59 protein-coding genes and 1 pseudogene (1 of these 60 running past the window's edge) are annotated in these 56,195 nt (G+C 68.0%); 27 read left to right on the top strand and 33 right to left on the bottom strand.

The genetic code is table 11. The features are described 5' to 3' along the window. The 6 genes and pseudogenes from ACYVD1_RS15960 to ACYVD1_RS15985 all read left to right on the top strand — a co-directional run. A partial coding sequence (locus ACYVD1_RS15960; RefSeq protein ID WP_460772872.1) for a TraM recognition domain-containing protein occupies positions 1-584 on the top strand: 584 nt, incomplete at its 5' end. 28 nt (positions 585-612) lie between these two features. Next, positions 613-1,500 (top strand): replication-relaxation family protein, encoded by an 888-nt coding sequence (locus ACYVD1_RS15965; protein ID WP_460772874.1) that lies wholly within the window; start codon positions 613-615, stop codon positions 1,498-1,500. Next, positions 1,493-2,563, top strand: coding sequence for a C40 family peptidase (locus tag ACYVD1_RS15970; protein ID WP_460772877.1), 1,071 nt, complete (start codon positions 1,493-1,495; stop codon positions 2,561-2,563). The genes ACYVD1_RS15965 and ACYVD1_RS15970 overlap by 8 nt, the downstream gene beginning before the upstream one ends. Positions 2,564-2,681: 118 nt before the next feature. Beyond that, on the top strand, positions 2,682-2,915 hold the full coding sequence (locus ACYVD1_RS15975; protein WP_460772880.1) for a hypothetical protein: 234 nt from the start codon (positions 2,682-2,684) through the stop codon (positions 2,913-2,915). Positions 2,916-3,055: 140 nt separating this feature from the next. Continuing rightward, positions 3,056-3,348 (top strand): annotated as a pseudogene (locus tag ACYVD1_RS15980) (transposase); the annotation flags it as partial. 174 nt (positions 3,349-3,522) lie between these two features. Beyond that, the gene (locus ACYVD1_RS15985) at positions 3,523-4,071 is read left to right on the top strand and encodes a histone-like nucleoid-structuring protein Lsr2 (protein ID WP_460772882.1); all 549 of its coding nucleotides are present in this window, start codon (positions 3,523-3,525) and stop codon (positions 4,069-4,071) included. A gap of 640 nt (positions 4,072-4,711) precedes the next feature. Here the strand turns inward: ACYVD1_RS15985 and ACYVD1_RS15990 are convergent. From ACYVD1_RS15990 to ACYVD1_RS16110, 25 genes are all read right to left on the bottom strand, one after another. Continuing rightward, positions 4,712-5,650, bottom strand: coding sequence for a hypothetical protein (locus ACYVD1_RS15990; RefSeq protein ID WP_460772886.1), 939 nt, complete (start codon positions 5,648-5,650; stop codon positions 4,712-4,714). 171 nt (positions 5,651-5,821) lie between these two features. Further along, positions 5,822-6,388, bottom strand: a complete 567-nt coding sequence (locus ACYVD1_RS15995; RefSeq protein WP_460772889.1) for a hypothetical protein — start codon at positions 6,386-6,388, stop codon at positions 5,822-5,824. Next, a complete protein-coding gene (locus tag ACYVD1_RS16000; RefSeq protein ID WP_460772891.1) occupies positions 6,385-7,263 on the bottom strand; it encodes an N-6 DNA methylase in 879 nt (292 codons plus the stop codon). Before ACYVD1_RS16000 ends, ACYVD1_RS15995 begins: the two co-directional genes overlap by 4 nt. A gap of 64 nt (positions 7,264-7,327) precedes the next feature. Continuing rightward, entirely contained in the window at positions 7,328-7,900 is a 573-nt protein-coding gene (locus ACYVD1_RS16005; RefSeq protein WP_460772895.1) for a hypothetical protein, read from the bottom strand. Next, entirely contained in the window at positions 7,897-8,097 is a 201-nt protein-coding gene (locus tag ACYVD1_RS16010) for a hypothetical protein (protein ID WP_460772898.1), read from the bottom strand. The genes ACYVD1_RS16005 and ACYVD1_RS16010 overlap by 4 nt, the downstream gene beginning before the upstream one ends. Positions 8,098-8,196: 99 nt before the next feature. Continuing rightward, positions 8,197-8,823 carry a hypothetical protein gene (locus tag ACYVD1_RS16015; protein ID WP_460772900.1) on the bottom strand — a complete coding sequence of 209 codons (627 nt, stop codon included), beginning with the start codon at positions 8,821-8,823 and terminating at the stop codon, positions 8,197-8,199. 189 nt (positions 8,824-9,012) lie between these two features. Beyond that, complete coding sequence (locus tag ACYVD1_RS16020; RefSeq protein ID WP_460772903.1) at positions 9,013-10,026, bottom strand: DUF4192 domain-containing protein; 1,014 nt, start codon at positions 10,024-10,026, stop codon at positions 9,013-9,015. Between the two features lie 41 nt (positions 10,027-10,067). Continuing rightward, a complete protein-coding gene (locus tag ACYVD1_RS16025) occupies positions 10,068-10,403 on the bottom strand; it encodes a hypothetical protein (protein ID WP_460772906.1) in 336 nt (111 codons plus the stop codon). A gap of 87 nt (positions 10,404-10,490) precedes the next feature. Next, a complete protein-coding gene (locus tag ACYVD1_RS16030; protein ID WP_460772910.1) occupies positions 10,491-11,717 on the bottom strand; it encodes a DNA polymerase III subunit beta in 1,227 nt (408 codons plus the stop codon). A gap of 104 nt (positions 11,718-11,821) precedes the next feature. Next, positions 11,822-12,628: an ArdC-like ssDNA-binding domain-containing protein gene (locus tag ACYVD1_RS16035; protein ID WP_460772912.1), complete on the bottom strand. Its 807-nt coding sequence runs from the start codon at positions 12,626-12,628 to the stop codon at positions 11,822-11,824. 529 nt (positions 12,629-13,157) lie between these two features. Beyond that, positions 13,158-13,427, bottom strand: coding sequence for a hypothetical protein (locus tag ACYVD1_RS16040; protein ID WP_460772915.1), 270 nt, complete (start codon positions 13,425-13,427; stop codon positions 13,158-13,160). Positions 13,428-14,571: 1,144 nt separating this feature from the next. Next, positions 14,572-17,052: an OmpA family protein gene (locus ACYVD1_RS16045; RefSeq protein ID WP_460772917.1), complete on the bottom strand. Its 2,481-nt coding sequence runs from the start codon at positions 17,050-17,052 to the stop codon at positions 14,572-14,574. A gap of 7 nt (positions 17,053-17,059) precedes the next feature. Then, on the bottom strand, positions 17,060-17,479 hold the full coding sequence (locus ACYVD1_RS16050) for a pilus assembly protein TadG-related protein (RefSeq protein WP_460772920.1): 420 nt from the start codon (positions 17,477-17,479) through the stop codon (positions 17,060-17,062). A 76-nt stretch (positions 17,480-17,555) separates the two neighbouring features. After that, entirely contained in the window at positions 17,556-18,017 is a 462-nt protein-coding gene (locus ACYVD1_RS16055) for a TadE/TadG family type IV pilus assembly protein (RefSeq protein WP_460772923.1), read from the bottom strand. Positions 18,018-18,031: 14 nt separating this feature from the next. Then, complete coding sequence (locus ACYVD1_RS16060) at positions 18,032-18,445, bottom strand: TadE/TadG family type IV pilus assembly protein (RefSeq protein WP_460772925.1); 414 nt, start codon at positions 18,443-18,445, stop codon at positions 18,032-18,034. A gap of 3 nt (positions 18,446-18,448) precedes the next feature. Then, the gene (locus ACYVD1_RS16065; RefSeq protein WP_460772927.1) at positions 18,449-18,613 is read right to left on the bottom strand and encodes a hypothetical protein; all 165 of its coding nucleotides are present in this window, start codon (positions 18,611-18,613) and stop codon (positions 18,449-18,451) included. A gap of 26 nt (positions 18,614-18,639) precedes the next feature. Then, the gene (locus ACYVD1_RS16070; protein WP_460772930.1) at positions 18,640-19,542 is read right to left on the bottom strand and encodes a type II secretion system F family protein; all 903 of its coding nucleotides are present in this window, start codon (positions 19,540-19,542) and stop codon (positions 18,640-18,642) included. After that, the gene (locus ACYVD1_RS16075; RefSeq protein WP_460772932.1) at positions 19,539-20,408 is read right to left on the bottom strand and encodes a type II secretion system F family protein; all 870 of its coding nucleotides are present in this window, start codon (positions 20,406-20,408) and stop codon (positions 19,539-19,541) included. The genes ACYVD1_RS16070 and ACYVD1_RS16075 overlap by 4 nt, the downstream gene beginning before the upstream one ends. Next, entirely contained in the window at positions 20,405-21,712 is a 1,308-nt protein-coding gene (locus tag ACYVD1_RS16080; RefSeq protein ID WP_460772935.1) for a CpaF family protein, read from the bottom strand. The genes ACYVD1_RS16075 and ACYVD1_RS16080 overlap by 4 nt, the downstream gene beginning before the upstream one ends. Next, complete coding sequence (locus ACYVD1_RS16085; RefSeq protein ID WP_460772938.1) at positions 21,709-22,464, bottom strand: hypothetical protein; 756 nt, start codon at positions 22,462-22,464, stop codon at positions 21,709-21,711. The genes ACYVD1_RS16080 and ACYVD1_RS16085 overlap by 4 nt, the downstream gene beginning before the upstream one ends. Next, positions 22,461-23,090, bottom strand: a complete 630-nt coding sequence (locus ACYVD1_RS16090; protein WP_460772941.1) for an SAF domain-containing protein — start codon at positions 23,088-23,090, stop codon at positions 22,461-22,463. The genes ACYVD1_RS16085 and ACYVD1_RS16090 overlap by 4 nt, the downstream gene beginning before the upstream one ends. A 10-nt stretch (positions 23,091-23,100) precedes the next feature. Beyond that, a complete protein-coding gene (locus ACYVD1_RS16095) occupies positions 23,101-23,646 on the bottom strand; it encodes a hypothetical protein (RefSeq protein WP_460772945.1) in 546 nt (181 codons plus the stop codon). A 242-nt stretch (positions 23,647-23,888) separates the two neighbouring features. Next, positions 23,889-24,407 carry a hypothetical protein gene (locus ACYVD1_RS16100; protein WP_460772949.1) on the bottom strand — a complete coding sequence of 173 codons (519 nt, stop codon included), beginning with the start codon at positions 24,405-24,407 and terminating at the stop codon, positions 23,889-23,891. A gap of 312 nt (positions 24,408-24,719) precedes the next feature. Then, positions 24,720-25,109 (bottom strand): hypothetical protein, encoded by a 390-nt coding sequence (locus ACYVD1_RS16105; RefSeq protein ID WP_460772952.1) that lies wholly within the window; start codon positions 25,107-25,109, stop codon positions 24,720-24,722. Positions 25,110-25,219: 110 nt separating this feature from the next. Then, positions 25,220-25,795, bottom strand: a complete 576-nt coding sequence (locus ACYVD1_RS16110) for an ATP-binding protein (protein ID WP_460772954.1) — start codon at positions 25,793-25,795, stop codon at positions 25,220-25,222. Positions 25,796-26,157: 362 nt separating this feature from the next. On the opposite strand from ACYVD1_RS16110, the gene ACYVD1_RS16115 reads away from it, so the two are divergent. Then, positions 26,158-27,045 carry a helix-turn-helix domain-containing protein gene (locus tag ACYVD1_RS16115; RefSeq protein WP_460772958.1) on the top strand — a complete coding sequence of 296 codons (888 nt, stop codon included), beginning with the start codon at positions 26,158-26,160 and terminating at the stop codon, positions 27,043-27,045. Then, positions 27,042-27,230, top strand: a complete 189-nt coding sequence (locus ACYVD1_RS16120; protein ID WP_460772960.1) for a DUF397 domain-containing protein — start codon at positions 27,042-27,044, stop codon at positions 27,228-27,230. The genes ACYVD1_RS16115 and ACYVD1_RS16120 overlap by 4 nt, the downstream gene beginning before the upstream one ends. Positions 27,231-27,464: 234 nt before the next feature. Here the strand turns inward: ACYVD1_RS16120 and ACYVD1_RS16125 are convergent, their stop codons facing one another. Next, positions 27,465-27,587, bottom strand: coding sequence for a hypothetical protein (locus tag ACYVD1_RS16125; protein ID WP_460772962.1), 123 nt, complete (start codon positions 27,585-27,587; stop codon positions 27,465-27,467). A gap of 13 nt (positions 27,588-27,600) precedes the next feature. Between ACYVD1_RS16125 and ACYVD1_RS16130 the strand changes: the two genes are divergently transcribed. The 3 genes from ACYVD1_RS16130 to ACYVD1_RS16140 all read left to right on the top strand — a co-directional run bounded on the left by ACYVD1_RS16130 (position 27,601) and on the right by ACYVD1_RS16140 (position 30,191). Next, entirely contained in the window at positions 27,601-27,918 is a 318-nt protein-coding gene (locus ACYVD1_RS16130) for a hypothetical protein (RefSeq protein ID WP_460772965.1), read from the top strand. Positions 27,919-27,949: 31 nt separating this feature from the next. Beyond that, the gene (locus ACYVD1_RS16135) at positions 27,950-28,165 is read left to right on the top strand and encodes a hypothetical protein (RefSeq protein WP_460772967.1); all 216 of its coding nucleotides are present in this window, start codon (positions 27,950-27,952) and stop codon (positions 28,163-28,165) included. 283 nt (positions 28,166-28,448) lie between these two features. Then, positions 28,449-30,191 carry a hypothetical protein gene (locus tag ACYVD1_RS16140; protein WP_460772970.1) on the top strand — a complete coding sequence of 581 codons (1,743 nt, stop codon included), beginning with the start codon at positions 28,449-28,451 and terminating at the stop codon, positions 30,189-30,191. Positions 30,192-30,631: 440 nt separating this feature from the next. On the opposite strand, the gene ACYVD1_RS16145 is transcribed toward ACYVD1_RS16140, so the two are convergent. Beyond that, positions 30,632-30,754, bottom strand: coding sequence for a hypothetical protein (locus ACYVD1_RS16145; protein WP_460772973.1), 123 nt, complete (start codon positions 30,752-30,754; stop codon positions 30,632-30,634). A 758-nt stretch (positions 30,755-31,512) separates the two neighbouring features. Between ACYVD1_RS16145 and fxlM (ACYVD1_RS16150) the strand changes: the two genes are divergently transcribed. The 6 genes from fxlM (ACYVD1_RS16150) to ACYVD1_RS16175 all read left to right on the top strand — a co-directional run bounded on the left by fxlM (ACYVD1_RS16150) (position 31,513) and on the right by ACYVD1_RS16175 (position 36,996). Further along, the gene (gene fxlM, locus ACYVD1_RS16150) at positions 31,513-32,754 is read left to right on the top strand and encodes a methyltransferase, FxLD system (RefSeq protein WP_460772975.1); all 1,242 of its coding nucleotides are present in this window, start codon (positions 31,513-31,515) and stop codon (positions 32,752-32,754) included. 35 nt (positions 32,755-32,789) lie between these two features. Continuing rightward, positions 32,790-33,704 carry a hydroxymethylbilane synthase gene (hemC, locus tag ACYVD1_RS16155; RefSeq protein WP_460772978.1) on the top strand — a complete coding sequence of 305 codons (915 nt, stop codon included), beginning with the start codon at positions 32,790-32,792 and terminating at the stop codon, positions 33,702-33,704. 376 nt (positions 33,705-34,080) lie between these two features. Next, the gene (locus ACYVD1_RS16160; RefSeq protein ID WP_460772981.1) at positions 34,081-34,422 is read left to right on the top strand and encodes a cysteine peptidase family C39 domain-containing protein; all 342 of its coding nucleotides are present in this window, start codon (positions 34,081-34,083) and stop codon (positions 34,420-34,422) included. A gap of 124 nt (positions 34,423-34,546) precedes the next feature. Then, entirely contained in the window at positions 34,547-35,437 is an 891-nt protein-coding gene (locus ACYVD1_RS16165) for an aminoglycoside phosphotransferase family protein (protein WP_460772984.1), read from the top strand. A gap of 183 nt (positions 35,438-35,620) precedes the next feature. Continuing rightward, complete coding sequence (locus ACYVD1_RS16170) at positions 35,621-36,073, top strand: hypothetical protein (protein WP_460772987.1); 453 nt, start codon at positions 35,621-35,623, stop codon at positions 36,071-36,073. A 686-nt stretch (positions 36,074-36,759) separates the two neighbouring features. Then, a complete protein-coding gene (locus tag ACYVD1_RS16175; RefSeq protein ID WP_460772990.1) occupies positions 36,760-36,996 on the top strand; it encodes a hypothetical protein in 237 nt (78 codons plus the stop codon). Positions 36,997-37,488: 492 nt separating this feature from the next. Here ACYVD1_RS16175 and ACYVD1_RS16180 read toward each other — a convergent pair whose 3' ends face one another. Together ACYVD1_RS16180 and ACYVD1_RS16185 are read right to left on the bottom strand one after the other, a co-directional pair. After that, positions 37,489-38,151: a 3'-5' exonuclease gene (locus ACYVD1_RS16180; protein WP_460772993.1), complete on the bottom strand. Its 663-nt coding sequence runs from the start codon at positions 38,149-38,151 to the stop codon at positions 37,489-37,491. Between the two features lie 339 nt (positions 38,152-38,490). After that, positions 38,491-39,084 (bottom strand): AAA family ATPase, encoded by a 594-nt coding sequence (locus ACYVD1_RS16185; RefSeq protein ID WP_460772996.1) that lies wholly within the window; start codon positions 39,082-39,084, stop codon positions 38,491-38,493. Positions 39,085-39,269: 185 nt separating this feature from the next. On the opposite strand from ACYVD1_RS16185, the gene fxlM (ACYVD1_RS16190) reads away from it, so the two are divergent. Next, positions 39,270-40,529, top strand: a complete 1,260-nt coding sequence (gene fxlM / locus ACYVD1_RS16190; RefSeq protein WP_460772999.1) for a methyltransferase, FxLD system — start codon at positions 39,270-39,272, stop codon at positions 40,527-40,529. After that, positions 40,526-41,734, top strand: coding sequence for a zinc-ribbon domain-containing protein (locus ACYVD1_RS16195; protein ID WP_460773002.1), 1,209 nt, complete (start codon positions 40,526-40,528; stop codon positions 41,732-41,734). The genes fxlM (ACYVD1_RS16190) and ACYVD1_RS16195 overlap by 4 nt, the downstream gene beginning before the upstream one ends. Before the next feature lie 120 nt (positions 41,735-41,854). Here the strand turns inward: ACYVD1_RS16195 and ACYVD1_RS16200 are convergent, their stop codons facing one another. Beyond that, entirely contained in the window at positions 41,855-42,778 is a 924-nt protein-coding gene (locus ACYVD1_RS16200) for a class I SAM-dependent methyltransferase (RefSeq protein WP_460773005.1), read from the bottom strand. A gap of 11 nt (positions 42,779-42,789) precedes the next feature. After that, positions 42,790-44,061: a hypothetical protein gene (locus tag ACYVD1_RS16205; protein ID WP_460773008.1), complete on the bottom strand. Its 1,272-nt coding sequence runs from the start codon at positions 44,059-44,061 to the stop codon at positions 42,790-42,792. Positions 44,062-44,378: 317 nt separating this feature from the next. Here ACYVD1_RS16205 and fxlM (ACYVD1_RS16210) point away from each other — a divergent pair, with 317 nt between their 5' ends. From fxlM (ACYVD1_RS16210) to ACYVD1_RS16235, 6 genes are all read left to right on the top strand, one after another. Next, a complete protein-coding gene (gene fxlM / locus ACYVD1_RS16210; RefSeq protein ID WP_460773011.1) occupies positions 44,379-45,662 on the top strand; it encodes a methyltransferase, FxLD system in 1,284 nt (427 codons plus the stop codon). A 2-nt stretch (positions 45,663-45,664) separates the two neighbouring features. Next, positions 45,665-45,844, top strand: coding sequence for an FxLD family lanthipeptide (locus ACYVD1_RS16215; protein ID WP_460773014.1), 180 nt, complete (start codon positions 45,665-45,667; stop codon positions 45,842-45,844). A 108-nt stretch (positions 45,845-45,952) separates the two neighbouring features. Continuing rightward, on the top strand, positions 45,953-49,003 hold the full coding sequence (locus ACYVD1_RS16220; RefSeq protein WP_460773016.1) for a lantibiotic dehydratase: 3,051 nt from the start codon (positions 45,953-45,955) through the stop codon (positions 49,001-49,003). Next, entirely contained in the window at positions 49,000-50,244 is a 1,245-nt protein-coding gene (locus tag ACYVD1_RS16225; protein ID WP_460773018.1) for a lanthionine synthetase C family protein, read from the top strand. The genes ACYVD1_RS16220 and ACYVD1_RS16225 overlap by 4 nt, the downstream gene beginning before the upstream one ends. Next, positions 50,226-51,230, top strand: a complete 1,005-nt coding sequence (locus ACYVD1_RS16230; RefSeq protein ID WP_460773021.1) for a thiopeptide-type bacteriocin biosynthesis protein — start codon at positions 50,226-50,228, stop codon at positions 51,228-51,230. Before ACYVD1_RS16225 ends, ACYVD1_RS16230 begins: the two co-directional genes overlap by 19 nt. Further along, positions 51,227-52,330 carry a hypothetical protein gene (locus tag ACYVD1_RS16235; protein ID WP_460773023.1) on the top strand — a complete coding sequence of 368 codons (1,104 nt, stop codon included), beginning with the start codon at positions 51,227-51,229 and terminating at the stop codon, positions 52,328-52,330. Before ACYVD1_RS16230 ends, ACYVD1_RS16235 begins: the two co-directional genes overlap by 4 nt. Before the next feature lie 317 nt (positions 52,331-52,647). Here the strand turns inward: ACYVD1_RS16235 and ACYVD1_RS16240 are convergent, their stop codons facing one another. After that, positions 52,648-53,244, bottom strand: coding sequence for an NUDIX hydrolase (locus ACYVD1_RS16240; RefSeq protein WP_460773025.1), 597 nt, complete (start codon positions 53,242-53,244; stop codon positions 52,648-52,650). 153 nt (positions 53,245-53,397) lie between these two features. Between ACYVD1_RS16240 and ACYVD1_RS16245 the strand changes: the two genes are divergently transcribed. Both ACYVD1_RS16245 and ACYVD1_RS16250 read left to right on the top strand, forming a co-directional pair. Then, positions 53,398-53,949: an NUDIX hydrolase gene (locus tag ACYVD1_RS16245; protein ID WP_460773027.1), complete on the top strand. Its 552-nt coding sequence runs from the start codon at positions 53,398-53,400 to the stop codon at positions 53,947-53,949. Between the two features lie 71 nt (positions 53,950-54,020). Further along, entirely contained in the window at positions 54,021-54,284 is a 264-nt protein-coding gene (locus ACYVD1_RS16250; protein ID WP_460773029.1) for a hypothetical protein, read from the top strand. Between the two features lie 356 nt (positions 54,285-54,640). Here the strand turns inward: ACYVD1_RS16250 and ACYVD1_RS16255 are convergent, their stop codons facing one another. After that, positions 54,641-56,195 carry the 3' portion of a Gfo/Idh/MocA family oxidoreductase gene (locus tag ACYVD1_RS16255; protein WP_460773031.1) on the bottom strand. The gene runs 1,133 nt beyond the window's last position, so 1,555 of the gene's 2,688 nt are visible here — the last part of the coding sequence; the start codon falls outside the window, past its right edge; it ends in the stop codon at positions 54,641-54,643.

Genomic DNA, 56,195 nt, shown 5'->3' on the forward strand with positions numbered 1-56,195 from the left:
CCACCACCCAAGGGCTGGACCTGCGCACGCACGTGGACGCGGGTGGTGTGGTGATCGCTCGCCTGCCCAAAGGGGTTCTGGGCCAGGACACCTCCTCGCTGCTGGGATCGCTGCTGTTGTCCCAGGTATGGAACGCGGTGCTGGCCCGAGCCCGCCAACGTGAGGCCGACCGGTCCGATCTGGCGATCTACCTGGACGAAGCCCAGAACTTTCTCACCCTGCCCTATGGGCTGGACGACATGTTGGCCGAGGCGCGTGCCTACCGGGCCGGCCTGGTGCTGGCCCACCAGGACCTGTCCCAGCTGCCCCGGGACCTGCGCGAAGCCGCCTCCGCCAACGCCCGATCCAAGATCTACTTCGACGTCTCCCCTGAAGATGCCCGCCAGCTCGCCCGGCACGTGCGCCCCAACCTCGGCGAACACGACCTGTCCCACCTGGCGGCCTTCCAAGCCTCGGCCCGCCTGGTGCTGAACGGGGCCCTGTCCCCCAGCTTCACGCTGCGCACCCGACCCCTGCCCCCGCCGGTCAAAGGGCGGGCCACCGCGGTGCGCAAAGCCGCCCGACGCCACTCCCCGCCCAACTAAAGCCCACGTGCCAAGGAGAAGTACCCCTGTGTTGCGCACCCACCACCCCACCCGGCCCGACCACCGCGCCCCCACCCGCCAACGCACCTCACCCCAAGTGCTGCACACCCTCATCCACCGACTCACCCCACGCGACCGCCAGATCATGCGCCTGGTGTGGGAGCACCGCACCCTGACCACCCACCAGATCGCCCGGCTGCTGTTCAGCTCCTACTCCATGGCCAAAGAGCGCCTCAGCGTGCTGTACCGCATCCGAGCCCTGGACCGGTTCCGACCCTACGCAGCGCTGGGCTCGGCCCCCTGGCACTACATCCTCGATACCCCCGGCGCCCAGATCCTGGCCGGAGAAGCCGGGCAAACCCTGGTCGAGTTCGGCTACCGCCGCGACCGTGCCCTCACCCTGGCCTACCGGGCGAGCCTGAACCACACCGTGGGGGTCAACGCCTTCTTCGTAGACCTGGCCTCACACACCCGCGAACACAACACGCACCTGCGGTGGTGGACCGCCGCCCAATGCGCGGCCGAGTGGGGCGACATCGTCCGACCCGACGCCGCCGGACACTGGAGCGAAGGCCACCAGCACGTGCGCTTCTACCTGGAACACGACCGCGGCACCGAAACCCTGCGCCGCCTGGCCGCCAAGCTGGACGCCTACACCGAACTGCGCCGCATCACCTCCCACCGCCAAGCGGTAGTGCTGTTCCACCTGCCCTCCACCCAACGCGAGCACAACCTGCGCGCCCGCCTCCCGCAACCGAGTGTGCCCGCCGCCACCGCCGTGCACGGATCCCATCCGGCCGGGGCGGTGTGGGCCCGCCTGGACGACCCCACCGGTGAACGGCTGCGGCTATCGCAGCTGCTGACCACACCCGTGCTGCAGCCGCCGCTGCCCACCTGGGAGGTGGGGGGTGGCTAGTCCGCTCGGCTGCGGATGCGGCCTGATCCTGGGCCTGCTCGTGGTAGGGCTGGCCGCGTCCCTGACCACCGCGCTCACCGACCAGGCCCACCCCGGCACCACCCCCGAGGAGGTGGAAGGCATCGACCCGGTCCTGCTGGACGCCTACACCCAGGGCCCGCAGATCCTCAACGAGCCCGAGTACTCTCACTGCACCGGCCTGCGCTGGCAGATCCTGGCCGGGATCGGATCAGTGGAGTCCGACCACGGCGCCACCGTCACCATCGACGCACAGGGCAACACCGACCCACCCTTCGTCGGCCCCCGCCTGGACGGCTCCGGCGTCGGCGGCAACCTCACACCCCACTACGACACCGACGGCGGACACTGGGACGGCGACACCGAGTACGACCGCGCGGTGGGTGTGACCCAGCACCTACCCGCGAACTGGGACGCCTACGGAGTCAACGCTCGCGACGGTGGCGAGGCAGACCCGCACAACGTCTACGACAGCGTCGCCAGCACCGCGGTCGAGCTGTGCCAAAGCGCTCAGGGTGCCTCGGTCGACTTCAACGACCAGACCGACCTCGAGGAGGCGTTGTTCCGGTACAATCCCGCGGATTGGTACGTGGACCAGGTCATGGCCGAAATCGAGCACTACGACACCGAGCACCCGCCGACCGGTTCCGGCGTGGCCGGTCCGGGCAGCGCGGCCGGTATCGCCGCCGCGGAATGGGCTGTGGAGCAGGTGGGCACACCGTACGCGTGGGGCGCGACCGGCCCCGACGCCTTCGACTGCTCCGGTTTGACCATGAAGGCATGGGAAGCGGCCGGAGTGTCGATTCCTCGCGTGACCACCGACCAGTTCACCCACGGCACCCGCGTCGACCGGGAAGAACTACAACCCGGAGACCTGCTGTTCTTCAACGTGGGTCCCGACCCTCAGCCGGGCCACGTCACCATGTACATCGGTGACGGGGAGATGGTCAACGCCCCCTCGACCGGCAATAACGTACGGATCGACCCCATCGAAATGCCGTACTACGCTAACGCGTTCGCCGGGGCCATGCGCCCCCAACTCTGACGCCTCGGTCAGGCAAAAGGCCACCGCCCAAGCGCTAAGGTGCCGCGAACGACGCCGTGCAGCGGCGCGCCGCACGATGCGTAGAGCGAGAACCGATACGTGATCTTCGGAGTACACCGTGACAGCACCGAAGAAGACCTTAATTCCGCCCAACCCCCTGATCGACGCCTATGACCTCCTCGGCATTCCCGTCGTTTACCTGAGCATGCTGGCGAGCATGTGGCTCCTGACAGAGGTTCCCATCACGGTGGCCACAGCGCTGTGGTTGGCCGGGCTGGTCATCTCTGGGTGCGCCCTACTCCTGGGGGTGCGGGCCCTGTTCAGGATCGTTCGACATAAGCGGCAAAGCTAAGGCAGGCGCATCCGAACGTCTGCGGAGCAGGTCGATGTGCTCGTCAAGCTCATCCAGAGTCAGGCGCTCAGTGGCCTCGCGCACTCGGAGTTGCACTTGAGCGTCATTACCCCCAGAACTCTCTACAGCGAGCAGGCCTGCTGCGTTCTCACCGTGGTCGGCGGCGGCGCAAACCGGCCAAGCTCCACGGCGACAAGGGATACGACTACGAACACCCGCGCCGATGGCTCCAAGAACGCGGCATCGTCCACCGCCCGCCCCGCAAGCAAGTGGGCTCCTCACCACGATGGGGCCGCTATCGGTGGCAGGTCGAGCGCCCTATGGCCTGGTGGCCGGATGCCGTCGGTTGCACCGCCGCCATGAACGCACGCCACACTTCCTGGCTTTCGTCGGTATCGCCCGCACACTGATCTGCCCCCGCAGACTCACCAAAGGGTATGAGCTCTCAAGCCGTTCGTGCAGAGGGCAAGGGGGACAGTTACACCAAGGCTCTGGCTGATCTTGTCCACAACGCCAGCAAGGAAGGCCACATCTCACTCCCGAATTTTGGTTTTCCCAGTCTTTGTTGGTAGTAAGATGCCCAGAACCAATCATGGGGAGGCACCACATGGCGCGTAAGCAAGTCGTGACATTCGTGGATGATCTAGACGGCTCTGAGGCTCAGGGCACGGTTCAGTTTGCTCTGGACACCAATGCCTATGAGATCGATCTGTCAGAGGCCAACCAGGAGGCTCTGAAGGAAGCCCTAAAGCCCTTCCTGGAGGCCGGTAGGAAGAAGTCTCAGTCTCGTCCCCGAGCCAAGGCCTCTACCTCATCTCGGTCTTCTCAGTCCCGAGAGGAGATCCAGCGCATCAGGACCTGGGCCAAGGAGAACGGCTACACAGTCAACGAGCGCGGCCGGATTCCCAACAGCATCCTGGAGGCGTACCAGTCCGGTAGGAGTGCCCCCGTAGCTGGCGCCCAGGGCAAGGCCCTCAAGCTCCTGTCCACGGGATCGATGTCCTCTGAGGGTCCGGCCAAGGCCACAATGCTCACAGATTCGGAGTTCACCAAGTGGGCTCACAAGCTCCTGGCGGATGAGTCAGAACTTCCCAAGGACGACATCAAGGCTGTGGACTTCACCCGACTCCAGTCAGACCTGAAGACCAAGGCGTAGACGCCCCCCGGGAGGCCCTGAGAACCCCCTGAGAACAACGAAAAGACCCTCCCTGAAGAAGGCTCCACGGGAGGGTCTTTTTATGCCTGAGAATCGACTTGAGGGCCCTCTGTGAGAGTTGGAATAGATGAACCAGCCTAAGAAACTCAAGACTCAGAAACCCCAATCCCCCGAAGGAAAGACCGACGTGCTCTTCCCTCCTTACGCATGAGGAACGGGACCTCTCGCTCCACTCCGACAGCCCTTCAGCCCCACGGTCACATGTTCGCAATATAACGAACCGGGGCGCGAGTGTAGCGCTCCTCCCGAGCGTGTCCAGGATCTGAGCCCATCGCAAGAAAGCGTGTGAACCCTACCGTCGACACGGGCCTCCCCCACCAACTGCGAGCATGGTGGGGCATCTCTTGGACCTGGGCCGCTCTCACCGGTTAGACTGAGCGCGTCGGGTGTAACGTTTGCTTGGTTGTTAACGCTCTCCCGAGGGAGGGCCGGGGCCATGCCCCGGCCCTTTTCGCTCTCAAGGGCCCTGTCGGGGCGGGGTGACATCGACCCACGCCCCGCTCACCCACAGCTGCACCCGTATCACCTGTGGATCGTCGGCGAACGTGGCGGCGCAGGTGCGGGCGTGAGCGTAGTCGGACTAGGTCCCCCCGGGTAAGGCGTCCATGATCCCCACCAGGTCGGTGCTCGGTCCCTGCTGCCCGGTGCGGGTCAGCTGCACCAGGTAATAGCCCCGTTGTTGGGCGCGCGTGGTCTCGCGGGCCATCTGGTATTCGCGCGCCAGCCCACGCGCCAGTTCTTGCCATTCCAGTACTTTCCCCTCGGGTTCGAGGCTCATCAGCGCATAGGTCAGCAGCACCTTGACGGCGCGGGCTGTCTCGCCCTCGAAGGTCACGTTCTGGCCGTGGCCGGCGATGTTGCCCAGCCGTACCGGCTCGCCACCGGTGTGCACCCAGACCTGTGCCGACCACTGGTCGTCGCCTTTCTCGGTCAGGTCGCTCACACGGATGGGGAACTTGGCGGGAATGTGCAGTCCGGTGTGGGGCAGCCGGGTCAGCTGTGTTCTCGACTGGTCGCGGTCGGTGGCGGTGCGGGGTGTGACCCTCATCCACAGGTCCCGCATCCAGGCCTGGGCGCGGGTCACATCGGTGGTGAACAGGGCGGGGTCCACCTTGAGTTCGGGCCCCGGCCCCAGGGGTGCGGGTGCCTCTACCCGGTGCAGGGTGATGGTGCCGTCGGTGTGGAAGGCGCGCACGGCCACCGTGGGCGCCTCGGACTGGGCGGCTTCGGTGATGGCCTGCGCATAGCGGTATTCCATGACCAACTCGCGCAGGACCTCCTCACGTGGCGGGTGCTGGCCACAGGTGGTCTGGCACTGGGCGGCGAAGTCGATCAGCCGCTGGTGCTGGGCAGGGCCCACGTCGACCTCGATGGTGTGCGCTGCGAGGGTGAGGTGGCCCAGGACGGCATCGCCGTCCTGGAGTGTGGCCAGACTGCTGCCATCAGCCAGCAGCCTGGTGTGGGTGGTGCGTAGCCGGGTGGTGGGCACGTGCAGTTCGGTGTAGGGCAGCCAGGTCATCGATTTCCTCCATTCGGTTAGGTCAGGGCTGTGGACTCTGGCCCGCAAGCGCCCATCGGGGGCGCGGCGGACCTGGGAGTGGGGAGAGGAGTGCGCGGCGTTGCGGGTGCTGTCCTGGCAGGGGGTTGTGCCGGGTGGGGCTCGGGGCCGGTTGGCCCCGAGCCTGAAGGGTCAGCGCGCCAGCAGGAGGAGCGCGATGTCACTGGTGGCAACCGTGTCGACTCGTGCGATCTCGGATGCGGTCCCGTGGGGTGTGGTGTAGGTGCGGGTGATCTCGTGCAGGTCGACCTCGGGGCTGCCCTCGTAGGGCACGGTCAGGACATGGCGGCGGTACAGACGGTGCGGGCTTGGTACCGGGAACGCCTGGGGGTCGCCTTTGCGCACCAGATGGACGGTGCGCCCGTGCAGCTCGACCAGGTCTGTACTGGTGTCACCAGGCCGCTGTGGTGGTTGGGGTGTGGGTGCGATGGCGAGGATCTCGGTCAGGTTCACGGTCTCCAGCCACGCTTGGTGCGGTGGGTTTTCGGGGCCGCGCGACAGGACCTGGTCAACCTCCACCTGGTTCGGGTGGGGCTCGCTCAGGCGCAGGGTGACGGTGGGCAACGTCTGTTCGGGGATGTCGTGGTCGGGAACGCTGGCCAGGGTGAGGGCTACTGCTCTGCCCGCCCAGGTGCGCACGTGGTCCGGGGTGTAGGCGCCGGGGCGTTGCGGGGTGGGGCCATGTGCTTTATCGGTCATGGGTTTTTCCTCCTTCTCGTGGCGGGGTCGGTGCGGGTGTGCAGGGCAGTGAGCATGCGGCCACTGGTCTGCATCTGGTCCGCAGTGCGGGCCAGATCTGTGGTTTCGGCGCGCTGTGCGTACGCAGTGCGGAGGGCATCGCTGGTGAGGATGTCGCCGACGCCGAGCACCACACGAGGTCCCAGGTCCCAGAGCACGGCGTTGACGGCCGCGCTGGCGATGGCCAACGGGTCGATGTCGATGCCCACCCACTCCACGCGCGCCGGATCCTGACCCCGCTCGCGCATGAGCTGGGCCATCGCGCGCCACAGCCCGCCCGTTCCGAGGCTGGGCTCATGCACGCTGCGCACATCACAGGGCAGGGACAGGGCCGCTTTGAGATCGGCCACGCCGGTAGGGGTGTAGAAGGAGCCCGTTGCGGTGGCGGCGGTGCGGCTCTTGAGCACGGTCAGCACCACCCCGAGCAGATCCACACAGCGGCGCGTCTCGGTGTGACCGGTCAGCTCGAACAGTCCTGTGCGCACGGCCGCGCGGGCGACCTCGCCTGCGGCGTGCTGGGCCTGTTCGGGCATCGGGGCACGGCCGAGCCAGGCCAGCGTGAAGGGGGCCAGGGGGTTGGCCAGGTCGGGGCGTGTGCGCAGCAGGTGCACCCATTGCCTGCGCACGAAGTGGCCCACCTGGTCGGTGTTCCATCCGGTGACGGTTTGAACTGCTGGGGCGCGTTCGGCCGGGGTGGGGGCCAGCAGGGCCAGCGCCGCCACGGTCGAGAGAGCAATGTCGGGGTGGCCGGTGCCGTGGGTGCGGTGCCGGGCCTGGTCTACAGCCTCAGCGATAGCGTGCGCGCGCCCGTGCGGGCGGGGGTGGGGTGATGGCATGGGCAGCCTCCCGGGCGGGGTGGCCACGTGGACCACCCCGTCGCGTGTGCGGTGAGAGCAGGGGTCAGGCGGTCAGGTCCGAGAGGTGGGGGTCGAACGGGCGGTGTTCGAGCACCTGCCAGTTGGGGTTGTCGGACCAGCCCACGAACGCCACCGGGCGGTGACGGTCGTCGGCGTCGGAGCCGGCGTGGGGGTGGTGGGAGGTGAGCACACCCAGCCCTGAGGACGTGATGACGTAGGCCCATTCGATGAACAGCGGGGCGCACCCTGACGTCTCGCCGAGGTGGCAACGGCAGATGAGCGCATCGGCGGTTTCGCAGCGCTGCCCGTGGCAGTAGCACTGCGGGAACTGGCCGTGCAGGGGGTCCTGATGGGACTGGAACCCCGCGTAGGCGAAGTGTTCGGTGGTGAAGGGACGGTCACCGTCCACGGTGGTGGGCGCGATGAGGGTGGACCATCCGGCCGGGTGCTCATCGATGAGCGTCTGGGCCATCAGCTCGTGGTCGCCGTTGAAGGTGTCGTGGTAGAGGCGGAACAGCTCATGGCCGAGTCCGGTGGGGTAGGCGTCGAAGTGGTGGTAGCGGCCAATCCACCCACCACCGGGGGTGGGGCAGGCGATGGCTCCGCGCGTGCTCATGCCCGCTCCCCCTCTCCGGCGATCTGGTCGGCCAGATCGGCCGCTGTGGTGAGCTGGTCGGCCAACTGACGGGCGGTGGTGGGGGTGAGCGGGATCAGGTGGGCCAGGGCGCCCGCGGGGCGGGCCCACATCATGACGTGGCCCGTGTCGGGCTCAACCGAGGCGCCCGCGGTGGGCGTGCTGGGTAGGGTGGACATTGCTGTCACTCCTCACTGAACAATCTTTATGGGGGTTGTGGGTGGGTGGTGCGGTAGGGGGCTGACCTGCTCCTACAGGTCAGCCCCGCGCGCGTGGTGCTAGTCGGCGTTGGTTGCGGGGGCGCGGTAGAAGTCCACCCAGCCCCGCTCTGGGCCCGCCCACAGTTGGGCGCACACGGTGTTGGAGGGCATGTCGGTGATGGTGTGTGCGAAGGTGAGGGCCTGCGCGTAGTCGGGGTAGGCCACCGGCAGGGTGAAGGCGGTGTCGGCGGGGATGCCGATGTCGTCGAAGAAGCGGATCCTGTAGCGGTGCTTCTTTTCATCGCGGGCCACGTCGCGGGACCACTCGTACTCACCGGTGAGCTCGTCCAGGACGCGTTCCTGATCCACCGGCGCACCGGCGCTGGTGCGGCACTGGGCCACGAATTCGGCCAGGGTGGCCCGTGCTGCGGCTGAGTCGGCACGGAACAGCGTCATGCCCCCGGTGCCCTGGTTGTCGATGGTGCCGAGCCTGGTGCGACCCTGGCGCAGCACCGCCGACCAGGCGATGCCGGTTCCTACGTCCACCTCTTTGAGGCTGGTGACACGGATACGGGTGTGGGGCACCTGCAGTCCGGTGTGGGGCAGGGTGATCATGTGGGCTTCCCTTCGTTGTGTGCGGATGTGGGCCCGTACACGGGCCCGGGGTTCGTGGTCGGCGCACCACACGGCGCTCTCTCCTGCCATCGGGTGCTATCCCTCGAACAGGTCGGGGGCACCGGTCATGGCCGTAGTCGAGGTGTGCGGCGCCTGCGTTGGCAAGGGCCGCCCGTGTGGGGGCGGTCCCCATGCGGATGTGGTTTGCTTGGGGTGGGCCGCCCCCAGCTGCGATGGGGGCGGCCCACTCGTGTGGGGCACCGTCGGCCAAAGGGGTGCTCATCCCGGGGATCCGGTGTCCTCTTCGCCACGGTTGCGGACAGACTCCGTCCATTTGTGTGCGGGCAGTCCTGCGTCCAGGGCCATCGTGACCAGGCGGGCCATGTTGTAGTTCGGATCGGCGGCCAAAGCCACGTCCAAGGCCACTCGGGCCATGGGAAGGTCGCGACCCAACCAGGCAGCCACAGCGGTCAGGGCGGCGGGAGCGGCGCGATCACTCGGTTGGGCCGCCCGGGTGATGCGGGCCCACAGCTCCAGGTCAGTGCGCGCGGTTTCCACTGTCATGGCTAGCCACGCGGTGTCGCGCACCTGGAGATCGCGCAGAACCACAGCCAGGCGGATCAACGCGCCGACATCGTGCGGGCCGGTGCCGGTGCGTTCGGCCTCGATGGCTTCGCGTACCAGCGCCATCCCGCAGTCGTCCAGGCGTTCGGCCTCGGACTCGGCCGCGCGCGTGGCCTCCACTACGGTCTGCGGTGGCACTGATGGGTCCGGCTCCAACCGTTGGCGGCTCGTGGCGGCCCGTTGCGCCGGTGAACAGGTCTGAGGCGCGTGGGGGGCCAGCCCTCGTAGGACGGCCTCAGCCGGTGCCGTGGCACGTGCGCTATCGAGCTTGGTGCCCTCAGGCGGGCAGCAGCCCGGGGTATCGCACACGTAGGACCAGTAGCGCCCCTGATGTACCCGCAGAGCCTCCAGAACCCTCACCTCGTGGGCGGTGGCGGCTGCTCTGATCGCGTCGATGGGCGCGGTGACGGTATCGCCGCTGCCGTAGCCGACGATGATCAGGCCATCGCAGTCCTCGGACACGGCCCACCGTGCGAGAGGTTCGGCCGAAGAGATAAAGACGTCGGTTCCGGTGGGGTCCAACTCGCGGCGCGCGATGCAGTGCACCGCTCGTCCACGCATGGCGAGGATCACCAGCCCGGATCCGGGCGGCTCGCCTCCCAGCAGGTAGGGCAGGGTCGTGACGAGGTCGTTGGGTGAAGCCAAGCGCAGGGGGTTGTCGGTGTTCACGGGTGTTCCTTTCCTGGTGGGTGTGGGCTGTGCCTAGGGGGTTAGTTGTCGGCGCACCACACGGCGCTGTCTCCGGCCATCAGGTGCCATCCCTGGAACAGGTCGGGGGCACCGGTCATGGCTGAGTCCAGGTGTGCGGCGACGACGTCGGTGACGGTTTCGGGGTCCTCGGCCATGCCGAGTAGGTAGATCACGGCGCCGGTCTCGTAGGGGTGGACGTCGTGGCTGATGACCACTACTTCTGTCGCGTTGGCGTCGGTGGTGGTGAGGGTGGTCAAGGCGCGTGTGAAGTGGGTGGAGACGGTGAACTGGTCGTCTGCGGTCAGTGCGGTGTCCTCGTCGGTGAGGGCGAAGACCTGCACGCTCACAACGGCCACGGGGCACCTCCAAAACAGGGGTGGGGTTGCCTGGTGGGGTGGTGGGGGCGCGCGTGGCGCGGCGACACAACAGCCGGTCAGGGCCGGTCAGCGCACGGACATGAGCAGATGCCGGTAGGCCCGGGTGTCGGTGAGACCGTCGGGGGTCTGAGTCAGCAACACGGGCTTGGTGGGGCTCTGGATGTGCAGGCTGATGGTGGGGTCAGAGAAGGTGCGCAGCGCCTCAGTCATAGACCTGGGGTTCAGTCCCACCGCCACATCGGCCTTTCCCTCGGTGGTGGCGGGTATCTGCGGCGTGCGCAGGTACTCAGACCCTTCCTTGATGGTGGGCGCTACGCTGACCGCATCTGAGGCGACCCTGAGTACCAGAGGGCTGTTTTCTTCCTTGGCGGCCATCACTTTGGCGGCCTGCTGGGTGTGGGTGAGCAACTGCTCACGGTTGACCACGACCGTGGTCGCCGCACTGGTGGGCAGGTAGCTGCTGTAATCGGTGCGGTAGTCGATGAACTCGTTGTCGTTGTGCAGGCTCATGATGACCGACACCGGCCCGCTGACCAGGGACACCACTTCGTGAAAGGCGGTGGGCCCGTAGCCGATGCTCACCTCAGGACCCAGGCGCGGCAGGATCTTGCCCAAGGTCGAGCCCTTGACCAGCACACCAGCGGCCGGAGCGATGTCGTCGCCGATGCTGCCGGGTGCGTGCCCTACCGCGAGCCGGTAACGGTCACTTCCCGCCACGTGGAGCCCATCACCGGTGGTGGTGGGCTCGATCCGCACCCCGGTCAGCCCGGGCAGGGTGTCATCGCGCCCGATCGCCGAAAGGACCCGCTTGACTTGATCGGTGAACGAGGCACCGTCCACGCAGGCGAACACCTCAGGCAGCGTGGGCAGGGTCGGGTAGTCCTCCACCGGCAGCAGCGGGATCGGCATCGTGCTCTGTGCCAGGGTCACCGTGGCGCACGAGGCTTCGGGCGCTTGCACCGTCACCGGCAACGGGTCGGCGGTGCGCTTGGTGTGCCCCTGGGTGAGCGCTTTGAGGAGTTGGGACAGTTCTTGGTGCGGAAGCAGCATCCGGCCCGGTGCCTGTACCGCATCGGCCAGGGTCACCGTGATGGTCGTGGCGTAGTTGAACCCTGACACCTGCAGGTGGGGGCCATTGCTTTCCAACAGCACCCCGCCGAGCACAGGCACGGTGGGGCGCGTGGCGATCGCGGCACCCACGGTGTCCAGTGCGGCGGACAGGGTGGCGTAGTCGGTGGTGAACACACCACCGACCAACAGGTCATCAGCGGGGTTGAAGGCGGTCGTGGTCATGATGGTCTCCCCTTTTCGGGTCGTGGGTGGGCAGACTTCCGGGGGTGGCGCCCCGGTGGCCGGCCACAGCCACGGTGCGGCTGTGGCCCACCAGCGGCGCGCACCTAGGCGGAAACAGCCTCGGTCTCAGGCACAGCGGCCACCACAGCGGTGGTGATCGCATCCGCTGCCGCCATGACCTGTTCCGCGCTTGCGCGTGCGGTTGTGGCGTCTTGGGCCCATCCGGCCACGTAGGGCACCGAGTAGGGCAGGCTGTCCAGCCCCACCAGGTTGGTGACCAGGCACGCCACCGATTCGGCTTCCACTTCCCGCATCGCGCGAGGGATGGCGCGCGTCTCGTGCTCGCACACGATGTGCGCCAACTCGTGGACCAGGGTTTTGACGGCTTGGGCGTCCTCGACGGTGTCGCTGATACGCACCGTGCGGGTATCCCAGTGCACCCACCCGTTGGCGGGCGCGGTCTCGCCCCGTTCGATCGTGTAGCCGCGCTGGGTGATCTGGTCGGCGGTTGCTTCCCACAGGTGCGCCGGTGCGGCGCCGTTCAACAGGCGCGGGGTGGCCTGTTCGGTGTCGGGGAGCGGTTCACCCTCGGTCTGGGAGACGTCCCACACGTAGACGACCTTGAAGCCGCCCAGCCGGTAGCGCGGGTTCCCGTCCCTGTCTTGGACAGGTTCGTTGTCCTCATCGCGTACCCGGAACTTCTGTGGCGCGTAGATGCGCAGCCCTGGGTGTCCGGTCTTGATCTTCCTGCCGAGCGCGTTCCAGTCGCTTTTGCGTCGAACGTCGGTGGCATGCTCGCACTGATGCATGATCATCAGAAGGTTGTTGAGTGAGTACCGACGTAGCCACGCAGACGCGTTCAGCATCGCGTGCCACCCTTCAGCCGTGGTGAGGGTTTCCACCTGTTCCATGAGGGTGTTGTGGGCGGCGCTGAGCCGTTCCTGTCGCTGCTCTGGGGTCAGTCGCGGTCGCTTCCGTGTCTTCTTTCTAGGCGCCACAGTGGCTCCAATCGACATACCGGCATTCGACGAACGGGGAGATGAGTTACAGAACGCATCTCCGGTTCTCCCTAGCGGGCATGGCGTGCGCTCCACATGTGGAGCGCCACCAAACGCGCTAGTAGCCTGCCGTTTCCTTACACACAGACCGGACCGTGTTGGCGTAGCATTCACGGGCTGTCGCTTCATCGTCGGGAGCGAAACGGGAGAACCCGAATCGGTTCCCGGTAACGGCGACCACGGTGTATTCACCTTCCGTGTTTCTTCGGAAGGTCACGAGGGTTGGGCCGATGCGAGCCTTGGCAAGCAGCATGATTTTTCCCATCTGATGGATCCACATTCCGACACTGGTGAGGCGCTTTGATCCGTCGGTTCTAGGTGTCAACGCGGTGCGCCGATCCGTGGGTGGGGTGCTCCATCCGGAGCACCCCACACGGGTTCTTTAGTCGTAGGGCTGGTAGCCGAATTGGTTGGTGGCTATCGCGATGGTTTTCATCATTTCGCGATAGCACACGTCCTGAACTGCAGTGAGGGTTTCGTCCGGTTCGTGTTCCCCGTACGCGTCCGAGTAGTGATAGGTCCCGTCGATGTATTCGGTGTAGACACTTCCGCCAGCATCGTGCAGGTAGAAGATACGGACCGTGGTGGGCACACCCTCACGGGTGTGATCGTGTGCGATGAATCCGCGCTGGAGTTGCGTCCGGGTGTACATGAGATCCCCCTCACGTCTGTGATAGGTGATGGTTTGCTGTGCCTGGTCGCCACGGTGGCGACCCTGCGGGAAACCTCCCCCTGCTGGGGGTTGGGCTTAGAGAACGTTTCCGCCACCGAAAGCGCCGTACTGGCAATCGATGAAGATGCATGCGGTTTCACCGGGATTGCAGTGGCACCGGGATTCACACCCGGGGCAGCCGTAGTGACGTCCGGGTGGGTGTGAGTGGTACACGTGGCCGATTTCGCACGGGTCCCAATGGGTGCAGGGGATAAGACGCATGGTGCCTCCCTTAGGTGTGTGGTGGTTCGGGGTGCTGTTCGCCGCATGAATGCGGCGAACAGCACACGGGCGTTACAAGCGCTCGACTCGCACACCGCCCCGGGGGCCGAAATACACGTGTCGGTCCGGCAACGCGGGATCACTGTCGGGGCTGGCGAACAGGTGCAGGCAGGAATCCGATCCCACCACCGGTGTGAGTACGCTTTCCGGTTCCCGATTCACGAACTGGAACCGTTGCCGGAACGAATACCCAAGGTGGTATCGCGCGGCCAGCGCATCCTTTGCTGCCTGCAGGGAACTGAACTGTTCCATGTCGGACTCTGGGTCAGTAAGCCCGTATCCGTTTCCGCTATGCCACAGGCCATACCAGGTAGACATAAGACTCTCCAAAAGGTGACGATCAGGGTCGTTTGCTTGGTTGATTGATATATACCCACAATGCGACCCGAAACACTTTTTCCCCGGGGGTTTTTCGAATCAGATTTGACTATCGCCGACCGTTCAATACAAACACCGGAACAAACACCAGAAAGGCCGATGCAGACCCCATGAACAATGCATTCATGTATTTACTATTACTAGTAGCACGAGTCGAATAATCGAAACTAAGAAGAGTGTCGATAGCTCAAATGTTCAGCCGAAATGCCGCCCTCAGAGAGTTTGCAGGTGTGCCTGCGGCATCTGTCGGGAGGGCCATCGACACCCCCTGCGCATGCGCTCACCTGGGGTTTTGCGCACGCAAAACCCCGCCCTTCAAAGGGGCGGGGGTGCTGGTGGTCCGGTTAGCGGGCGGGCGGCTGACCGTTTTTGGTCATACGCAGCCCCACCGGAATTCGGGTGGTCCGACCGATGATGTTCTAGTTTATTCGGCGCTTTCGAGGACGGCGGCGCGGTCTTTCAGGACACGCTGGGCGGATTTTGTGTCGCCTTTTTCCTCATACCTTTGCGCCAGCGCTCGAGCTGCTCGGTCGGCCGTGGGGTCGATGTTCAGGGCACGGCGGAGCATGGAGATGGCCTGCCGAACACCGACATCAGCAGAATAGTCGGTGAGCGCTTCGACTATTCTATTCCTTATGCTCACCCGTATGGCTTCGGCCCACCGGTAGTCGGCCTGGGCGGCAAAGCCAGCATCGAGCAGGGAGGCAGCGCTGGTGGCCAGCACCGGGCCGTCGTCGGCCTGGGCGGCCTGGTCCAGCAGGTCGTCTAGGCGCCACAGGTCGCAGGCCACCAGGGCCGGGTTGAGGCGATACATCTCGCCCCCGTGGGTGATGAGCCCGGTGGCGGCCTCGCCCAGGGCGGGGCGGCAGGCCGAGCGCAGTGCGGTGCAGGCGTCGTGGAAGCGCCTGATCCCACGGTGGGAGGCTTGCTCGGGCCACATGTCCTCTGCGGCCGCTTCCAGCCGGACCCCGGCGGGGTGGGCGGCCAGGTAGGCCAGCACCTCGAAGGCAGTCTGGCGGTGGGGGCGCACCTGGTGTCCGTGCACGGCCAGGGTGATGCTGCCCAACACCGTTACCTGCACCGCCCCGGGAGGCGGTGGAGCTTCCTCCTCCTCGGCGGGTGGATCGGTACTGGCCTGGCCGGGTTCTGGGGCGTGCTCGTGCTGTGGCTCGGCTGACTCCTGGAAATCCGTGGACTGGACGGGTTCGGCTGACTCTTTAGTATGCCTGGACTGGTCGGGCTCGGCGTGAGCAGGCGCAGCCGGTGTGGGTGCGTCGTGGTGGCGCATCAGCTTCCGGTGCAGTGGGCCAGGGGCGGTTCCGGGCCAGGCGTGGCCTGTGATCTCGGCCAGTGGAGCCTCAGCGGCGGTGATGGCACCGTGTTCGTTCAGGGTCAGGGTGGGCCCGTCCGGGGTGGGCCAGGGGCCCAGCAGGACCGCGCTGAGCGGGGCGCCTTCTGTGTGGGCGAGTAGAGAGGTCACTTCTGCGGCCACGGCGGCCTCGGCTTGGGCGAGCAATACGAACTGCGGCCCGGGCGCACGAGCCTCCTGAGGTTCATCGTCGTCGTGTTCGTCGGCTGCCCGGTGGTGGGCCAGGACCTGGAGCTGGAGCAGGGTGAGGGCATCGTCCACGGTCTCGGTCACCACGACCGGCGCGTCCTCGCTCAGCTGCGGCAGACGCTGACCCTGATCGAGCAGGGCACGCAGGTCGCCCTCGGCCACCACAACGTTCAGCTCCGACTCTGCTGCATCCAAGGAGCGGGCCACCAGGGTGCGGGCTCCGCCGTTCGCGCCGAGGCCGGTGATCCCCACGCCGGGAACGCGAGCCAGGTCGATCAGCGCCAACTCGGGTCCAGGTGCCTCCTCGGTGTCGGTGCGCGGCGGGTTTGCAGACGCAGCCATCGCGACTGCCTCAGGCTCGTGCCGGTCCTCGTCCGCGTCGTCTTCCCCGGTGGCTGTGGGTCGGCCTGTGCGGCGTTCGGCCGCCATGCCTGCCACCACTCCGGCCGCACCGGCCGTCATCGCCAGGATCAGACCGCCGGGCAACGACAAGCCCACCGCCGGGGCTTGTTGCTCTTCTGCGTCCTGCTCACCGTGGCCTGGGGCATCCTCTCCGGGCTCCTCGGGTGGGGGCGGGGTCACCACCACGCTGTAGGAGATCTCCACCCGCCGCTGTTCGGCATCAGTGGCACCTTCCAGGAGCGCGCGATCCCCCTCGCCGTGGACCTCGATGTCGGCATCCTCACCCAGGTGCGTACGCAACTCCTGCTCAACCGCATCGGCGCGCCGCTCGGACAGGCCGGTGTTGTAGTCGGGATCTCCCGCGGCGTCGGTGTGCCCGGTGACCACGATCGGCAACTCCGGGGCACCGTGTTGGTCGATGAGCTGGACAGTGGCTGCCAGGTCCTGGGCCATATCCGAGGTGAGGTCGGCGGAGTCGTAGCCGAAGGCGTCGACCACGGCCGAGCGCTCGACCACGAACGGCTCGGCCGGGTCCTGCTCGGGCTGGTCTTTCTCCTCTTGTTCGTTCTGGGCGGCGGTCTCGGCCACTGTGGCGGTGGCGGGTACTGCATGCGCTGCGGCGGGAGCGGCGGTCAGGGTGCCCAGGGTGGTTGCGGCCAACAGCTGCAAGGGACGCAAAGGCCCCATGGAAAGGGGGCGTCGTCGCAGGATGGCGACGGCTTCGGCGACCAACGCCATCAGGTGCAGCGCCCACAAGGCCCACAGCGCGACGATCAGCGCTGCCGTGGCCACCCCCGCGGGCAGGCGACCGCTACGCAGGTGCACCTGCCAGGACAGCAGCGACACATCCACCGACGGCCAGGCCAGCGTGGTGGCCAGCCACGGCAATCCGGCGAGCAGGACGAGGGTGGTCACGATCGCGGCGATCTGGCGCAGACGTGTCATGGATACCTCACGGAGAGAGGGGCGGTTCAGTATCGGTGACCGGGGTGGCGCTGGCAGCACCGGAGGCCGTGCGCGAGCCCACCGGCAGCAGGCGGAAGGTGAACGTGGTACGCGCGGTGACAGTGACGACGTCGCCGTCCACGCTGGCCGAGCCCTGGACCCCGGCCTCGGCAAGGAATTCTTCGGCGGCCGCGGTCGCCGAACCCGGGTCCAAGTCCACGGTGCCCTCGGCCCGGTAGGTGGCAAGGTCGATCTGCTGGGCCCCGGCCCGGGCCGCCTCTTGGGCCAGTTGGAGGTTGCGGTTGCGCTCAGACAGAGCGGCGCCCACGTCCAGGACAAAGGCCACCAGCAGCAGGAGGGCGGCGGCCATGACGATCAGGAAGGCCGTGGCCTGACCGGCGTCCCTGGTGTGATCTGGTTCCTTCATGGGGCTGCCGCCCTGACCTGATCCACCAAGCCAGCCACGACAACGATGGATGAACCCAAGAACCGCACCCCCGTCATCAGGCACCACCCGCACTCGGGTTTGCCTCATCTCTGTCTTCAGAATTGATGAACCCCAGAGCTTCGCCCCTGTGGGTGTCGACCACCGAAGCGGCAGTGCCCTCGATGGTGCGACTACCCGGCACGCCCAGACCGCTCAGGTCGGACAGGTCCGCAGTGCAGGTGAGCGTGACCGCCACCGTGGCCCCGGGGTGGAGCCCGCCGGTCTCGATAGCCAGGTCGTAGGTGGCACAGCTGAGATCGTGCGTACGCACCGCGTTAGCAGCCGCAGTCTCCGCAGCCGCCTGAGCTTCGGCGGGGGTGCGCTCCAGGGTGGCGGCCCTGGCGGCAGCCGAGGCGGCGGCGTCGGCGGCCATGGTCGCCGAGACGGTGCGGTGGGCCAGCAGCACCAGCATCGCGATGAGGATCAACAGCGGTGTGAGCAGTGCGAGTTCGGCCGATGCCGACCCCCGATCCTGCATAGTCCACGAGTGTTTCATGGGCCCTCGCCGCCGGGTGGGGTGTGCTCTTCGATTGGCCCGGAGACCTGCGTGTGCACGGGCAGGTCTAGCCCGGGGACCATGGTGGGCACCTGCGCGTGCACCTGCACCGTGGCCATCGTGGCCTCGCGCTCGACAGTGATGGTCAGGTCCTGGAGGAGGTGGCCGCGTAGCTGGTCGGCGACCTCGTTGGCGCGTGCGTGTCCCTCGGTTTCACTGGCCTCCAGAGCGCGGGCGGAGGCGTGGCCGTGCTGGGCGATGGTCTGTGCGACGTGGTCGGCGTGGGCCCACAGGGCCACGTGGACCACCAGCACCAGAAGCAAAAGCATGAGTGGGGTGGCCACGATCAGTTCGGTGCTGCCCCGGTCACGGTCGGGGTCGGTGGGGTGGGGGGCCAGGTGGCACATCATGGTTCAGCCCAGGGTGATGGACTCGGCCCAGTCCAGCACGGTGTCAGAGATCAGGGCCAAGGCTCCCAGGGCGAGGATGACTAGGGTGGCGGTGACCGCGACCGCTTCGGTGGAGTAGCCCTCATCGGAGGAGGTGGGCCTGCGGATCTGTCTGATGAGGGGCAGCATGGTCGTCTCCTTGTGTGCGGTGGGGTTCACATGCCGGTCAGGACGAGGTTCAGGGCGGGGTAGCCGATCAGCACCAGGAAGCCCGCGAACATCACCACCACCGGCAGGCTCATGCGCTCGGTGGCCGACTGAGCGTCGGCCTCCAGCTCCGCGAGGTGTTGGGTTCGCAGGGAGGTGGCTTTGGCCGCCAGGCTGGCGCGCACCCGGGCGCCGTCGGCTCCGGCCAAGCGCAGGCTCGCACCCAGTTCGTGGGCGGCGGGGACGTCGTAGCGTTCGCCGAGGTCTTCCAGGGCGGCCCAGGCGGGTTGGTGGTGGATGCTGGCGGTGTACAGGGCCGTGCGGATGCGTCGCAAGGCCCAGGTGTCACTGGCCCGGGTGGCGTCGCTCAACGCGCCGGTGACGCCGGCGCCTCCGGCCAGGGCGATGACGACCAGGTCGCAGATGGCGGCGATGGTGTGGCGCATCTGTTCGGAGCGCTCGCGGGCCTGGTCGCGCACTTCCAGGTCGGGGGCGATCCACAGCACGAGCGCGAACACGAACCAGGCCCCCAGGCCCAGCACGGGGGTGAGGGACACTCCCAACAGGCCCAGCAGAGTTCCAATCCCCGGTGGGACCAGGACGGCGAGGGCGGCCATGGCAGCCTTTTGGGACAGGTAACCGGGCACGTCCCGCTCACAGGCCTGCAAGCGGCGCCGAGTTCGAGCCGTGGGCAACCCTAGGAGGGCGAGCAGTGGAACACCCGGGGCGCCGAGCCTGCGCGCCCAGCTGGCCGGGGTGTCTGGCCCCGTCGTCGAGGCAGAGTCGGCGGAAGGTGCAGGGTCCTGGAGGAGTTCGGCCAGAGAAGGGCGGGCCAAGCGCGGCAAAAGGGCGGCCCACAGGCCCGCGGCGATCAGGGCCCCGCCAATTCCGGCGAGCACGAGAGGGTTCACACCCCCACCCCCTCCTGGTCTTCCCGGGCCAGGACGCGGCGCCCCAGATCGGTGCGGGCCAGTCGGGCGAGCCAGACCAGCCCTACGGCCCACAGGGCGCCGACGGCCAGCAGTATGAGTTGGCCGAGGCCGGTGTCGTAGGGGGCCAGGTAGTCGGCGTTGATCAGCATCAACCCTGCGGCCATGCCCAGGGTGGTGCCACAGATGATGCGGGCCGAGGTGCGGGTGCGGGCGCGGGTGGCGGCCACGCGCACCAGCATCGCCGCCTGGTCACGTGCGGCCTGGGCCAGGGAGGTCAGCAGCTGGCCCAGGTCGGCGGCCTGGCGTGTGGCCGCGCTGGACAGGGCGGCTACGACCAGGTCGGCGTTGGGCACATCCACCCGGGCCGCAAACTCCTCCAATGCCTCTTGCGGTGGCCTTCCTTGGTAGAGCTGGTCGGCCAAGTGGGCTACGTGCTCGCGGATGGGTTCGGGGGCGGTGGGCACGGTGTGGGCGATGGCCTGGTGCAGGCCCGCGGCTCCGGCCATGAGGTCGCGGATCTGTTCGGCCCAGCTCGCGATGGCCTCCACCCGGGCCACTTGGGCGGTGTGTGCGTGATCGGGGCCCAGCAGGCGGGGCAGCCACCACATCCCGGCCACGACGAGCACCACCGCTGCGGGCCATGCGGTCAACACCCACACCACGGCCCCGGCCAGTGCAGCGCCCACCGCGTGCAGGAGACGGCTGCGGTCAAGGCTGGCCAGCTGAGGGGCGAGGCGACCTGTGCGCCAGGTGAGGGCTCGCCCCAGGTGGATCAGTGCCAGCCCTGCGCCCGCTGCCAGGAGCAGACCACCACTGCCGGCCCACAGGATCGCTGCGGTATTCATCGCCACCGCCCATTGCTCGCCGGGGCCACCATCAACTGGGCCACATCGAACCCGCCACGGCCCAGCGCCTGGACCGTGGCGGGGCTCGGGGGTGCGGCCGCAACCGTGCCGCCGTTCTCGTGACGGTAGATTTCGTTGGACAGCACCTGGGCCCCGTCCACCCCGACCACCTCGCGCACGCTGGTGACCCGGCGCTCGCCTTCGGGGGTGGCGTCTACGTGCACCACCAGATGCACCGCGGCGGCCACGAGCAGGCAGGTCGACTCCAGCGCAAGGCGATCCGACAGGGCCGCGTAGGCACCGAGTTTGGTGAAAGCACCCCCGGAGCTGGAGGCGTGCAGCGTGGTTACGCTGCCGTCGTTGCTCTGCGACATCGCGTTCAACAGCGGGATGGTCTCGGCCCCGCGGGTCTCGCCCACGATGATGCGGTCCGGGCTCATCCGCAGCGCGGCCCGCACCTGATCGGCGACGGTGATTTCGCCCTGGCCCTCGGTGTTGGGCGGGCGGGCATACAGCGCCCCGGCGTCCGGGTGCGCAGTCTCGTCGCGCTCCAGCCCGAGTTCGGGGATGTCCTCGACGGTGATCACCCGCTCGTGCGGGGAGAACTCCGTGGCCAACGCCCGCAGCAGGGTGGTCTTCCCGGCCCCGGTGCCGCCGGTGATGACGATGTTGCGGCGCGAGCGCACCGCCGCCCGCAGCAGAGCCACCAGCACCGCATCCAGGGTGCCCAGGCGGCGTAGTTCCCCCAGGCTGGTGGTGCGGTAACGGTGGCGGCGGATGGAGACCATCGGCTGGGCCGACACGTCCATCACGGCGTTGAGCCGCGACCCGTCCGCCAAGGACATGTCCAGGATCGGGGCGGCGGCGTCGAAGCGCCGCTCCCCCATCGGGGCCTCCGCGGCGATCCTGCGCACCAGGGCGATCAACTCATCCGAGGTCCGCACGATGGGGGGTCGTTGCTCGCGCCGCCCGTCGGCGTAGCGCACCCACACAGCGGTCCCGGTCAGGTTGATGTTCTCGATCTGCTCATCGGCCAACAGCTCTTCCAAGGGCCCGAGCCCGCCCACGCGGGCCAGCACCTGGTGCAGCACCGCTTCCTCGGTCGGACCGTCCAGGACGGGCTGACCCCGCGCCAGGGCGCTGCTGGCGCGCTCCTGCAGCACTTGGCGGGCCACACGCCGCACCTGGGCCCGGTGCTCGGGTGCGGTGGGTTCGCGCTCCTGGGCCCGGGCTGCGGCGCTCAACCGTTCGGTGACCTGCGCGGCGACGTCGCGCACCTGGTCAGCGAGGTCCACGCCGCTCATGGTCGTCCTCCCAGGAACGCCTGAACCGGGTCCGCAAACCGGCGGGGAGGTGCGCTGTCCGCGAGTGTGCGGCCCAGGGCCTGGGCGGCTTTGATCAGCGGGCGCCGGTGCAGACGGCGCCCCGCGGGCCTGCGCCCGGCCAGAACGGCCGCACTGGTCGGGTCCCAGGGCAGGTGCCCCCACACCGGTACCCCAACGGCTTGCTGCACTTCCTGGGCAGAGCGGCCGGGCCCGACCACCACCACGCCCAGGCGCGAGTCCCTGCCCACCGAATCGGTCAGCGTGTCCTTGAGGCGTTTGAGGTGAGCGAGGTCGCCGGAGGTGAAGACGACGTGGCACTGTGCTTCCTCGGCCAGCGCCATGACTTCCGCTTCCGGGGCCACCCGCCCCAGGTCCACCAGCGTCACGCCTGCCCACCGGGTTAAGGCTTTGGGGTGCTGGGTGATCAGGTCCAGGGCGCTCGCGGTGCGCTCGGCGCTGGCCGGGGCTAGGCACACCCGCACCCCTCCGGGCAGGACTTGCAGGAACCGAGCCTCGCCTGGGTGGTCGTGGTCCTGTCCGGGGCGGTTGGCCGCGGCCAGATCGGTCAGGCCCGGCCACACCGGCAGGTGCCACCAGGCGGCGATATCACCACCGCTGGCGTCGGCCTCCACCACCCGCACCGCCGCGTCGGCGGGCCAGGTACTGGCCAGGGCCAGCGCCGCAGTGGTCACGCCGGGTGCCCCGGAGAGCGAACAGAAGGTCACCATCATGAGCCGTCTCCCGGGGTGTGGACCAAGGCGATCTCACCCTCGGCCGCAGCCCGGGCCACATCGGAGGCGTGGGAAGAATCGATCACCAAATCCACGCGCGTGTCACCATTCGACGTCTGGTCCAGAACCCCTACCTGGGCGGGGTAGGACACCTCGCCCGCCTCCTCACCGGTGATGACCACGGCCACCTGTGCCCCCGGCCCCACCGACGCGGGCACCCGGCCTGGCTCCACCGCGGCACTGACCTCGACCTGGCCTTCGGCCAGATGCTCACCCTCCCCGCCCAGCAGGCCCTCGCCGAGCAGCGCGCCTTCGGCCACCGGCATGGTCAGCACCGACCCCACCGCCTGTGCGGGGTCAGAGACCGTCGAAAGAGTGTCAGCACCGGCCAGGTCCACCACGCGTACATCGGCCGCGGTGACCTGATGTCCAGCGGGAAGGTCGGCGGCCGCGACCAGCACGGGCTCGCGCTGGTCCACTTGCGCCAGGGCCAGCATGGCGGCTGTGGCGCCTGCGACCATCAGTGCCCCCATGAGAACCAGTGAGCGCCACCGGCGTCGTGTGTGGGGAAGGCGCAGCGGCGTGGTCTCGGGCTCGCCGCGCGCCCGGGTTTGGGTGTCTACCATCGCCTTCCTCTCATGTGACCACGCCGGAGGACTCGATCACCCGCACCTGGGTGGAGGACTCCGTCGACAGGGCGGGAAGGGTGCCACCGTCCTCGTCGGTGCTGGTCCACTCCACCTCCCAGGAGATCTGTGCGACCACGTCGTGCTCCCCGGTGGAGGTGTAGGTGTGCCCGCAGTCCGGGGAGGCGGCATCGGCGTCGTGCGTGTGCGGGTTGTAGACGGTCCCGGGGCCGTCGCACTCCTGTGTCGTGCCATCGCCCATCTCCCAAGACACCGAGGTCGGAGTTGCGGTTACCGTCACCGCACCGCCCGGCACCTCCGCCGTCGCCGACTCCGGACCCCAGGCCTCGGAGTCGAGCCACAGCCACACCGGCACCTGGACCAGGATGGGTGCCTGGCTACTCGGTGACATCGAGATGTCAGGGGCGGAGAGAGAGAATTCGGCATAGGCGGCGTGGGCCACGGCTTCGTGGTCAACCTCGTCCTCGACGGCCTCTGCCCCGCCGGAACCGGCGCCCCCGGCTAACGCAGTGCACGTCTGCGTGAGCGAGTCCACCTCGTCACAGTCCGGTTCCGCCGTTGCCGTCTGAGTGCCACCGTCATTCGGCTCGGCTTCAGGCTCCGCGCCCTCGTTCGTCGGCCCCGCGGGCGGCCTCGGTGTGCTTTCGGACTCAGCTGTGACTTCACATCCCGGCCCACCCGAGGAGCCACATTCAGCCCTACCAAAGACTTCGTCAGCGGTAGCTGGAGCGCTCAGCACAAGTAGGAACAACGTTGCAGCCATCAAGGAAGCGAGTCTCAACATGTCCCGGGCTCCCAAATACGCAAGTCGGACACTCTCCAGGAAAGACCGTCATGATTGACCGTTGCGTCAATCTGACGAGGGCCAACCTCTCTATCCTCCTCGTCCGAATCGGTGCCGTTCTCGACCCACTCCGATCCGTCAGCGCAGTCAAGGAGTGTGACGGTCTCTGGAGCATGCTCTGGCGAAGCCTCGACCACTTCAGGGTCGAGAACCGGCTCCCCTTCGACATCGACCTGGTCCCCTGCAGTGCCGTCCAGGGTTTGGCGCATCAAAGCTAGGGCGTCGCCAGAGGCGTAAGTCTCTAGTTCCGGAGGATCCGCGTCCCCCTCGTGCGAAGCTTCGACAACGACGGACCACATGGCCTCATAGGTATCTACAGCCAGCTCCTCTGGTGACGTCGACTCAGTGGGTTCCGGTGTCTCACCCACTGAGGGTTCAGTGTCGTCTACCTGAGTGGCGCAACCGGAGGAAAGCATGCCGACCATAACCACTGCCGTCACAAGGAGTCTCAAGACACCTCCAAAGCACCGCTCGCACCTCACTCGGAGTGACGAGGCTAGTACCGGTGGCCCTTAATGCCAATACATACCCCCACCGGAACTGCGAACCGATAGGTACCCCTATCTGTGAGGTAAGGTCGCGCTGTGAAGATGATCATCCAGCATTCATGTTCATGTCTTCCATGAAGAACCTAGACCCCATCAAAAAGGCGCCCCACCTGCATAAATATATGACGGGTGGGGCGCCGAGCTATTCGTTGATCTGTGTTTTCCCAGGGCAGGCAGTGAACAGGGCGGGAAGGTCCAGGACTTACCCCAGTACGGCTAGTGGAGCATTCCCTTGGCGAGGCCGGGTACGACTCGGTGAGCATCTCGCGTGAACCGGTCTGCTCCAGTGCGTGACGCGGTGATGATGCGCATCAGGGCGTCTTCGGTCACCTCGCTCAGCCCATCTGCCGTCGCGACCCAGTAGGACTGGGTGCTTTCTCCGAAATAGACCACCACGGCAGGGTTGCGGGCCTGAAGTCGAGCAGCTCGGGTGTGCTCGGCGGCGAACTCCGCTCTGCGGCCTCCCAGGCGGGGTTGGCTCTCAGCCCTGCGGGCCCGGCATGAGCGGTGCGTGCACACCATGCAGGTCGGCCCCGCAAGCAGTGCGGGACGGCGCTGGGCGGGTGGAACGGGGCGCGGCTGGCGGGTAGCGATAGGGTAGGTCATCGATCCGGCCTCTCTCGCATGGGTTGTGCGTGAATGTTGGGTTCTGAGGCCCGGGCAGTGCGGGGCAACGCTCTGCCCGGGCCATATTGCGCGTGAGGGAAGTGCGACCGTCAAGTGCCCTCCCACTGGCTGCCGCTCAGGTCGGAGCGCAGATAGAGCCAGACCTGCCGGGCCTGTGGGCAGCCGTTCTCGCCCCATGTCGTCGCGAGCCGATCGATCATCGCGAGGCCTCGGCCGCTCTCGGCGTCCGGCGACAGGCCATCCGGGGCGGGGGTGAGGTGTTCGCCGATCCTCGATGGGTGGGCATGCGGGTCGCCCTGGTCGATGCAGTCCAGGTGGAGACCGTCGGGTTCCCTGCGGCACGTCAGGGTGTAGCGCCCGCCGACCCGTCCGGACCTGGAGTGGTGGATGGCGTTGCTGGCCAGCTCCGCGCCGAGGAGGGTGAATACGAACTGGAAGTTCTCGTCGTGGCCGGCTGCGCAGGTGGCCAAGTAGCTGCGCACCAGCGGCATGAGTTGGGGTGAGGATCCGAATTCGTAGGCGCGGTGGTGGAACTCCGATGGTGGCTGGTGGTTGAAGTAGTGCCTCTGGCTCGTGGGGACGAGGTCCCACAGCGGCAGGGTGGCCTCCGGCAGGGGAGGCAGTGATGGGTGGTAAGTGCTCGGGGCACGTGTGCGTGCGTCCATGGGGACCATGGCGCGTCGTCCTCTCTTTGGCAGGTCCGATCCCGGTGGGAGTTACTACTCGTCCCCTGTCGGGGGACCTCAACCACCGGGAGGGTCCACAGTCACCGTCGCACCGTTGGATGCGCTCAGTGGCCTGAACTTGTGGCAACAGCGGTCTGGTTGGGTTCACGCCCAGGCATCGCATCCCCTCAGCGCCCCGACCGCACGGGGCCGAGAGGTCCGCCGAAGGACTCCTGTGACGTGTCCTCAGCATGCACGACGCACTTACGATCGGCAATAGATACGTAGGGGAAATTTTACGCATCGGAACTGTGGCATGCTGGACTCTCAGTTCCATCGAGCCCAGACATCGGGAGTGTTCCGTGCCAGAACCGTCCTTGCGCACGCGCTGGCTGGGTGCCCGCCTTGAAGCCCTCCGTCACGACGCGGGCTTGTCCCTCCAAGCAGCCTCCCAGGCCGCCGGTCGCTCGACGGCTTCCTTGAGTCGCATCGAGAACGCCCGCGTCACACTGCCCGCACGGGATGTCCCACCGCTGCTAGACGCCTACGGGATCGACGATGAGACTCTGCGCGAGACTCTGACGACAGTGGCGGCAGACATCGAGAAAGAGCGCCGCGGCTGGTGGGTCGAGCACACGACTTCGCTCAACGCCTCATATATGGAACTGGTTCGCCTGGAGTCCACAGCCCAGTCCATCCGCACATACGAAACCAGCCTCGTTCCGGGACTGCTCCAACACCCGTGCTACGCGCGACAGGTCATGGCGGTTACCAGCAGCGCCGGATTGAGCCCAGATCAATTGGAGCACCTGGTCTCGGTTCGCCGTCAGCGCCAACAGATTCTGCACCGGAGCGAAGACCCTGTCGTGTTGCACGCGATCGTGCACGAGGCAGGACTACACCAAGACCTCCACAAACCACAGGTACTGCGGGCACAGTTGGAGTACCTACTGGAACTCACACAACTGCCGTCCATCATCGTGCAAGTTCTCCCCCTGTCGGCGCCCCACCCAGCCTTGGCAGGCGGTTTCAGTCTGCTGAGCACTAGCCGTGTCGACTGGGTACACGTGGAGCTACTGACCAGCGACATCTACCTGGAAAACAACGAGAGTGTACTCCCGTACGTGAGCGCATTCGAAGTGCTAAGCGAGCGAGCATTGACACCCGAAGCTTCGCTGGGTTTCATTTCTCAGAGAATTTCCGACCTCGAAAACAGCCCTTCCTCGATCCAGAGTGAACGAATACCATGAATACTGAAACCCTCTCGCCCTGGCACACCAGCAGCTACAGCACTGCTCAGTCCAACTGTGTCGCGGTAGCCACAACCCCTCTAGGTCGAGCCGTGCGTGACTCTCAACACCCGGAACTCGGCGACCTAAACTTCCCACGTGAACAATGGATCCACCTACTCGCCTACTGCAAGATCCTCGACTGAATTCACCATTTAATATGACATCGAAAGTGAGAGGAACCAGGAGAATCTTGGACAAGCTCGCGTGGCACGTTGGGTGCGCTTACCTGCGGCAGTTCCCGCACAAGCGCACGGCGTTGGCGGCCTCAGCCGATTGATCGTCCGCTCGCATAACACCAGCTGCCCGCGACTGCTCGTACCCGTACCTGGACATGCAGGTGATGTAGTCCAGCAGTTCCTGCCTCGTTGAGGGCCCGCTCAGGGGTGGAGCCGCCGGTACAGGGTCGCTCTCTCCACGTCCGTGGGGTCGACGAGCACCCCACCTTCCTCTTTCAGTTCGCGCACCCCGCCCTGGGCCGCGGACTCCTCCTCCAGATGCACTCCGGGGATGCCGATGGCCGGGCTACACCTATCCGAGGCCGAGGCCACCAGCGCAGCCGAGGCCGTGCACTGGCGCCCCGGGGAGGAACTCCCTCCGGCTGCGGACCCGACCGTGGCCCTCGCCTACACCGAGCACCTCCAGGGCCGCAGCCTCAGCGAGACCACCACTGCGCTGGCGAAGCTGTTCCTGCACACCCCGCAGGTGCGCACCGGCAAGGCCGAGATGATGGTGCGCATGTTCATGCCGGATCAGCACGAACAGGACCAGCCCCTCATCGACCAGGCCACGCGCATGGTTACCGAGCACCCAGGGTTGGTCGAGGTCGAGTAGCGGGCCCAGGGGTGACCGGAACCTGACCGTAGTGCACGGCAAGATCGAGGCCCCCGAGCACCCGCCCCACGAGTTCCAGGCAGCCAGGGCGGTGCTGTCGCTGCTCACCGGTGCCCCGCCCCCGTACTACCTCGGCCACGGCACCGACCGGCTGGTGCTGGTGGTGGGAGGACCGCGGGCCGACAGCACAGTCCTGACAATGGAGCGACTGTTGCGGACCGTGGCGCCTCGGATCCAGGGGAGCTAAGGCGCAGAACTGGACTGGGAATTTATCCGCGGCTTTGCCCCCGGAGATCCCGGGCCGCGGGCCTACTTCACCAACGGCACCAGCACCGAACCCGACGAGGACCTCCCGCTGGAGCAGTAACGAGACGTCCCCTGGCATCGACGAGGGGCGGCTGTACGTGCTGTGCCGATCACCGGTACTCTGATCTGCCCCGGGCACGTCTCCGGGTGTTCTCCTGCTAGCCGTGATCTGCCAGGGCGCCGAACACCTCTCGAATGTCGTCACGGTGTGTTGTTGTTCATACATGACCCTTGATCGTCGTCGCGTCCAAACGGCTGTGGTCGGCCACTCCGAGAGTGCCGACCCGGCGTACATGCCCCTTGACCCCGACGAAGCCGAACTGTTCCGCAACCGCGCCCACGAGCACCAGGAGACGTTCTGGTGCGGGCATCTGCTGGGCGGATGCGGAGGACAACTGTCGCTGAAGATCATCCATGAACGCGAGACCGTCCCACACTTCGCTCACCGGGCCGATTCCAACGAATGCGCCAGGTTGCACAAGGGTGGAGAGGGCACCCTGGGCGGGCACAGCGCTGACCACCTGTACGCCCACCGCCACCTGCGCGCCTGGCTGGGCGAGCGGGCCGCGGACGCCCAGGCCAAATACGAGGGCCTGGCCAAGGGCCGTGCGTGCACCACGTTGGTCGTTCCCACCTCTGGCAAGCACCTGCGTCTGGTGTTCACCCACGACTTGGACCACGAACTGGTGGACCTGGCCAAGTCCGCCGAGGCGCACGATTATGTGTGGCTGGTGCGCGCTAACCAGGCGGTCACGCGCGCACTGGTCGCCAACGGGGTCCCCTACCGGCTGTTTCGGCTCGCCGACGCGGACGGTCTCACCCGCACCGTGCAGGTCGGTATCCGTGACGGTGCAGGCGAGGTCGTATGGACGCCACTGGGCGAGTGCATACTCCAAGGCGACACCCTCGTCAAGACCCGCTCTGAGGCCGCCCCCGTGCCCGTCCAGCGCCGCCCCGAGCCCCGCAGCGAGTTGACCACGCCGACGGATCCGCTGGAACAAGCGCTGCGGGGCCTGAGCCACGTGCTCGACCAGCAGGACATGGCGAACGTGCGCACCATGGCTCAGCAGGTCCAGATGCGCCTGCGCCAGGCCCGCAACCGAGGGCTGGCCCCCCACCTGATCGACGAAGCCCGCACCCTGCTGCAGCAGGCCAGTGATGCCCTGCCTACACGGGAGGTCGTCGCGAAACCTCGGCAGGTACCCGTTGTCCCGGAACGCCCCCGTGTGCCCAGGCGGGGCGCTTTCTTGCCCCACCATCACGCCCGACGTGAGGCCGACAAATACCTTGGCAAGCTCCAGTGGGCGCAGGAACGCCAGTACAGCCGGGCCTACAACGACAACCGTGCCGCACTGGTCAGAATGCTCACCGGGCCCGAGGTCCCCAAGGACGTGACGGACTGGATCAAGCAACAACTGCGCGAGTTCCCCAAGGATCAGTTCGACCGCTCCGCCGCCCCACCCGCCAGAAAGCCGCGCCGGACCGCGGAGCCCGAAGGCCGCGACCGCAGTCGCGGGGCGAGCACGCGCCAACGCACGGAGCGGATCCGCGCCAAGGCCGACGAGCTGCTCGACACCCTGCACTGGGCGTACAACGGCAAGATGCCGCAGACCTACGACGACACCCGCGCCCAGCTCACGGACGTACTCAGTCGGTCCAGCACGCCCGAAGAGCTCAGGGACAAGATCCGAGCACAGTTGCGTCGGCTCCCCGACAGCCTGGCTATCCCGCCCGTGCCTGCCCCGGCTCCACCCCCGAAAAAGTCCCAGAAGGCGCAGAAACCGGATCGGCGCAGCCGTCACGGCCGCAGCGAGAAACCCGCGCCGCGGCGGCGGGCCCCTGCACCCTCGGGCAATTCGGACGCGGGAATCCTGGCCAACGCCCGTATCGATGAGCGCAGCAGGCGCCTGCTGGAGCAGCTCCAGAACGCCCCACAGACGTCGACCCCTGACGGAACCGAACGCTGAATATCCCGTGCGGGTCCTCCTGTCCGTGTCTGCCCTGGACCCAGGCCCCGGCGAGGACCCGCTCCGAGCCGCACACCCGCCCACACCAGGACCGCGGCACCCCCGGACAAGGGCAGGCACAGCCCTCATCGCAGACGAGCCTGACCTGTGGCGTTACCTAGGCCCGGGACGGTGAGGGCGCCCCTGGCCGCGAAGGGGAACATCGTGCCGCACGACAAGCTCAAGGATGCTGCCCAAGCCTTGACCGCCCACGAAGGGCTGTCCTACGTCGACGCCCGGCGGCGCCTGTTCCTCCGCCGCGATCGACCACCACTTCCAGGCGCACATCGATGTTGACGCCTACGATGCGCTGCTGCGTGTCACCGATGTCGCCGACCGCGTTGCCGCGGAGGGGTGCGTGTGGACCGGCTGCTACTCGGCCTGACCTGGGGAGAGGGCTCTCAGTGGTCGATCTGCCCGCCCGGGGCGGGCACCTGGGTGTGGTCGAGTCCGGGTTCGCCGGGTCGCGCGCCCTGCGCCGCCATCGGGCCCTTCAGGCCCGCGCTCCCGGGGTCGACGTCCACCTGCTGACCCCGGCGCGTCGGCCGCCTACCCCGGCATGGACGCTGTGGAGGATTCCGAGGAGTGCCAACGCCGTCTGGCCGAGCTGGCTGAGTCCGCTCCGACCGCCGAGCGGCTGGTGTTCGCGGTGATCGACGACCCATACGCCCTAGGCACGGACACCCTCAGCAAGGGCATCGCGCACACCCGCATCCACCGGCTGCTCACCCGCGCCCCGAGCATCTGCACGTCATCCTGCGCTGTGAACACCCCACCGAGACCTGGCCTTTGGAGGCGTTCGCGGTGGTGGGGTGACCGAGGTGCTCGCGTCCACCTGGCGCACGGTCGTCGGAGAGCCGATCTCGGAAGCGGCCACGTCCGGTCCGGACATGTGGACGTTGCAGCCGTGGACCGCTACTCTCCCGAGGCCGGCGGGTCGCGGTTCGAAGCTGGGAAGGTGCTGCCCATGTACCAGGGCGGGCAGAGCGGCTACACCGTCAGCTCTGCTTGGTGGACCACCCATCACCTGCGTGGCGCCTACAGGTTCGCCCGAATGAGATATCGATCGTGGAGGAGCTGACCGCCGACTGGCCGATACAGCACGATCTGCTCCTCGGGTAGGTCCGTGACGAGCGCCCTTCGCAGGGTGATAGAAGCGCAGCCATGCCTGGACGGTAGTGCCCCAGAGCGCTTGTGTGGCGTTTTCTCAGAACAGCCCTGCCCGCGGGTGGTCCGCGTTCTACGCTGGCCCTGCCCGCATACTGCCCCCAGGAGAGGCGCGATGATCTCGACCACCACCGGACATCCCCACGCTGCGCTACGCGAGGCCATGGTGGGCCGTCTGACCCAGCAGCAGACGCTCACCGAGCCAGTGGCCGAGGCGCTGCTCGCTGTGCCCCGGCACGTGTTCGTGCCCCACGCTCCGGTGGAGGAGGCCTACGCCGATCGCACGGTCTCGGTCAAGGACGGCCCGGACGGGGATTCCCTCAGCTGCGCCTCACACCCGGGTGTGGTGGCCCGCATGCTCGTCCAAGCGCAGATCGAGCCGGGGATGCGGGTGCTGGAGGTGGGAGCTGGCACGGGCTACAACGCTGGCCTGATCGCCCACCTGGTCGGCCCCCACGGGCAGGTGGTGAGCATCGACGTCGACCACGACCTGGTCGCCGATGCCCGCGTCCACCTGGAGCAGGCCGGGGCAGGCCAGGTACAGGTGCGGTGCGCCGACGGCGCCCTGGGGGCGGAGGATCTGGCGCCGTTCGACCGGATCATCGCCACCGTGGGAGCCCACCACCTGCCGATCGCCTGGTTGGAACAGCTCGCCCCCGGCGGGGTGCTGGTCGTGCCGATGCGGGTGGTCGGGGACGTGGGCTATGCGCTGGCGCTGCGCGCCCACCAGGACCACTGGGCGTCCGCCAGTGCTGAGCTGTGCAGTTTCATGCCGTTGCGCGAAGGGATCGGGGACGACTCGCGCCGACTGGTGGATGTGTCCGGCGATGGTGGGGTGCGGTTGCAGGTCAACCGGGAACAGGACATCACCGACGCTCAGGTGGCGGGGGTGTTGGCCGAGCCCGAACAGACGGTGTGGACCGGGGTGCACTTCGGTGGCATGGAGTCGATGGACGGCATGTGGTTGTGGCTGGCGCTGCACCTGGACAACACGCTCTCGCGGCTGATGTTCAACCGCAAGGAAGAAGCACGTCACGGGTTGGCGCGCGGTCTGGGGTGGGGCGCGATGGCCAGTGTGCCGGACGGCGAGCGTGGGCTGGCCTACCTCACCCACCGGGTCCTGGAGCCTGCGGGTGAGCAGGGGCCGTGCACGGAGATCGGCGTGGTCGGGCACGCCCCGGCCGGGCAGGCCCTGGCCCGCCGCGTGTGCGAGCTGATCAACGCCTGGGCACCGTACCGGCACACCGGGCCCACCTACACCGTGTACCGCGTCGGGGTGCACACGCCCGCCGCCGGCCCGGGGGTGTTCGTGCTGGCCCGGGGCCCGGTCCAGCTGGTCTTGAACTGGGACCTGTGAAGCCCCACGACCGTCCGGTAGGGAAAGGGAATCGCATGTCCACGTGGAGGATCGGTTCCAGGGGGAGTCGTCTGGCTCAGACCATGGTGACCGAAGTCCTGGACCACCTGAGTACGACCCACCCGGAGCACGCCTGGGTGCGGCGCACCATCATGAGCGCGGGAGATCAGGACCGCACCAGCAGTTTGCGCGACCTCGCCTCCTCCGGGGCCGGGGTGTTCGCTGGCGCCGTCGAACATGCCCTGATGGGCGGGGAGATCGACGTGGCCGTCCACTCACTGAAGGACTTGCCCAGCGCTTCCACCCCGGGGACGGTGGTCGCTGCGATCCCGCGCCGCCACGAGGTGCGCGATGCTCTGTGCGGCACCACCCTGGGTTCTCTCGCCCCCGGGAGCAAGGTGGGCACCGGTGCGCCCCGCCGGGTGGGCCAGCTCCACCTGGCCTGCCCCGGTGTGGTGGCGGTCCCGATCCGCGGTAACGTCCCCCCGAGGCTGCGGCAGATGCGCGAGCGGGGCTTGTCCGGGGTGGTGCTGGCCGCGGCTGGGCTGCACAGGCTGGGTCTGCAGGAGAGCATCACCGAGTACCTGGACCCCGCCCGTTGGCCGCCCTCTCCTGCCCAGGGGGCGATCGCGGTGCAGGTTCGCGCCGCCGACAGCGCGTTGGCGCGGGTGGTGGCCTCGGTGCACGACGAGGATGCAGCGGCCACCACACGGGCCGAACGTGCGCTCATGAAGGCCCTGGGGGGTGGCTGCCATGTCCCCATCGGCGCTTATGCCACCATCCGCGCCGGAGGGCTACACCTGCTCTCCCAGGTGACCTCAACCGACGGCTCCACCACCATCCGGGCCGAGGCCACCGGAGCGGCCGACCAACCGGAGATGGTGGGCGAGCACGTGGCTCGTCAGCTCCTTGATGAGGGGGTAGAGGCCATCCTGGCTTCCAGCGCCTGAAGCGCATGGCGCTGACGGGCTCCACGTCCGGCAGCGAGGGCTACGGGTGCCGTTCGGGCGGTGTGAAGGCGGGCGAGCAGGGAAATCACTGTTCTGGCTGAAGACTCGCCGCAGCGCGAGAACCCGGCTGTGCCCTCCCCTTTCACGAACGGACAGACCCCATGTACTCCGCCTCTGCTGCAGGTTCAGGAGCACGACAACCTCATGGGACGTGCCTGGGCGCAGGTGCAGCCTGCCGTGGAGATGATCGAGCTGGCACGCGCAGCACGTCAGGCGGGTCTGAGGACGGCGCTGCTGATGGGCATGCCCCGCCCCTCATGGAGCTCCTGCACGGGGTACGTCGGGCAGGGGGTACCTGGAGCAGGCTGACGGATCAGTGCAGGGCCTGGTGTACGCGCCGTTTGTGGAGTACGTCCGTGACCATCACGGTCTGAACGCGCAGGTCCGCACCGACCTGGACACCAAAGCGATGCGCGCGGAGCTGGACCGTGGGCGGATGGTGTTGGCCTCGGTCCACAAGGAGATCCGCCGCCCTCACCTTCCGCCGCCAGGAAAGGGTGGGCACTTGGTGTTGGTGATTGGTCACCGAAACGGACGCTTCCATATCCGCAACCCGTCCGGGCACACCCCCGAGGCGGTCTCTGCCGTGCTTTCCGAGGCCCAGGTTTCCCAGTTCTCCGCTGAGCGGGGCATCGTCGTTGACCCCACTGGCCCCTGATACGGACCTGCCGCTGGATTCGGGCCCGTCACCGTCCCTGCCTGGCGTGTAGGCTGCGTGGCCGCCGTGGCCCCGAGAGCCCGTGCCGGTTTTGTTGGTAGCTCTGAGAGGAGCCAGTCACGGTATGCCGAGGACCTCCGCTGCTTTACCTGCCGACCTCGCACTGTGGGTGAGGGCCCGCTTCGGTGTGGTACGCAGCGTCGCTGACGTGTCCTGGCCCCGGACCGACTCTCGGGTCTGGCATGTGAGGACCGGTACAGAAGCGGTCTACGTCAAGCTCAGCCCCGATCCTGCTGACCATGCGCGGGAGCGTGCAGGCCTCGCCTTCGCTGCCCAGGCCCTGGATCCCTATCAAGCACCGCGGGTGCTGGCCGCCGACGAGTCCTTGTTGGCGCTGGCGACCTCCCCTGTACCCGGATCCATCGTGCGAAGACTGGAGCTGTCCGTCGGCGAGGAGCAGCGTGTCCATGCCCGCGCGGGCGCACTCCTGCGACGTTGGCATGAGCGCTCGCCCCGGGCCACGAGCGCCGACCACGCGAGCATCTGCACCTCGATCACCCGGCAGGCTGGCGAAGCCGACCAGATCCTGCCCCTGCTCGCGAAAGCCACCACCGCCTCCCAACAGGCTCTGGTCAGGGACGCGGCTCTGGAACTGCCCCGGTGCGCTCCCGCAACACCGGTGGTCTATCGCCACGGCGACTACGCCACCCGTAACTGGCTCTGGGACCCCCACCACGGGCTTGGGATCATCGACTTCGCCAAGGCGGCCCCGGGGCTGCTGGTGGAGGAGTTCGTGTGGCTGCAGGGGGCGGTGTGGTTGGAGCGCCCCGACCTGCGGTGTGCGTTCTTCGGCGGCTACGGACGTGAGCTGTCGCAGACCGAGGAGCGAGCTCTCCAGCTCCTGACCGTGCGCCTGGCAGCCTCCTACCTGACCACAGGCCTCGCCACAGGTGACCCGGCACTGGTCGAACGCGGTCGCCAAGGGTTGGATCGGTTGGAACGATCCCACCGATGAGGTCCAACAGGTGTTCCGTTCGGGATGGGCCGGCACGGTCAAGGGCTTCGGGAAAGTCGCTATGCGCGCGGACACGGGTGACTACGCTAATCCCCATCTGCCCTTGGTACATGAGGAGCCCTGGTGGAGCATCTGGCCCGATCACCGTTGGAAGCTTACGCCTCTGGCCCGGTGCCGGTGGTGATGAGCCTGGATCCCCCGTGGTACGAGCTCATGTGGACCGGTCAGAAGACCTACGAGTTCCGGCGCCGCTTTCTCACCGGGTCTCCCGTGCAGTGGTTCGTGTACCTGACCGCGCCGGAGAATCGGCTGTGTGCGGTGATCGACCTGGACGTAGCGATCGAGGGCTCCCCTAATCGGATCGCGCAGATCGCCGAGCGGATGCATGTCGGCAGCGGCGCCACCGTGCAGCCTTACCTGGCCCGGAAGGGCCGGTTGGTGGGGTACGCGATGCCGATCCAGCGCGTACGCCAGTACACGGGGTTCGCTGCAGCCGAGTTGGAGCGGATGCTCAACGAGGTCTGTCCCCCGCAGGGCTACATCCGCCTCGACCAGCACCCCGGGTGGCGTTCGGTGTGCGAGAAGCTGTTGTCCACCCCGGTGGAGCGCGAAACCACGATCAGCCCCACGCCCTGATCCCTTCCTCGGCCTCATGTTCGGGTGAGGCCGCCCGTTGGGGTCCTGGCGGCTCACGTCGCGCGCCTCCTGCCCGGTCTGGAGGGGCGCTGGGCGATGAACCGCGGACCCGTTTGTTGGCTACGCCCAGAAACCGAGGACATGGATTCCGAGCTCACCGAACTCATCACCCCCCACACACACCGGGCGCATCACCGACGTGAGCCCCAGCGCCGAGGGCAGTGACTACTCGACCACGGCCGTGGTCACCAGCCAGGAAGGGCGCGTGTTCCTCAAAGCCGTCCCCGACCGCCCCGGAGGCGTGCTGGCCGAGGTGGGGCGTGAGGGCCAGATCAACCCGCACCTGAACGGGCTGGCCCCGCCCTTGCTGTGGCAGGCCCGCGGGGCCGGGTGGTTCGCGCTGGGGTTCGAGGCGATCGAGGGAAGGGCGGCCGACTACGCCCCGGGCTCACCGGACCTGCCCGAGCGGTGCAGGCAGTGGACCAGATCGCCGCTCTCCCCGTCCCGGAGGTGGCCCGCTCGTGGGTGGAGACCCGGTGAGACCGTGCTCTGCCCGGGGAGACGGTCAAGGTGGTCCGTGGCAACCACCTGGCCCATGCCGACCTGCACCCCCGCAACATCCTCATCGACCACAACGACCGGATGGGGTGGTCGACTGGGCATGGCCCACCGTGGCCTCGGCGCTCGTGGCACCCACGTGCCTGGCCGTGCAGCTGGTCTCCTCGGGCCATGATGCGGCCGATGTGGAAAAGCTCCTGACGGCATCCACCCTGTGGGGGCAGCTCGACCTCGACGCGCTGGCGGTCTTCGCTCGAGCCGACGCGATGATGAACCGGCACTACGCGAAGATCCGACCCGAGCAGGAGTGGCGGAAGGCCTTGGCCGACGCCGCTCAAAGGTGGGCTGACCACTGGACTGAATAGCCATACGGCGCAGCCATTTGCCGCTGGCCCACTCCTTGACCTGAGGTGTTCTCGGGTGGTGAGACCAGCCTTCTTAGGCTGGGCCTGACCGAGCGCGAGCTCGGCGCATCGCCACGACAGTTTCTGGGCGTAGTCGCTGTGCCCAAGAGCCGTCATCTCCACGTCTCGCATGTCCTCGAGTGTGACAGCGGGCAGAGCATGCCGGGCTCGCTCAGTGTTGATGGCTTCCAGCAGTAGCGCCCGTTCAGCGAACACCCAGGCCGGGGCCGTTTCCTGCCTATGTGTGCGAAAGCCCGGACGCGTGTCTCGTCGGGCAGACTCGCGCCGCAGCAGACCAAGCAGGTTCTGTTCGACGCGATGTACATCGCGATCCATGGGGGGCGTCCCTTTCAAGGTCGGCGAGGGTGGCCTCAGCGTAGTCCCCGAAGGAGCCTTGCGCTGGTTTTGGGTTCACTGCCCCGGGGCTCAGACGGCCGATCGTGCCGCGGGGGATCACAGATCGAACAGGTCTTGTTGGACGGGCCGGTTGGTCTTGGCGGTGCGTCCAGCGATCTTGACCAGCCCAGCGAGGTCTTCGAGAGCGTCGTCGCGGTCGGCAGCGTCGATGAGCCGCATGAACACCCTCGCGGTGACGTCGACGTCGGCGTAGGCCCGGTGGCGGTCCGCGGGGCGGGGAATCCCGAAGCGGTGCAGCAACGTGTCGAGCCTGTAGTTGTCCAGGCCCGGAGCCAGGTGTTTGGCGAGCGGGATGGTGTCGATCAGGTTGATGCGGGCCAGGTTCGGGCAGTGCTCGCGCTGGTGGTAGAGGAGGTTGGCCTCGGTGGCGGCGTGCTGGGCCACCAGCAGATATTGGGTGTCCGCGGTGAAGCGCTGGTCCAGCTCACCCAGCGCCTGGGCGGGGGTCGGCGCCGCCGCGAGCTGTTCAGGGGGCAGACCGTTCAGGGCGGTGGTGGCGGCCGTCACCGGGGCGAAGGCTGGCGGTCGGATGAGGGAGGTTCTGCGGCCGACCTCTGTCCAGCGGTCGGCTTCGTAGCGCAGCGCCAGAGCGGCGACCTCGATGGGCTGAGGTGGGTGGCCTGCTGGGGTGGTCGCTTCGAAGTCCAGGACCACCCACACCGTTCCCAGGAAGTCCGGGTCCCGCGTCAACCCGCCCATGCGCTCTCCCTCGTGCTGTCGTGGGGCCTGCCAAGCACCGCTGCGAGGAACGGGACCTTTCTGTTCACCGGGTCGGTGGTGTTGATACGGGTGCGGTGGAGGGGTATTCGAGGATCCTGCGTAGGGTGAGTGCGGCCTGGTCTACGGCTGTGGTGAATGCGGGGCGGTGGGTGGTGGGGGCAGTTCGTCGGTGCCGATCCCTGCTGCTGTCAGGGCGGTCGTGAGGCGCTGGTGGTGTGCGTCGCTCAGGTACGGGCCGAGCCCGGAGTGGTCGAGCGCCCCCGAGCGACGTAGGTATCGAGCGCGGCCGCCGCGGGGTAGGCCCTGTCCCGAACGCCATCACTCTGACATCTCAGCTTCCCCGATCGCCGAGCTGGTCTTTCTCGCTTGCCTCTGGGGATCACCCACTCCGCTGAGACCGCTGGCGCCTCCCCTGGCTCCAGGCGTCAAAGCACAATCCTCGAGTATGCGGGCAACGGTCTCCTCGACCGTGCTGTGCTCGTCGATGATCCCTTCCACACCGCCAGGGAGCAGGTCGCGGGGACGCCACCAGTCCCGCAACTCGGTCTCACCGACCTTATCTGCGATGGGTTTCGTCGAGTGGCGCTCCAACGTGATCCTGAACGGGATGTCGAAGTAGTAGGCGCGCGATATGCCCTTGTGGTCGCGCATAAGCGCTGTGAGCATGTCCCCGTATCGGTCGGCGTACAGGATCCCCTCCACGACGACCACGTGGAATCCGTGGTCCAGGGCGTAGCGGGCCATCAGGTCGATGAGGCCGATGTTGGCGCCTCCGGGCACGTCGCGCTCACGCAGCACAGTGCGGCGCACGTTGTCCTGGCCGATGATCGCGAGCCCACGACCGTATGCTGCCCGCAGCGTTTGGGCCACGCTCGACTTGCCCGAGGCGGAGTTACCACGCAGGACAACCAACCGTGGTGATGGCGAAGGCGTTGGGTTACATCGGTTGGGATCTGCGCTCTCCATCGAATTCATAGGCGCGACCTTAAACGAAGCAGCGCCCACCCGAAGGCTGAACCAGACAGGCCCCGGCCCCTTACCGGACCAGTGCCCTAGAAATCCCCACGCGATGGGTCCAGCCCGGTTAGCCTGCCGGGGTGACGACCCCACAGACCACCCCCACTCACGACGCCGACCAGATCCACGACTTGTGTGAACGCATGATCGCCCGCATGTGGGCGATCAATGCCGTGCGCACCGACCGGGTGGCCGAAGCGGTGCGCGCCGTCCCCCGTCACGTGTTCGCTGCCGAGTTCCCCATCGAGCAGGTCTACGACATGAACGCGGTCCTGCGCACCCGGTTCGGCCCTGACGGTGAAACCACCAGCTCGGTGTCGGGCACCTGGGTCCAGGCCCTGATGCTCGAACACGCCGACATCCGCCCCGGCATGCGTGTGCTCGAAATCGGCTCCGGTGGCTACAACGCCGCCCTCATCGCCGAACTCGTCGGCCCTACAGGTTCGGTGACCTCGATCGACATCGACCCGGCCGTCATCGATCGCGCCCGCGACTGCCTCACCGCTGCCGGCTACACCGACAGGGTGACCTTGGCGGTCGCCGACGCCGAGCACGGCTTCTCCGACGGCGCCCCCTTCGATCGGATCATCGTCACCGTGGGCACCGATGATCTCCCCCCGGCCTGGACCGACCAACTCCTCCCGGGAGGGCGGCTCGTGGTGCCCTTCTCCGTACGGGGCTTCGAGCGGATCTACGTCTTCACCCGCAGCGGCGACAGACTCCTCGTGGGCGAGGGCGGAGACGTCGCCGGCTTCGTGCGCATGCAGGGCCAGGGCGAGCACGTACAACACCAGGTGCCGGTGGCCGAGGGCGTCACGTTCACCACCGACGCCGACCCACTCCCCGACCAGGACACACTCGCGCAGGTGTTCCTCCAGCCAGCGCACGAGGAATGGACCGGAGTGCGGATGGGCCCACGAGAATTCTTCGCTACGCTGCAGATGTGGCTGGCTACCGACATACCCGGGTTCGGAACCCTCACCGGGGACGCCGACGCCCTGGGCCACGCCCCGATGCCCGGACAGCGCACCCCTGCGCTGTGGGACGACACCTCACTGGCCTACCTGTTGCTGCCCCGGGTCTGCGCCAGTTCCGACCAATGGGAGTACCTCGCGCGCGGCCACGGGCCCAACGCGAGGACACTGCTCGACACACTCGTCGAACGTGTCCGCCGCTGGGACACCGAACTGCGAGGCGGGCCCGGGCCGCGCCTGCTCGCCAGCCCTGACCTTTCGCCCGGGGAGAAAGTGATTCCCACCCGCCACACCCACCTCGTCGCCTTGTGGGACCAACCCCGGGACACACCCCGGCTGGACTGGGAGGGCGACCCAAACGCATGAGCGCTTCATCTCTTCAGGACCGATACCCCGACGTGGCGGCCACCTGGCACGATATGCGCAACGGTGTCCGTGCTTCCGAGGTCGCCAGCACCTCCCCCGAATCCGCCTGGTGGCGCTGCCTGCGAGGGCACGAGTGGAGCCAGACCGTCGCCTCACGCACCAGCATGCCCAAGTGGAAGAACGGCGACCGGGCGGCCTGCCAGGAGTGCTCGGGTTGCCGCTACTGGGGTAAGCACGCATGCGGCCACGGCGCCCGGTTCACGAACGCCCAGGCCCGCGATGCCGCTGCCACCGCAACCTGCTCCCCCTGCCGCAAAGCCGATGCTGGGCGCGCGCAGGCCGAGAAGGTCATGGAGCAGACCGGGGTAGGGGCGCTCCTCCAGGCCGTCCGTGACCGCCACCCCGGCACTGAGGGCATCAACTTCGACCCCCGCGCCACCCCGCCCCTGATCGGGAACTGGTACAGGGTCGCCAAGAACCGTCTCCAAGGCCTGCGCCGCTGTGGTGAGCACCTCACGCCCGCCATGGCCCGGCAGACGCTGGAAGAGGTCAGGGAGTGGGCGCATCACCTGGCTCCGCTCCCCGAGGTAGTGGACGAAGCCATCGCGGGCAACGACCTCGTGGCCGTCCCCTTGACGTCCCAACGGATGTGGCCCGCAGGTTGGCTGTGGCACCACGACACCACTCCCCAATCCCCAGCCGTACCGGGCGAGGACCTGGCGGTGGCCACCGCCATCACCGAGCACATCACCAGCTGGGCAGCCGAAGCCGCACACCACCACGTCCACAGGTCAACGAGCGAACTCACCGACTCCCTCAGCGGCCAGATCGCCCAAGCCCTCCTCCACCACGACCCTGTCGGCCGCGTCCATACCGAGGCGCTCATCCCGCTCACCGAGGATGGAAGATTCCAGAGCGGAGTGCTAGACCTGGTGCTGTGCCGCACCACTGGCCCGGACATCGTCGTCGAAGTCGACTCCCGCCACAAACCCTGGTCGGTCCGCAAACTCGCCTTCGCCCGCCAAGCGGGAGCGATCACGGTGTGGGTCCGCTTCGGCGACGGCCGGATCGCACCTCAAAGCGACGGCACAGTGGTCGTCGATGCCACAGACGCCGCGTCTGCGCTCCGGAGAGGCCGTACACCCCCGACCGGGGCTGTGCGCTTGGTCTCCCGCGACACCCCGGACACCCTCTTCACCCTGTAATCCCAGGAGCGGGGGGAGCAGGTCGCCCTCGTTTTGGAGCTGTCGCAGTCATGCGTTCAAGGCGGGCGCCAGAGGGGCACGTGTGCTGTAGGTCGGACAAAAACAGGACATCGCTGACGCTCAGTTGGGGATCCCAGTCGAGTCCGGACAGACGGTGGGGCCGAAGCCCGGCCCGGGACCAACTACCTGTTGTCCTGTGGCGGGCTGCGGCCCGTTCGCGGCACAGCGGTGACCGATAATCAGTGCTTGGCGTGTGGTGATCCGCAGGGGGCCATGTTTCAGTCGAGCGCTCAGCACTGCCACGACCCGTTCCAAGGTGGGCTCAAACGGCACGCCTGCCCCATCAGACCAGGCCCGGTAGGAGGCGTAGTGGTTCAGGATCGGGTCGGGGGTGTTGACCTCGATCACTCCGTCCAGGGTGATGACGTCTACCTTGGCGAAGTGGGCGCCCATTGCTTCAGCTGCCCCCTCGGCCGGGAAATGCTCGGAGAGTTTCATCCGCTTTGGCCCTGTGTCGGTTCCGAGCACGTCCGCGGCCGCCTGTGCCCACCATTCGTCCAGTTCGGCCTTGTCGTACCGGGAGTTGCTGGAGGCGATCAGGATTCCGCCGGGGTCCAGGACACGGGCCGCCTCCGCGAGCGCCCGGTCGGGGGCATCGACGTGGTAGAGCATGTGCATCGCCAGCACCACTTGGGCGCTCTGTGACCGCAAGGGGAGATGGGCGGCGTCAGCGCACACCACGGGGCCGGGCAGGTCGGTGAGCATGGACGCGGACAGGTCCAGGCCGATCGTTCGCACGCCGGGTCGCTCGGAGCGGATGCGTTGTAGGTAGCGGCCGTTGCCGCAGCCCACGTCCGCCCATACCCCTGTTCGGTGCCCTGCCTGTTCCAGGACCATGCCGGGCAGGTCGTACCGGGGTGTCTGGTGATCGTAAAGGCGTTGGCGGGCGGTGAGAGGCTGGCCGTCGGTGTAGGCGTCAGTGACTATGGTGTGGTCGGTGGAGGCCTGTGGACGGTCGGGGCGGTCGTCGCTGCGGTGGTTCATGTGGGTCATCATCACCCGTTGCCGCCCATGGCGGGGATAGGGGTGCGGACGAACTCGGTCAGCAGGTCGCTGGCCTGGCGGGCAGAGGCGGCGTGGTTATCGATCAGGAGCGGGGCCAGGCGGCGGGCCCGGCGGGTGATGCTGGCGGTGCGGTGTCCGGGCGCGACGGCAGTGACGAGCTGAATCTGTTCCAGGGCGCCGTCAGCGTCGTGGTTGCGCAGGTGCGCTGTGGCCACATCCAAGCGGGCGGCTAGCAGATCGCCGACGGAGCGGTCCGCGCCTGCGCCGTACAGGGCGATCGCGCGTTCGGCGTGGGCGATGCTGCGCCGCCGATCCGGCAGGGAGTCCAGGGCGAGCAGGGCCGTGCTCGCGTAGGTGTGGACCTTCCCGGTGGGAAACCCCAGGACGCCGGGTGGAGCCTCGTGGCCTGCGTGTTCGGTGGCGCCGCCGATGGCGGCCCGGGCGGTGCCCGTGTCCCCCTGGGCGGCAGCTGCGCGGGCGCGCAGGGCATGTAGGCGGGCCAGGTTGCTGTCAGTGACCTGGTGGGTGAGTCCGTTCTCGGCAGCGCGCTGGGCGTCAGCAGGGCGACGGTCCCAGTAGGCGATGAGACTGTGCAGGGCCCACACCCAGGCGCGCAGGGCAGGGTCACCAGTCCGGTCTGCTAAGGCCCGGGCGGCCTGGGCGTGTCCGATTGCGGTGGTGTAGGAGCCGGTGTCCATGGCCGCGTGAGCTTGCAACCCCACCAAGCGCGCGGCCGCTGTGTGGGCGCGCTGGGACTGGTCGGGACGGGCCAGGCTTCCGAGCAGAGTGAGGGCGTCGCGGCGGCGAGCGCTGATCTGCGGATACAGATCGAATAGTGGGGTGTGCACGTAGCTGCGGCACAGGTGGTCGACATCGGTCTCCAGCGTGTCCAGAACTGGGCGCGCGGGGTCTTGGTCCAGCAGGGTACGGACTTGGGCTCGGGTGTGGGCGGCGTCGGCGTCCAGGCGGGCCCGCCACTGCGAGCCCGGGCTAGGGGTGCGGGCCTGAATCGTGGGGTCGGTCGGGATAGGCAGAGCGCCTAGACGGTTCAAAACTCCTACAGCGACGTCGGGCCTGGTGAGACCGCGGCCGTTCAGGGCTCGGGTGATGGTGCTCTGGTCCACACCGCACATGGCGGCCAACGCCTCATGGGTCAGGAACGGAGCAGAGTGGCGGAGCAAGTGCAGCACGGTACGGGCGTCTCGGGCACGCACGGCCTTGGTGACGGCGGGGCGGTCCCAGAATCCGGGAGGAACGCACATACAGCGTTCGTCGGTGTCGGCGCACGGTTTCCCGCAGTGGCCGCATATCACGCTCATAATCACCCGATGAACAAAAAAGGAGGAATGGGAATTTAGTCGGAATTGGGGCCCCTGGGAGAAGCGCGATGATCGACGCATTAGGGCAGCTAAAAGTATGCGAATCGAACATTGTGCATGAAGGTGGATGCTCCTGGGCACTCGTGCATGGTCATGCGTGGGATTTTCGACCATACTGCGCCAGGCGAGTTCCTACAGGGGTGCCGGGCAAATACCGGGGCGTCCCGGGTGGGGCGTCCGCGAGACCGATGGGGGAGTTCATGACCGACACGACCACCACCGACCAGGACGAAGCGAGTCGTCTGCGTACAGGCATGGTGGACCTGCTCGCCGGTGACGGGTATCTGACCGACGGGGCGGTGAAGCGGGCGATGCTGGCGGTGCCGCGGCACCGGTTCGCGCCGGAGGCCGATCTGGAAGCCGCGCACGCCCCGTACGACGCGGTGATCACCAAGCACGACGAGCACGGGGTCGCCATCAGCTCGGTGTCGGCGCCGCAGGTACAGGCCATGATGTTGGAGCAGGCCTCCCTTGCCCCCGGGGACCGGGTGCTGGAGATCGGGTCGGGCGGCTACAACGCGGCGTTGATCGCCGAGCTGGTCGGTGAGCACGGGTCGGTGACCACAGTCGACATCGACTCCGATGTCACCGACCGTGCTGAGCAGCTGCTGAAGCACACTGGGTATGACGACCGGGTGCGGGTGGTGTGCGCCGACGCAGCCGACGGCACCCCCGAACACGGCCCCTATGACGCGATCATCGTGACCGTGGGGGCGTGGGACGTGCCGCAGGGCTGGGTGGACAACCTCGCCGAGGGCGGCCGTTTGGTGGTGCCGCTGCGGATGCGCAACGTCACTCAGTCGCTGGCTTTGGTGCGTGAGGGCGACCGGTTGGTCTCTCGCGATGAGCGGATCTGCGGGTTCGTACCCATGCAGGGCTCCGACGGGCACACCGAGACCCAGATCCTGCTGCGCGGGGACACCTCGGCCGTCCTACGGTTCGACGACGGGGCCCCGGCCGACCCGCACGCCCTGGACGGGGTGCTGCTCACCGACCGGGTGGAGGTGTGGGCCGGCGTGGCGCTGGCGCCGCGCGAGCTGATCGTGGGCCTGCGCCTGTACCTGGCCTCCACGCTGGCGGGGTTCGGCACCTTGACCGTGGACCCGGACCAGGACTTTGGCCCTTTGGCGCCCTCCAACCCCGGGTTCTCCATGGCCGCAGTGAACACGGCCGAGGGTGGGCGCGAGTTCGCCTACCTGCTCACCCGCCGCACTGAACAGGGCAACTTCGAGTACGGGGTGCACGCCTTCGGCCCCGATGCCGCAGCCTTCGCCGACACGGTCGCTGAGCAGGTGCGCACCTGGGACCGCGAGCACCGTGGCGGCCCCGGGCCGCGTATCGAGTTGCTCCCCGCCTCCACGCCGGTGAGCGACCTTCCCGGCCAGGCTCACATCGCCAAGCGGCACCGGATCCTCACGTTCTCTTGGCCGACGGCGACCGATGCTGACGGCCAAGTCCCCTCGAACACCAACGAAGGAGAGTAAGGATGAAGACTGCCCCCGCCGAACAGGCTGTTCCGGTCCAGGACGACTTCGCGCTGGATGTGCGGATCACCGTCGCCCGGCACCCGGTCGGCAAGCTGACGTGTACGACCGGTGACGGCTGCGGCAACACGTGCGCAGGCACCGCGTCGGCGTGCAACAGCTACGTCGGCGACCCGGTCTGACCTTTCTGGGCTGACCCCGGGGGGGCGGGTGCGTGTGCGCACCCGCCCCTCTGCGCCCTCCCCTGCAACCCCCTTCTTTTTCCCTGCTCGGGAATCGCGGTGAGATCTATGCCCCCTGCCCCCTTGTACCGTCACCACGGCGGTCTGCTCCTGCGCGCCAGCGCCACCAGCGATGCCGCCACACCGCCCCCGCCGGCACCGGGCGAAAGCCTCCTCTGGCTGCAGCAGATCTGGTCCGATGAGAGTGTGCGCCAAGCGGTGGAGGCCGCCAACCCGGTCCTATACGGGCGTGTGGGTGACCTACTGGGCGCCGATGACCCACCCAGGCGCGCCGTCGACAAGGCCATCACCTCCCTGTTGGGCTACCTGGCGCGGAGGCGACGGCCCACACCGTTCGGCCTGTTCGCCGGAGCCGCCCCGATCACCGTGTCGGCCGTCCCGAGCGTGAAATGGGGTGACGAGCACCGGGTGCACACCGGCGCAGATCACGCCTGGATCAGTGAGGTCATCGACCGTCTCCATGCCTGCCCGGAGCTGATGGGCCGGATACCAGTGATGTCTCACACCCAGGTCATTCGGCGTGGTGGGCGCCTGGTCGTGCCCGGCCCTGCCGCAGGCGGGCGGACCCGTCGCGCCGCACCGGTGGAGGTGACGATCCGGGCCGCTCCCCCAGCAGTCACCGCCCTGGAACTGGCACGTGCCCCACTGCCGCACCAAGTACTCACCGACCGGTTGGCCGAACAGTTCCCCTCCGCCCCGCACGAGCGGGTCGCCGCCCTGGTCGACGAACTGCTCGCGCAGGGATTCCTGGTCAGCGGCCTGTGGGCCCCGTCGACCGTACCCGACGCCCTGGGACACCTGTGCCAGGTGTTGGAGCAGGTGGGCGCACACGACATCCCCGAGGCGGCGGACCTGCTCAGGCGAGTGCGGTCCCTGCACACACGCCTGGATGCGCCGTCCACCCACACCCAGTGGAAGGGCAAGGCGCCACTGCGCCGTGTGATGCTCGGCGTGAGTGAGGTGTCCCCGGTGCCATTGACCGCGGACACCACCCTGGACTGCCAGGTTTCCGTCCCGCCGCCGGTAGTGGCCGTGCTGGAGCAGGCCGCTGGTCTGTTGATACGGACCTCGGCGCAACCGTTCGGCTCCCCCATCTGGCGGGAGTACCACCACCGGTTCCGGGACCGGTACGGGCCCGGGGCGGCCGTGCCTGTGATGGAGGTAGTGGCCGACAGCGGGATCGGATGGCCGGCCGGATACCTGGGCGCCGACAGGTTCGCAGCACCGACGGTCCTGACCGACCGCGACACCCTCCTGCTGGAGGAGGCCCAGAAAGCGCTGGCCGGCGGCGGGGATCTGGTGCTCACCGACGATCTCGTCGACCGGCTGGGCCGCGCGAACGGCGCCCCTCTCGTGCCGCCGGACCGGGTGGAGATCGCCGCGCGGGTGCACGCCCCCACCCTCGCCGCCGTGGAGAAGGGAGAGTTCTCGGTGTGGGTGACAGCGGCACCGCGGCCCGCCTCCAGCATGTTCGGCCGGTTCCTGGGGCTGCTCGACTCCGATGACCGCCGACCGTTGGTCGACTCCTTCGCCGCCCGTGTGAAAGGGGCGGTGGCGGCGCAGGTGTCCTTCCACGCCCGCCAGCGCCGCAACGACAACCTCACCCGCACCCCACCCATCACCCCGCTCACCATCTCCCTGGGGGAGCACCGCTCCCCAGGGGAGGGGGTAATCGACCTGGAGGACTTGGCGGTGGTGGCCGATGCCACCGGGCTGGGGCTAGTGCGCCTGTCCACCGGGCAGCGGGTCATCACCCGCACGGCCCATCCGCTGGAACCGCAGAACCAGACCCCGCCCCTGGCCCGTTTCCTCGCCGAGATCCCCCACGCCCGGTGCGCCTTCTACGGGGCGTTCGACCTCGGTGCGGCCGCCCGCCTAGCCCACGTGCCCCGCATCCGGTACGGGCCCGTGGTGCTCTCCCCGGCACGGTGGACGCTCACCGCCGCCGACGTACCCGGCCGCGACGCCGACCAGGACACCTGGGACCAGTCGCTGAGCCGGTGGCGGCACCAGTGGGGGGTCCCCGGGCACATCGCCGTGGTCGAGCACGACCGCCAGCTCCCCCTGGACCTCACCGAGGCCGCGCACCGGCACCTGCTGCGGCGTCATCTCCACAACCATGACCTGGGCCAGGTGCGAGTGTGCGAGGCGCCCACACCGGAACAGGTGGGGTGGATCGGCCGCCCCCACGAACTCGTCGCAGCCCTGCACACCACGCTCACCCCTGCCCGGCCCTGGGCCAAGACTCGGCCGTTGGCCGGAGGTGTTGTGGACTCCCCTCTGTCCGGCGGGCCGGTGGTGCACGCCCGTGTGCCGGTACACCCCGACCGAGCCGACCCGATCCTGACCGACCACCTGCCCACCCTCATCGAAGCGGCCGGATGTGACCGGTGGTGGTACCGGATACGCCGCGACACCGCCCGGGTGGACGCCCCCACCCACCTGGAGGTCACCCTGCGCACCCCTGCCGGACAGGAGATGGCCGCAGTGGTCGAGGCCGCACATTCCTGGGCGTACGGGCTACGCGAGACAGGGCTGGCACCCGGCGCGGAGCTGGTGCCCCACCACCCCCAGCACACACGCTACGGCCACGGAGAAGCGTTCCGGGCAGCCGAGGCAGTGTTCACCGCCGACTCCTCCGCAGCCCTGGCCCAACGCCGCCTGGCCCAGGCAACCGGGGCCGACCCGGTGGCGCTCACCGCCGCCTCCCTGGCCGACCTGACCGCTCACCTCCTCGGCGGCCACGAAGCGGGAGACCGGTGGCTGGTCCACGACCTGGAGCACACCCCCGGCCGGGTGGCGACCGCGGTACGCACCGCGGCACTGGCCTGGGCCACCCCCGCCAACAGCAGCTCCAGCGAGCTGTGGGCCACCCCTACTGGGGAGGCCGTCCCGGGCGCCTGGCATACGCGCGGCCACGCCCTAGACCTGTACCGCCGCACGCTGGAAACGACCGGCCGGGACCCCGCAGAGGTGACGCGGTCGCTGCTGCACCTGCACCACGCGCGCGCCCGCGGCGTGGATCCCGACGGAGAGGCCGCCGTGCTGCGTGCGGCGCGCGCGATCGCTCTGACCCGCACCCACCGGAGGTCCCCGTGAAAGCCAGGACCACCTCGCAGGCCGGGCCGGTGCGGGCCGCACTCGATACGGCCCTGGCTGCACTGGACACCCCCGCACCGATTCCACCGGGGCAGCCATGGGCCGCAACCTCGTTGGCCTCGGGAACGATCGGTTCTGCTCTGGCCCACATCGAGAACGCCCGCACGACCACCGCCCCCGTAGCACGGGACCAGGCATGGGTACAGGCGCACCGGTGGGTGCAAGCCGCCACCGCGCACGGCGTGGAGGCCACCGACGCCAGTGCCCTGTACCTGGGGGTGCCCGCGGTGACGTTCGCCCTGGAGGCGGCCGGGCGCTACCGGGCCAGCCAGGAGCGTCTGTTGGAGCAGACCGTAGCGGTGGCGCACCGGCGGGTGGATGCGGCTGCCGACAGGTTGCGTTCCGAGGTGGCGGCGACGTTCGCCGAGTATGACGTGTTCTACGGACTCACTGGCCTGGGCGCCCTCCTGCTGCGGACGGCTCCCGGCGACGACGCGCTGGGCCGCATCCTTCAACACCTGGTCTCCCTCACCCGCCCCCGCACCGTTCAGGGGTGCTCGGTGCCGGGGTGGTGGGTGTCCCACGACCCCCGTCGCGGCGCCTCGCCACACTTTCCCGCAGGTCACGCCAACCTCGGTATGGCCCACGGCATGGGCGGCATCCTTGCCCTGCTCGCCACCGCCCATCGCGCCGCAGCCACCGTCCCGGGGCACGACGAGGCCCTCCACGTCCTGTTGGGGCACCTGGACACCTGGGCCCAGGACGGCCCGGCCGGACCGTGGTGGCCCGAAACCCTCACCCTGCACGATGTGGCCGCCGGGCGCCCCCACCACAACGGCCCAGCCCGACCCTCCTGGTGCTACGGCACCCCCGGCCTGGCGCGCGCCGGACAACTCGCCGCCCTGGCCGTGGGCGATCGGCCCCGGCAAGAGTTCTTCGAGCACACCCTGGACCGGTGCTTGTCCGACCCCGCCCAGCTCGCCCGCATCAATGATGCGGGGCTGTGCCACGGGTGGGCGGGCCTCTACCAGACCACCTGGCGGGCCTCCACCGACGCCACCACCCCGGCCCTGGCCGCCCATCTGCCCCACCTGCGCGCCGCCCTGGCCGCCAGCGCCGCCCCCGGCACCAGCGATGCGGGGTTCCTCGACGGCACAGCCGGGACCGCGCTAGCACTCATGACCGCCCTCGCTGACACCGCCCCCGCCACCGGATGGGACACATGCCTGCTCATCGCCTGAACGGCCCGCCCTCCGGCTCCGGCCCGGCCGCCGCGGCGCTGGCCCGCGTCCTGGCTGGAACCCCCCTGGAGCACGCTGCGGGCGACGCTCACATGGAGCCTGCGTTCCTGGCCCGCCTGCTGGAGGTCTTCAACGACGCCGGGTACCGGGCCGTGCACGAGGCCACCGCCCACCACTCCTGGTGGCAGGTCGACGTCGAGTTCGACCCCCACCGCGACCACACCGCCGCCCGAAGGCTCACCGCGCTGATCGACACCGCCCTTGCCGACGGGCTGGTGTCGCGGTGGTGGTTCCTGCACAAGCACCCCGGGTGGCGGCTGCGCCTGGATCCCGCCCAGCTCGATACCCGCCACCGTCTGGCCATCGCCCTGGACACCCTCGTCGACACCGGGGTGGTGCGCGGGTGGTGGACCGGCCCCTACGAGGCCGAGACAGCGGCGTTCGGCGGCCCCACCGGGATGGACATCGCCCACGAGGTCTTCTGCGCCGACAGCCACCACATCCGCCGCTTGCCCGCCGAAGCCGACCTGTCACTGGGCCGCAAACAGCTCTCGCTGATGCTGTGCACGGAACTGATGCGCTCCGCTGGCCTGGAACCGTTCGAGCACGGCGACGTCTGGGACCTGGTGTGCGACCTGCGGCCCCTACCCAAGAACGTGAACCCCGCCCGAATCGACACCATGCTCACCTCCACAAAGACCCTGATCGGTGCCGACACCGACCCCGACGGGGCCATGTTCGGCCCTGACGGTGCCCTGTCCGCCCACACCTCATGGGCGGGCTCCTTCGCTACCGCAGGTGCCCGGCTCGGGCGGGCCCGGGCCGAAGGGACTCTGGTCCGGGGGATCCGCGCCGTCCTGGCCTACCACGTGATCTTCCATTGGAACCGGCTCGCTCTGGGTCCGGGTGTGCAGGCCGCCCTGGCCCGCGCGGCGCGCACGGTCGTTTTGGGCGTTGCGGTCGAGAGCTCGGAGGCCGCGCGGTGACTACGGAGATCCTGCTGGCATGGGAACGGTTCCCGCTGGTGTGCCGTCCTCACCTGCATCTGCCTGATCTGCATACCCGGGTCGAAACCGCCCATTGCCATGCCAGTGCGGCCATTGCGGCCGCCGACCCTGGCGAGCGGCACCGTCAAGCGCTGCACGCCTGGAACCAGGCCGCGCTCATCGCCGCCGACCTAGGGCACACCGACCTGGCCGCCCGGTGGTGCCGCGACCAGCACACCCTGCTCGCCCGCCACGCTCCGCTAGCCGGACAGGCAGCCATCGACGCCCTTCAGCCCTTGCTCAACCTCATGCGTCTCACCGCCCGCGAAGGCCGCATGCGACAGGCCTTCGAAGAACTCTCGGCTCTGTACCGAGGCGTCGCCACCGACAGGGTCCGCATCAGTGTGCACGGCCTGCCTGTGGACCTCGCCGCCTTGCTGGACGCCCCGGTCGCGGTCCAGGTACTCCGGTGGACGGACATGGCCATGCTCCAGACCGGCACCGCTTTGCTGATGCGCACCCGCCAGTGGGAACGAGCCGCCGTCCACGCGCGTACCTTCGACCACGCGGGCGAACGCCTCGGGCCAGCGCACCAGTGCAGCCTGGTGGAGAGCATGGCCAACAGGCGCACAGACGACCTGTTCACCCCGCTCACCGTGACCGATACAGGAAAACGCGCGGTACTAGAGTGCCTGCGCGCCTATGCCCACCTCGCCGCCGACCAGGGCCCCGAACCCGACCTGGAAGCACTGCACACCACGATCACCTCGGCGCGCACCACCACTGACCCGACCAGCCGCCTGTTCGGAGTACACCTGACATTGACCCTGATCGACCTGGCTTCCCGTACCGCCCCCGGCCACGTCGACCCGTGGCTGAACACCCTCGTCGACGAAGTCCTCGCCCTGCCCGACGCACGGCCAGCCCATGAGGTCCTCACCCACCCCCGGTCTCAGGAACACCTCCTCCCCGCACAACGGGACGCGCTGCTAGTCCGAAGCCATGCCGCAGGATTGTCGCTGCCGGAGGCCATGCCCCTACCGTCCCTACTTGAACAGACGGCGCAGCTAGCGCACGCTGTCATCGCAGCAGCTGAGTAACGCCCCCACATGTGGTCAGCGGGATCGGTAGGAACACTGCGCTATGAGCTCGGGCTTGTCCGGATGCGCTCACACGTACCCCACCCAACACGGCTTGGACCATAGTGGAGTGCGTCTCCGCGTACCGCCGACCTCCGGTCCCACCGCGTACCGGGACAGTGACATGAAGTGCGCCCTTGCTTGTGAGGATCCATGAACGAGGACCGGAGCGGCTGTGGCCCACACTCGCGGTAGTGGATCTCTTCCTCGTGTTGGGTGCGCCTTCGGATCAGGCCGAGCAGACCTTCGGCGCGTTCTCGGAGCTGGCCGCGTTGGGGTCAGTGTGCCCCGTCCCAGCCGTGTGTGGAGAAAACTTCACCTGACCGGATCCGGTCGATGATGGTGGCGATGTAGGGGATCGTGTCCTCAGGCAGCTCAGCGGGGTCCACCCAGGACAGACCCGAACACAGGTCGGGTTCCATGTTGGTGGGGACGCCCTGCCAGCGGGTGGTGGTGAAGAAGAAGCCGATGCGGGTCTTCCCCGCACTGTTGCGGTGGTGGGCTACGTGGGCGCACTCCAGGTCCGCGGGGTCGATGAGCACCCCGATTTCCTCTTTCAGTTCGCGCACCGCACCCTGGGCCGCGGACTCACCCTCCTCCAGATGCCCTCCGGGGATGCCGAACTGTCCGTCAGCGAACCCTGTACCCGTACGCCGGCCGAGAAGGACACGCCCATCCCCGCGGGTCAGCAACACGCACACGTCTACGGTCGGATTCGCCCTCGTCGACACCCTGAGCCTCTTCCCAGTTCGATACTGCTCCGCGAGTTCCCAGCATGCCGCAGGACCCTGGTGGAGCAATACCGGAGGGCTCCGCACCCTTCGCCCAAAGGCGGTAGGCCCTGGCCATGGTGATGACCAACCCCCACCCACCATGCCAGCCCTCGGTCAGCACCGCTGACCACGGTAGTCCAGGCCGGTTCCGGCCGCAGTGCACAACCGATCTGCAACAACCACGAGCACCGAACAGATCTCGCTTATAGGCTGCAGACGCTTGCACGGTCCCCGAAAAGGGCGCGGAGGCGGCCGATGGCGATCAGGGACGGTGAGATCAGGGCTGTGGTGGACGGTTACCTCGCCCGCCACCCTGGGGAAGCGGTGCTGCTGACTGAGGCGCTCCAGCAGCTCAACGTAGGAGAGGGCTTCGCTTCGCGGCATACCCTGCCGATGCACGTGACTGTGGGCGCTCTGCTGCTCCGCGAGCAGGAGGTACTCCTGGTCGAGCATCTGGCGTACGGGATCTGGCTGCAGCCCGGTGGCCACCTTGAACCTAGCGATGCCTCGCTGATCGACGCCGCCGTGCGTGAGTCGACTGAGGAGAGCGGCATCGACCCCGTCCAGATCCGCCCGGCCTCACCCCTGCCTGTCTATGTCGAGTACGGCCGGGTTCCAGCACGGCCGGAGAAGCACGAGCCCGCCCACTTTCACCTCGATATCGGTTTCGCCTTCGCCGCGGCAGCCGGTACGCAGGTGGGGCGTATCCAGGAGTCGGAGGTCGCTGCAGCCGCCTGGTACCCGATGGCGGAGGCTGAGCGCCTGGTCGGCTCCCGCATCGCGCGAGTGACCATGGCACCAGGGTGAGGCGGTTACCCGGTCCCGGTGAAGCCTGCTCTGCGTTGAAGAAACCCCGCCCGTATCAGCCCAGAAGGGACTTGCTGGTGATTCCCGAGGTCATCGCGGTTCTGCGTTCTGGGTATGCCCTGTCTCCTGTGCGTTTGGAGCGCATCCAGGGCGACCAGAGCACGACCAACTACCGGGCCAGGTGTACCGGCCAAGACCTGTTCGTGAAGGTCTATCCCCGCGGTACCCACCTTGAGCACGAGCGTCAGGCCATCGAGCTCACCCGGTTCGCCGGTGACCGCGGTGCGGTGGAGTCGATGCTTTATGGCCTCGCGTCACCGCAGGGTTCTCGCTGACTGCGAATGGTGCTCGCTGTCTTTGCGTTACCTTCGCGCGGTGCGAGTAGATAGGTGCCTCAGCGAGTAGGGCCACGTCGGCGTCGAACAGAGGGGGCCACGGCGCTCGCGCCACGGCCGCACTGAAGCAACTCCACACCGTGGTTGCGCAGCAGACCCGGGCCCAGTGTGGGGAGGCCGGCTCGGGTCAGGACCACACGGGGATGGGCGTCCACGGGTGGAGATTTGCCGGTGTTCATACGTGACCTCCGGGCCAGGACCGGACCGCTGCGGGCAGGGCCGGGGGCGGTCGCCGTAGGTGGGGATCGCGACGCTGACCTGAAACATTGGCCGGTCTCCGGTCTGTGGCGTGGGGCTCATCCATGGGCAGCCGAGGGCTGGGCGAAGGGGGGCTGGTAGGCACGGAGCAAATCGGCGATCGCCGCGATCCTGCGCAGACTACTCAGGTCCGGGTCGGCTATCGGGCCGACGCCGAGCAGCCTGGACGTGGCATCCCGGACTGCGGTGTGCAGGGGAGAGTCGTCGACAACCTCCTCGTGAAGGATCACGCCATCCCGTTCGGCCTGGACCAGATGGCGGTTGAGTCCCAGATGGTCGCCTCCGGGCGGGGTCACCGGATCGAAGAACACGGTGAAGTGGGTGCGCCCGGCATAGATGGTGGCCTTACGGTGCCGGTCAGTGAAGGGCCGGGATGCATCAGGGGTGGTGCGGTGGCTGACGGCCAGGGTGGGGGTGGCAATGCTGGAGGTCAGGTCGATGTGCAGTGGCCCGGTGGGCAGGGTCAGGTGCGTGCGTTCGGTCAGGGCAGAGACGAATAGGTCCTTGTGGTAAGTGGCTAGCAGGCCCGTGTTGGCGGGTGCGGTGGCGAAGTAGGCGGTCCCGGTCTGTTCGTCCAGCAGGCCGCGTAGGACGGTGAGCATGTGCAGCCATTCATAGCCGAGCACCCCGTAGGAGCGGTCCACGAACCTGCCCAGGGCAATGTCAGCACTGCGGTCCTTGATGAAGGTGACCGCCACGTGGGTCGGCGTCGAGTCCGGCTCGAACTGGTCCATCACCTCGCGCAGGACGTCGAGGGCGCGAGCATGCCGGTACTGGTCGGTGACCACGATCCGCGCCTCGGGATTGGTCTTCAACAGCTCCTGGAGGTCACTGATCTCGTGTCCCAGACAGGCTGGCTTTTCCAGCAGTACTCGCGCCTGAGGGTCGTGGGCGAGGATGGAGCGTAGAACGGGTAGGTGGTCGGTGGTGGGGGTGCACACCGACCACAGGCCGATGGAGGAGCGCACCGCGCACGGCAGCCCGTCGACCCCGTGGGGGAAGCTCCTGTAGGTCTTGGGCAGGTCCTGGTGCTTGGGGTCGATGACGGTCAGCTCGGCGCCCTGTTCAGCGAGGATCTGGGCGTGTAGGCGGCCGATCTTGCCGTAGCCGACCACGCACGCCGACGTCCCAATAGTCGGGTTCGCAAGTGTGCGTTCCGGGGTTTCGAGTGTGGTGGGTGAGGGCTCGGTAGCCAGGTAGGTGTCGTAATAGGCCTGGTACAGGCCCGATGCGCGGACGATGTGGTCCACCAGTTCGGTGTGCACTCCGGCGCTCAGGTGCTCGTGGCGGGCGGCCAGGGCATCGGCGGCCAAGAGGGTGCCGGCGCGGTAGGCGTCATAGCCCTGAGTGGGGATGGCGTCGGCCTCGAACAGGTTCAGGCTCCGTCCGTTTCCCAACACGGTCACCTCACAGCCGTGGGAGAGCCGATAGCGTCGACCGACCCCTGGTACCTCGGTCTCCGCCTGAACGTTGTGGGGGTGTTCGGCCAGCAGGCTGAAGTCGGCGGTGGCGAACGGTGCCAGGAACGCTCCTGACGGTAGAAGGCTCAGCGTTTCCTCAGTCAGGGCTCGCTCTCCGGTGGTTCCGGCGATC

Source organism: Nocardiopsis nanhaiensis, assembly GCF_054778635.1.

Coding starts and splice junctions, on each gene's coding strand:
- ACYVD1_RS16245 (WP_460773027.1), top strand. CDS start 53,398: ATGGCGATCAGGGACGGTGAGATCAGGGCTGTGGTGGACGGTTACCTC.
- ACYVD1_RS16110 (WP_460772954.1), bottom strand. CDS start 25,795: ATGGACGCACGCACACGTGCCCCGAGCACTTACCACCCATCACTGCCT.
- ACYVD1_RS15990 (WP_460772886.1), bottom strand. CDS start 5,650: ATGACCTGGCTGCCCTACACCGAACTGCACGTGCCCACCACCCGGCTA.
- ACYVD1_RS16195 (WP_460773002.1), top strand. CDS start 40,526: ATGAGCGCTTCATCTCTTCAGGACCGATACCCCGACGTGGCGGCCACC.
- ACYVD1_RS16205 (WP_460773008.1), bottom strand. CDS start 44,061: ATGTGCGTTCCTCCCGGATTCTGGGACCGCCCCGCCGTCACCAAGGCC.
- ACYVD1_RS16120 (WP_460772960.1), top strand. CDS start 27,042: ATGAATACTGAAACCCTCTCGCCCTGGCACACCAGCAGCTACAGCACT.
- ACYVD1_RS16220 (WP_460773016.1), top strand. CDS start 45,953: ATGCCCCCTGCCCCCTTGTACCGTCACCACGGCGGTCTGCTCCTGCGC.
- ACYVD1_RS16170 (WP_460772987.1), top strand. CDS start 35,621: ATGAGCCTGGATCCCCCGTGGTACGAGCTCATGTGGACCGGTCAGAAG.
- ACYVD1_RS16090 (WP_460772941.1), bottom strand. CDS start 23,090: ATGGTAGACACCCAAACCCGGGCGCGCGGCGAGCCCGAGACCACGCCG.
- ACYVD1_RS16010 (WP_460772898.1), bottom strand. CDS start 8,097: ATGTCCACCCTACCCAGCACGCCCACCGCGGGCGCCTCGGTTGAGCCC.
- ACYVD1_RS16085 (WP_460772938.1), bottom strand. CDS start 22,464: ATGATGGTGACCTTCTGTTCGCTCTCCGGGGCACCCGGCGTGACCACT.
- hemC (WP_460772978.1), top strand. CDS start 32,790: ATGTCCACGTGGAGGATCGGTTCCAGGGGGAGTCGTCTGGCTCAGACC.
- ACYVD1_RS16080 (WP_460772935.1), bottom strand. CDS start 21,712: ATGAGCGGCGTGGACCTCGCTGACCAGGTGCGCGACGTCGCCGCGCAG.
- ACYVD1_RS16075 (WP_460772932.1), bottom strand. CDS start 20,408: ATGAATACCGCAGCGATCCTGTGGGCCGGCAGTGGTGGTCTGCTCCTG.
- ACYVD1_RS16015 (WP_460772900.1), bottom strand. CDS start 8,823: ATGGCAGGAGAGAGCGCCGTGTGGTGCGCCGACCACGAACCCCGGGCC.
- ACYVD1_RS16065 (WP_460772927.1), bottom strand. CDS start 18,613: ATGCTGCCCCTCATCAGACAGATCCGCAGGCCCACCTCCTCCGATGAG.
- ACYVD1_RS16040 (WP_460772915.1), bottom strand. CDS start 13,427: ATGTACACCCGGACGCAACTCCAGCGCGGATTCATCGCACACGATCAC.
- ACYVD1_RS15995 (WP_460772889.1), bottom strand. CDS start 6,388: ATGACCGATAAAGCACATGGCCCCACCCCGCAACGCCCCGGCGCCTAC.
- fxlM (WP_460773011.1), top strand. CDS start 44,379: ATGACCGACACGACCACCACCGACCAGGACGAAGCGAGTCGTCTGCGT.
- fxlM (WP_460772975.1), top strand. CDS start 31,513: ATGATCTCGACCACCACCGGACATCCCCACGCTGCGCTACGCGAGGCC.
- ACYVD1_RS16060 (WP_460772925.1), bottom strand. CDS start 18,445: ATGATGTGCCACCTGGCCCCCCACCCCACCGACCCCGACCGTGACCGG.
- ACYVD1_RS16230 (WP_460773021.1), top strand. CDS start 50,226: ATGCCTGCTCATCGCCTGAACGGCCCGCCCTCCGGCTCCGGCCCGGCC.
- ACYVD1_RS16035 (WP_460772912.1), bottom strand. CDS start 12,628: ATGGAACAGGTGGAAACCCTCACCACGGCTGAAGGGTGGCACGCGATG.
- ACYVD1_RS16200 (WP_460773005.1), bottom strand. CDS start 42,778: ATGAACCACCGCAGCGACGACCGCCCCGACCGTCCACAGGCCTCCACC.
- ACYVD1_RS16165 (WP_460772984.1), top strand. CDS start 34,547: ATGCCGAGGACCTCCGCTGCTTTACCTGCCGACCTCGCACTGTGGGTG.
- ACYVD1_RS16050 (WP_460772920.1), bottom strand. CDS start 17,479: ATGAAGGAACCAGATCACACCAGGGACGCCGGTCAGGCCACGGCCTTC.
- ACYVD1_RS15985 (WP_460772882.1), top strand. CDS start 3,523: ATGGCGCGTAAGCAAGTCGTGACATTCGTGGATGATCTAGACGGCTCT.
- ACYVD1_RS16140 (WP_460772970.1), top strand. CDS start 28,449: ATGACCCTTGATCGTCGTCGCGTCCAAACGGCTGTGGTCGGCCACTCC.
- ACYVD1_RS16215 (WP_460773014.1), top strand. CDS start 45,665: ATGAAGACTGCCCCCGCCGAACAGGCTGTTCCGGTCCAGGACGACTTC.
- ACYVD1_RS16030 (WP_460772910.1), bottom strand. CDS start 11,717: ATGACCACGACCGCCTTCAACCCCGCTGATGACCTGTTGGTCGGTGGT.
- ACYVD1_RS16105 (WP_460772952.1), bottom strand. CDS start 25,109: ATGACCTACCCTATCGCTACCCGCCAGCCGCGCCCCGTTCCACCCGCC.
- ACYVD1_RS16240 (WP_460773025.1), bottom strand. CDS start 53,244: ATGGTGGGTGGGGGTTGGTCATCACCATGGCCAGGGCCTACCGCCTTT.
- ACYVD1_RS16005 (WP_460772895.1), bottom strand. CDS start 7,900: ATGAGCACGCGCGGAGCCATCGCCTGCCCCACCCCCGGTGGTGGGTGG.
- ACYVD1_RS16180 (WP_460772993.1), bottom strand. CDS start 38,151: ATGGGCGGGTTGACGCGGGACCCGGACTTCCTGGGAACGGTGTGGGTG.
- ACYVD1_RS16055 (WP_460772923.1), bottom strand. CDS start 18,017: ATGCAGGATCGGGGGTCGGCATCGGCCGAACTCGCACTGCTCACACCG.
- ACYVD1_RS16045 (WP_460772917.1), bottom strand. CDS start 17,052: ATGACACGTCTGCGCCAGATCGCCGCGATCGTGACCACCCTCGTCCTG.
- ACYVD1_RS16000 (WP_460772891.1), bottom strand. CDS start 7,263: ATGCCATCACCCCACCCCCGCCCGCACGGGCGCGCGCACGCTATCGCT.
- ACYVD1_RS16130 (WP_460772965.1), top strand. CDS start 27,601: ATGGCCGGGCTACACCTATCCGAGGCCGAGGCCACCAGCGCAGCCGAG.